The sequence below is a fragment of the Streptomyces uncialis genome, from assembly GCF_036250755.1.
Lineage (GTDB): Bacteria > Actinomycetota > Actinomycetes > Streptomycetales > Streptomycetaceae > Streptomyces > Streptomyces uncialis.
Window position 1 is genome coordinate 2699578 of the sequence record NZ_CP109583.1, and the last position, 57671, is coordinate 2757248.

The 57671-nt window shown below is 72.6% G+C and carries 42 protein-coding genes (1 of these 42 running past the window's edge); 13 read left to right on the forward strand and 29 right to left on the reverse strand.

The window, feature by feature from the left end:
- Positions 1–3942: 3942 nt before the first annotated feature.
- From truB to rimP, 7 genes are all read right to left on the reverse strand, one after another.
- Positions 3943–4848 carry a tRNA pseudouridine(55) synthase TruB gene (truB, locus tag OG711_RS10925; RefSeq protein WP_329559152.1) on the reverse strand — a complete coding sequence of 302 codons (906 nt, stop codon included), beginning with the start codon at positions 4846–4848 and terminating at the stop codon, positions 3943–3945.
- Positions 4845–5381, reverse strand: a complete 537-nt coding sequence (gene rbfA / locus OG711_RS10930; protein WP_329559153.1) for a 30S ribosome-binding factor RbfA — start codon at positions 5379–5381, stop codon at positions 4845–4847. The genes truB and rbfA overlap by 4 nt, the downstream gene beginning before the upstream one ends.
- Positions 5382–5554: 173 nt before the next feature.
- Positions 5555–5860 carry a DUF503 domain-containing protein gene (locus tag OG711_RS10935; protein ID WP_073793432.1) on the reverse strand — a complete coding sequence of 102 codons (306 nt, stop codon included), beginning with the start codon at positions 5858–5860 and terminating at the stop codon, positions 5555–5557.
- Positions 5861–6063: 203 nt separating this feature from the next.
- On the reverse strand, positions 6064–9240 hold the full coding sequence (gene infB / locus OG711_RS10940; protein ID WP_073793376.1) for a translation initiation factor IF-2: 3177 nt from the start codon (positions 9238–9240) through the stop codon (positions 6064–6066).
- Between the two features lie 157 nt (positions 9241–9397).
- Positions 9398–9676: a YlxR family protein gene (locus OG711_RS10945; protein WP_329559154.1), complete on the reverse strand. Its 279-nt coding sequence runs from the start codon at positions 9674–9676 to the stop codon at positions 9398–9400.
- Between the two features lie 113 nt (positions 9677–9789).
- Entirely contained in the window at positions 9790–10791 is a 1002-nt protein-coding gene (nusA, locus tag OG711_RS10950; RefSeq protein WP_073793374.1) for a transcription termination factor NusA, read from the reverse strand.
- Positions 10792–10793: 2 nt separating this feature from the next.
- Positions 10794–11345: a ribosome maturation factor RimP gene (gene rimP / locus OG711_RS10955; RefSeq protein ID WP_329559155.1), complete on the reverse strand. Its 552-nt coding sequence runs from the start codon at positions 11343–11345 to the stop codon at positions 10794–10796.
- Between the two features lie 228 nt (positions 11346–11573).
- Here rimP and OG711_RS10960 point away from each other — a divergent pair, with 228 nt between their 5' ends.
- The 3 genes from OG711_RS10960 to OG711_RS10970 all read left to right on the forward strand — a co-directional run bounded on the left by OG711_RS10960 (position 11574) and on the right by OG711_RS10970 (position 13645).
- Positions 11574–12095 carry a hypothetical protein gene (locus OG711_RS10960; RefSeq protein ID WP_329559156.1) on the forward strand — a complete coding sequence of 174 codons (522 nt, stop codon included), beginning with the start codon at positions 11574–11576 and terminating at the stop codon, positions 12093–12095.
- Positions 12092–12577, forward strand: a complete 486-nt coding sequence (locus OG711_RS10965; protein WP_329559157.1) for a ferritin-like domain-containing protein — start codon at positions 12092–12094, stop codon at positions 12575–12577. The genes OG711_RS10960 and OG711_RS10965 overlap by 4 nt, the downstream gene beginning before the upstream one ends.
- 123 nt (positions 12578–12700) lie before the next feature.
- Entirely contained in the window at positions 12701–13645 is a 945-nt protein-coding gene (locus tag OG711_RS10970) for an aminoglycoside phosphotransferase family protein (RefSeq protein ID WP_329559158.1), read from the forward strand.
- Positions 13646–13732: 87 nt separating this feature from the next.
- On the opposite strand, the gene OG711_RS10975 is transcribed toward OG711_RS10970, so the two are convergent.
- The 10 genes from OG711_RS10975 to OG711_RS11020 all read right to left on the reverse strand — a co-directional run bounded on the left by OG711_RS10975 (position 13733) and on the right by OG711_RS11020 (position 30128).
- Positions 13733–15433, reverse strand: a complete 1701-nt coding sequence (locus tag OG711_RS10975) for a proline--tRNA ligase (RefSeq protein ID WP_329559159.1) — start codon at positions 15431–15433, stop codon at positions 13733–13735.
- Between the two features lie 107 nt (positions 15434–15540).
- Positions 15541–16134 (reverse strand): GNAT family N-acetyltransferase, encoded by a 594-nt coding sequence (locus OG711_RS10980; protein WP_073793368.1) that lies wholly within the window; start codon positions 16132–16134, stop codon positions 15541–15543.
- 233 nt (positions 16135–16367) lie between these two features.
- A complete protein-coding gene (locus tag OG711_RS10985) occupies positions 16368–17216 on the reverse strand; it encodes a GNAT family N-acetyltransferase (RefSeq protein WP_073793367.1) in 849 nt (282 codons plus the stop codon).
- A gap of 560 nt (positions 17217–17776) precedes the next feature.
- Positions 17777–18934, reverse strand: coding sequence for a flavodoxin-dependent (E)-4-hydroxy-3-methylbut-2-enyl-diphosphate synthase (ispG, locus tag OG711_RS10990; protein WP_073793366.1), 1158 nt, complete (start codon positions 18932–18934; stop codon positions 17777–17779).
- Positions 18935–19098: 164 nt separating this feature from the next.
- Entirely contained in the window at positions 19099–20400 is a 1302-nt protein-coding gene (locus OG711_RS10995) for a M50 family metallopeptidase (protein WP_073793365.1), read from the reverse strand.
- Positions 20397–21674 carry a 1-deoxy-D-xylulose-5-phosphate reductoisomerase gene (dxr, locus tag OG711_RS11000; protein ID WP_329559160.1) on the reverse strand — a complete coding sequence of 426 codons (1278 nt, stop codon included), beginning with the start codon at positions 21672–21674 and terminating at the stop codon, positions 20397–20399. Before dxr ends, OG711_RS10995 begins: the two co-directional genes overlap by 4 nt.
- Before the next feature lie 141 nt (positions 21675–21815).
- Positions 21816–23753, reverse strand: coding sequence for an acyl-CoA dehydrogenase family protein (locus tag OG711_RS11005; protein ID WP_073793363.1), 1938 nt, complete (start codon positions 23751–23753; stop codon positions 21816–21818).
- Positions 23754–24117: 364 nt separating this feature from the next.
- Positions 24118–25563, reverse strand: a complete 1446-nt coding sequence (locus OG711_RS11010) for an aldehyde dehydrogenase family protein (RefSeq protein WP_266507698.1) — start codon at positions 25561–25563, stop codon at positions 24118–24120.
- A gap of 758 nt (positions 25564–26321) precedes the next feature.
- Positions 26322–27914 carry a PucR family transcriptional regulator gene (locus OG711_RS11015; RefSeq protein ID WP_073793361.1) on the reverse strand — a complete coding sequence of 531 codons (1593 nt, stop codon included), beginning with the start codon at positions 27912–27914 and terminating at the stop codon, positions 26322–26324.
- 129 nt (positions 27915–28043) lie between these two features.
- Positions 28044–30128 (reverse strand): ATP-binding protein, encoded by a 2085-nt coding sequence (locus OG711_RS11020; protein ID WP_329563739.1) that lies wholly within the window; start codon positions 30126–30128, stop codon positions 28044–28046.
- Positions 30129–30748: 620 nt separating this feature from the next.
- Here OG711_RS11020 and gabT point away from each other — a divergent pair.
- Together gabT and OG711_RS11030 are read left to right on the forward strand one after the other, a co-directional pair.
- The gene (gene gabT / locus OG711_RS11025; protein WP_099279659.1) at positions 30749–32083 is read left to right on the forward strand and encodes a 4-aminobutyrate--2-oxoglutarate transaminase; all 1335 of its coding nucleotides are present in this window, start codon (positions 30749–30751) and stop codon (positions 32081–32083) included.
- A gap of 489 nt (positions 32084–32572) precedes the next feature.
- Entirely contained in the window at positions 32573–33214 is a 642-nt protein-coding gene (locus tag OG711_RS11030) for a phosphatase PAP2 family protein (RefSeq protein WP_329559161.1), read from the forward strand.
- A gap of 61 nt (positions 33215–33275) precedes the next feature.
- Here the strand turns inward: OG711_RS11030 and OG711_RS11035 are convergent, their stop codons facing one another.
- The 8 genes from OG711_RS11035 to OG711_RS11070 all read right to left on the reverse strand — a co-directional run bounded on the left by OG711_RS11035 (position 33276) and on the right by OG711_RS11070 (position 43385).
- Entirely contained in the window at positions 33276–35129 is a 1854-nt protein-coding gene (locus OG711_RS11035; protein WP_073793359.1) for a chitinase, read from the reverse strand.
- A 159-nt stretch (positions 35130–35288) separates the two neighbouring features.
- Positions 35289–35747 (reverse strand): hypothetical protein, encoded by a 459-nt coding sequence (locus OG711_RS11040; RefSeq protein WP_073793358.1) that lies wholly within the window; start codon positions 35745–35747, stop codon positions 35289–35291.
- Between the two features lie 237 nt (positions 35748–35984).
- The gene (locus OG711_RS11045; RefSeq protein WP_073793357.1) at positions 35985–37403 is read right to left on the reverse strand and encodes an NAD(P)/FAD-dependent oxidoreductase; all 1419 of its coding nucleotides are present in this window, start codon (positions 37401–37403) and stop codon (positions 35985–35987) included.
- Between the two features lie 65 nt (positions 37404–37468).
- Entirely contained in the window at positions 37469–38269 is an 801-nt protein-coding gene (locus OG711_RS11050; protein ID WP_073793356.1) for an ABC transporter permease, read from the reverse strand.
- Positions 38269–39204, reverse strand: coding sequence for an ABC transporter permease (locus OG711_RS11055; RefSeq protein ID WP_073793355.1), 936 nt, complete (start codon positions 39202–39204; stop codon positions 38269–38271). The genes OG711_RS11050 and OG711_RS11055 overlap by 1 nt, the downstream gene beginning before the upstream one ends.
- Positions 39201–40349, reverse strand: a complete 1149-nt coding sequence (locus tag OG711_RS11060) for an ABC transporter ATP-binding protein (RefSeq protein WP_073793354.1) — start codon at positions 40347–40349, stop codon at positions 39201–39203. The genes OG711_RS11055 and OG711_RS11060 overlap by 4 nt, the downstream gene beginning before the upstream one ends.
- Positions 40350–40537: 188 nt before the next feature.
- Positions 40538–41779 (reverse strand): ABC transporter substrate-binding protein, encoded by a 1242-nt coding sequence (locus OG711_RS11065; RefSeq protein WP_073793429.1) that lies wholly within the window; start codon positions 41777–41779, stop codon positions 40538–40540.
- 82 nt (positions 41780–41861) lie between these two features.
- Complete coding sequence (locus OG711_RS11070; RefSeq protein WP_329559162.1) at positions 41862–43385, reverse strand: gamma-aminobutyraldehyde dehydrogenase; 1524 nt, start codon at positions 43383–43385, stop codon at positions 41862–41864.
- Between the two features lie 233 nt (positions 43386–43618).
- Here OG711_RS11070 and OG711_RS11075 point away from each other — a divergent pair, with 233 nt between their 5' ends.
- Entirely contained in the window at positions 43619–44218 is a 600-nt protein-coding gene (locus tag OG711_RS11075) for an NADAR family protein (RefSeq protein WP_329559163.1), read from the forward strand.
- Positions 44219–45262: 1044 nt separating this feature from the next.
- Here OG711_RS11075 and OG711_RS11080 read toward each other — a convergent pair.
- Entirely contained in the window at positions 45263–46210 is a 948-nt protein-coding gene (locus OG711_RS11080; protein WP_329559164.1) for a DUF4190 domain-containing protein, read from the reverse strand.
- Positions 46211–46306: 96 nt separating this feature from the next.
- On the opposite strand from OG711_RS11080, the gene OG711_RS11085 reads away from it, so the two are divergent.
- Positions 46307–47380, forward strand: a complete 1074-nt coding sequence (locus OG711_RS11085) for an adenosine deaminase (protein WP_073793428.1) — start codon at positions 46307–46309, stop codon at positions 47378–47380.
- 75 nt (positions 47381–47455) lie between these two features.
- On the forward strand, positions 47456–48151 hold the full coding sequence (locus tag OG711_RS11090; protein WP_329559165.1) for a glycerophosphodiester phosphodiesterase: 696 nt from the start codon (positions 47456–47458) through the stop codon (positions 48149–48151).
- A 13-nt stretch (positions 48152–48164) separates the two neighbouring features.
- Here the strand turns inward: OG711_RS11090 and OG711_RS11095 are convergent, their stop codons facing one another.
- Complete coding sequence (locus tag OG711_RS11095; protein WP_329559166.1) at positions 48165–49079, reverse strand: hypothetical protein; 915 nt, start codon at positions 49077–49079, stop codon at positions 48165–48167.
- A gap of 367 nt (positions 49080–49446) precedes the next feature.
- On the opposite strand from OG711_RS11095, the gene OG711_RS11100 reads away from it, so the two are divergent.
- Positions 49447–50625, forward strand: coding sequence for a serine hydrolase domain-containing protein (locus OG711_RS11100; RefSeq protein WP_329559167.1), 1179 nt, complete (start codon positions 49447–49449; stop codon positions 50623–50625).
- Between the two features lie 169 nt (positions 50626–50794).
- Here OG711_RS11100 and OG711_RS11105 read toward each other — a convergent pair whose 3' ends face one another.
- The gene (locus tag OG711_RS11105) at positions 50795–52234 is read right to left on the reverse strand and encodes a gamma-aminobutyraldehyde dehydrogenase (protein ID WP_266507726.1); all 1440 of its coding nucleotides are present in this window, start codon (positions 52232–52234) and stop codon (positions 50795–50797) included.
- 183 nt (positions 52235–52417) lie between these two features.
- Here OG711_RS11105 and OG711_RS11110 point away from each other — a divergent pair, with 183 nt between their 5' ends.
- From OG711_RS11110 to OG711_RS11125, 4 genes are all read left to right on the forward strand, one after another.
- Positions 52418–52930, forward strand: coding sequence for an Lrp/AsnC family transcriptional regulator (locus OG711_RS11110; RefSeq protein ID WP_073793346.1), 513 nt, complete (start codon positions 52418–52420; stop codon positions 52928–52930).
- On the forward strand, positions 52915–54294 hold the full coding sequence (locus tag OG711_RS11115; protein WP_073793345.1) for an aspartate aminotransferase family protein: 1380 nt from the start codon (positions 52915–52917) through the stop codon (positions 54292–54294). The genes OG711_RS11110 and OG711_RS11115 overlap by 16 nt, the downstream gene beginning before the upstream one ends.
- Positions 54295–54505: 211 nt before the next feature.
- Positions 54506–55315: an ABC transporter ATP-binding protein gene (locus OG711_RS11120; protein ID WP_329559168.1), complete on the forward strand. Its 810-nt coding sequence runs from the start codon at positions 54506–54508 to the stop codon at positions 55313–55315.
- Positions 55297–56505: a hypothetical protein gene (locus tag OG711_RS11125; RefSeq protein ID WP_329559169.1), complete on the forward strand. Its 1209-nt coding sequence runs from the start codon at positions 55297–55299 to the stop codon at positions 56503–56505. The genes OG711_RS11120 and OG711_RS11125 overlap by 19 nt, the downstream gene beginning before the upstream one ends.
- 515 nt (positions 56506–57020) lie before the next feature.
- On the opposite strand, the gene OG711_RS11130 is transcribed toward OG711_RS11125, so the two are convergent.
- Positions 57021–57671: the 3' portion of a helix-turn-helix domain-containing protein gene (locus OG711_RS11130; RefSeq protein ID WP_329559170.1), read on the reverse strand. Its footprint extends 75 nt past the window's final position; 651 of the gene's 726 nt are visible here — the last part of the coding sequence; the start codon falls outside the window, past its right edge — the gene reads right to left on this strand; it ends in the stop codon at positions 57021–57023.

The following is a 57671-nucleotide window of genomic DNA, read 5'->3' on the forward strand; positions in this document are numbered from 1 at the left end:
GCCGCCGCGAGCACCTCGGGATCGTGTTCCCCGGCCAGCAGGGCGTCCAGCAGTTCCCGGCGCGGCCCACGGGACCCCTCCGCGCCGGGAGCGGCGAGCACGGCGGCGATCGCGGCCCGGACCTCGGCTGCGGCACCCTCCGCGAGTGCGGTGACCAGCGGACGGAGCACGTCGACGGCCGCCGCGCCCTGCTCGGCCCGGCGCTGGACGTACCCGGCGGCGGCACGGGCCGCCTCCGGCCGCCGCACGGCCAGTTCCCGTACCAGCGCGGCGATCCGGTGGGCGGGTCCGGGCGCGGTGACCCCGGCGAGGGTGCGCAGCCCCTCGGCGACGACCGCCGGGGGCGCGTGGCGCAGCCGGGCCTCGAACGCGGCGAGCACGGGTCCGGGGTGGGTGCGCAGCGCGCCTTCGAGGGCGGCGGAGGGCATCGCGCGGTCGCCGGAGGCGAACCGGTCCAGTGCGACGGTCAGGAAGCGTGCCCTGGTCAGCGGGTCGAGGACGAGTATGGCGAGTCCGGCCCCGGCCGGTTCGCCCGCGCCGAGCAGGAGGTACGCGGCGTCGCGGAGCGCGGCCCGGTCCCCCTCACGGACGGCGTGGGCCGCGGCCCGGGGCCCGTACCGGGCGGCCTCGGCGTGCCGGCCGTGCCGGGCCCAGCGGGCGACGGCCGCGCACAGTGCGGCGGTCTCGTCGGCCGCGAGTGCCGCCATCAGTTCCTCGCCCCGGGGGTGCGGGTCGGCGGCGAGGGCCTCCACCAGGGCCGCGGGGGCGCGGCAGCGTTCCGCGTACAGGACGGACTGGGCGACGTCCGCGACGGTGGCACCGGGTGCGGCGGTGAGCGGCCGTCCGTCGGTGAACCAGCGCAGCAGCGGGGGCGCCGTCCGCTCGGGGTCGGCGCGCAGGAGGGCGGCCACGGTGTCCAGATAGCGGGGGCCGGCGGGACCGCCGCCGGGGCCGTCGGCCACGACGAGCAGCTGCAGCAGTTCCAGCCGGTCGGCGTCCGGCAGCCGGGGCGTCAGCCAGAACGACGGCCCGAACGGGGGCCCGGTCCCGGGCGGTCCGTCCCCGTCACGGCGGGTGGCCGCGGTCCGCGCGGTCCGCTCCGCGAGGTCCCGCAGGACCCCGAGGTACGGGGTGGCGTCCGGAAGGCGGGCGAACACGTCCGCGAGCACCACGGCGGCCCACCGCCCGCCGGGCCCCGGTTCCGGCGCGCGGGCCACGAGAGCCGTGAGCAGGTCCCGCAGCCGGTCGGGACCCCGCTCCCGGCCGGTCCGCAGCAGCGCGGCGACGACGGGCCCGAGCCGGAACGGAGGCGGAAGCACGGCCGCCCCACCGCCCACGACGCCGCCACCCCCCGCACCGGCGTCCCGCGCCCTGACGATGCCCCACCCCGCACCACCCCCCGGAACCACCCCGAGCCCCCCGACCGCCCCGAGGCCCCCTGCCGGACCGAAACCCCGTACCGGACCGATCCCACGCCGCGGGTCGCCGTCACGCACCAGACCGGAGTCACCCACCGAGCCGGTGCCATCCCACGGGCCGATGCCCCTCCCCGAGCCGTCACCCACCGAACCCCCGTCACGTACCGCACCGATGCCACTCCCCCCGCCGAGCTCCGGCCTGCCCGGTCGGTCCGGACCGTCGGGGCCCTGGCTCCGGCCCCGGCTCCGGTCCTGCGGCGGCACCCGCTGCTCCACAGCGGTGAGCAGCGCGGCGACCGCGCGCGCCGGGTCCAGCCGGACGGCTTGGAGGCGGTCGCCGAGCTCCTCGTGGCGGAAGCGGTACCCCGTGCCGGTCGGGACCAGCAGCTCCTCCATGAGGACGGCCGCCGCCCAGCCGGTCCGCCGGGGGAACAGCTCCTCGAAGACCGCGGGGGACACCTCGCCCCGCCCGGCGGGACCGGGGTGCGCGCGGGAAGCCGCCTGCCGCGCCCGGCCGCGGAGCCCGGCGGCGAGCCGCCGCAGCTCACCGGGGTCCGCGCGGCCCGGCCCGGTGAGGCGTTCGGCGGTGCGCAGACAGAGCAGATCCAGCTGGGCTCCGAGGATCTCGTGCCTGCCGGGTCTGCCGGGCGGCGGTACGGGCAGGGCCGCGCGGACCCCGGCGAGCAGGGTGAGGGCCAGCGGATGGGCGGCGGCGTCGGGGGCGACGGCGTCGTCCGGGACACCGAGCCGGGCGCGCAGCCGCCGGGCCTCGTCCGCGGTGAGGTCACCGAGGGGTACGCGGACGGGTGCCGCCCCCCGTCCCCCGGAGCCGGGCGGTGCGGCGGTCAGGAATCCGTGGGCGGCCCGGTCCGCGTACTCCGGTCCGCACGCCAGGACCAGCCGCACCCCGTACCGGTCGAGCCACGCGGCCGTGCGGGCCGTCCACGCCATGGTCCAGTCGTGGAGGCGTCCCGGTGAGCCGTGGGCCCGGCCGTGGCCCATGTCCTCGGGTGCGTCGAGGACCACCACCAGCGGGCGCCCGCCGACCCGGGCGACCTGGGCCAGCCGCGCGGCGGCCGTACGCCACTCCTCGGGTCCGGCGGCGGGGAACGGCGCGGGTGACGGGGAGGGCGGGGACACGGCGGTGCCCCGGGGCGCGCGGCGGTGCAGGACCCGGCCCACCGCGTCGGCCAGCCCCGTGTCGGTGCCGGGGATGTCGCCGCCCCGCAGCCACACGGTGGGGGCGGGCGTACGGCCCCGGGCGCGGCGGGCGGTGTACGCGGCGAGCTCCGTGGTCCGTCCGCTGCCGGGCGGACCGGTGAGGAGGCATACGGCCGCCGGTCCGTCGCCGAAGGCGGTGAGCCGCCGGGCGGGCTCGTCCCGTGTGATGTGGTGCGCGGGCAGCGACGGTGACCGGTCGTGGGCGGCGGTGAGGGCGAGGACGCCCGCGAGGTTGAGGTCGGCGCCGTAGGCGGGGACCGTCGTCGCGTTCACGGCCAGGGCGCGGGCGAGCGGTCCACGGGAGCCGGTACGGAGCGGCACGGCGAGGCCCGCCGCACGGCGCCCCGCGTCCAGGGCGGTGCCGACGACACCGAGGACGGCGCCGGTCGCCGCGTCGATAACGGGTCCGCCCGAGGCGCCCCCGCCGGGGCGCAGCGCGTCGCTGCCCGCGGTACCGACGGCGAGTTCCAGCGCCCCGCCGATCCGGTGCGCGCCCCTGGCCGAGGTGTAGGTGACGGCGGACTCGCCGAGGACCCGGGCCTCCCGCCACCCGGCGGCGGCGATCCGCACATAGCTGCCGGTGGCGACCTGGGGCCGGGTGCTCACCGGAAGGGGCACCAGACCGAGGCCGTGGCTGCGGACCAGGGCGAGTCCGGTGTCGGGGAGCGGGACCACGTCGTCGTCGGCGACGACACAGGTGCGGCCGTCGGCGCCGTGCAGCACGGTCCGGGTGACGGAGTCGACCGTCTCATGGCTGGTGAGGAGGGTGCCGAGGGTGTCGATGGCGAAGCCCGTGCCGCGGGGGCGGCCGGCCAGGTCGCATATCCGCACCATGCTGCCGTCCGGGGGCGCCCAGGCTTCGGCCGCCCCTGCCACGGAACCCGGCCGTACGGGTCGCCTCGTCCCCATCCCGACCTCCCGCCGTGCCCGGGTGCTCCGACGGTAGGCAAGCGGTGATCAACGGGCCAGCGGGCGGTACGAACGCGCCCCCTTCCGCTCCCCCACTCGCTCCGAGCGCCCACCCGTAGGGGCGGGGTACCCGGGGCCGACCCCGTTGTCCCGGGTGCACGTTCCACCCCGTGTCCCTGCGGCACCATCCGCAGCCGGACACCCACCGCAAGGGGCACGATCAAGGGGCGCGGGGAACTGCGCGAAAGACGAGAACAGCCCCGCACCCGGCGAACCACACCGAGCGGCACCGAGCGCCCCGCCCAGGACCGGGGGGAACCGCGCGAGAACCCACGACCCGCACCCGGCGGACAGCACAAGGCAGCACCGGACCGCCCCCGCCCGACGGACCCCGTCAGGCGAAGACCGCGAGGCTCTTCGCCTTGCCCCGATGCTCCTCGACCAGCACGATGAACCGCCCCTCGGCGTCGAAGACGCCCACCGCGCCCCGCCCGGCGTACTCGTCGGGCATGTCCACACGTACCCCGTTGAGGAGCAGCTTGGCGCGCCGGGTGTCGACGTCCCAGCGGGGGAACGCGGCCTCGGCCGCCTCCGCGACGGGCATGACCGTCAGTTCCTGCTGGAGCTGGTCCAGGGTGCGGGCGCCGTCGAGCTTGTACGGTCCGACCCGGGTCCGCCGCAGCGCGGTGAGATGTCCGCCGACGCCGAGCGCGCCGCCGAGGTCACGGGCGAGGGCGCGGATATAGGTGCCGGAGGAGCACACCACCGAGACCACGAGGTCGAGGACGGGCGTACCGTCCTCGGCGACGGCCTCCCGGACGTCATGCACGGCGAACGACTTCACGGTGACCGGGCGGGCCGGGATCTCGAAGTCCTCGCCCTCACGGGCCCGCTTGTAGGACCGCTTGCCGTCGATCTTGATGGCGCTGACCTTGGACGGGATCTGCATGATCTCGCCGGTCAGTACGGCGACCTGCGCGTCGACGGCCTCGCGGGTCACAGCGGCGACGGATGTCGAGGAGGTCAGATCGCCCTCGGCGTCGTCCGTGACGGTGTTCTGGCCGAGGCGGATCGTGCCGAGGTATTCCTTCTCGGTGAGCGCGAGATGCCCGAGGAGCTTGGTCGCGCGTTCGACGCCGAGGACGAGGACCCCTGTGGCCATCGGGTCGAGGGTTCCGGCGTGGCCGATCCGCCGGGTGCGGGCGATGCCCCGCATCTTGGCGACCACGTCGTGCGAAGTGAAGCCCGACGGCTTGTCCACGATGACAAGGCCGTCGGGCGTGGGGTGCGTGCTGGTCATGCCGGGGTGCCGCCGCCGTCCCGGTCACCGGTGCCCGGGGCTCCGGTACCGCCGGTCGCGCCGCCGTCCTCCTGGGCGGGCTCGGCCGCTTCGGCCGCCTCGTCCGTGTCGTCCTCGGGCTTGCGGTAGGGGTCCGCCCCGCCCGCGTAGTCGGCGCCCGCCGAGACCTCGCGGACCTTGGCGTCGGAGGCCCGCGCCCGGTCGAGGAGGTCCTCGATGGCCTTGGAGGTGTCGGGCAGGGCGTCGGCGACGAAGGTGAGGCTCGGGGTGAACTTCACCCCGGCGGCGCGGCCCACCTCGGAACGGAGGACGCCCTTGGCGCTCTCCAGTCCGGCGGCGGCATCGGCCCGCTGCTCGTCGTCCCCGTACACCGTGTAGAAGACGGTCGCCTCCCGCAGATCACCCGTGACCCGGGTGTCGGTGATGGTCACATGCGTGCCCAGCCGGGGGTCCTTGATCCCGCGCTGAAGCTTCTGGGCCACCACCTCCCGGATGAGGTCCGCCAGCCTCTTCGCCCGCGCGTTGTCGGCCACTGGTCCGTCTCCTTCTTCCAGCCTTGCGTGTGCTGCTCGTGCTTCCGATGGTGCTCCGGAGCGGCCGCGGATGCGGCCGGTCCGGTGGTGACGCTGTGGTGGTTCGGCCCGCCGGGGTGCCCGTGGGCGCCTTGGCGGTTGCCGTCCCGCCGACCGTGTCCCGCTCGTCGTCCCTAGTCGTCGTCCCAGTCGCCGTCGTGGTGGAGTCTGCGCCGTACCGACAGCAGTTCCACCTCGGGGCGTGCCGCGACCAGCCGTTCGCAGCGGTCGAGCACGTCCGCCAGATGACCGGTGTCCCCGGAGACCACCGCGAGACCGATCTCGGCCCTGCGGTGGAGGTCCTGGTTCCCGGTCTCCGCGACACTCACCGCGTACTTGCGGTGGAGTTCCGCGACGATCGGCCGGACGAGTGAGCGTTTCTCCTTCAGTGAGTGAACATCACCGAGGAGCAGGTCGAAGGACAGTGTCCCCACATACATGGATGTCCGGATGTCCCGCCGGTTCGGGTTCAAGGACCTGACCGCCCGCGCGGCCGGCCCGACGGCCCCGCCCTTCGAACGGGCGGGGACATCAGAACCGTACACGCAACGGCCGGGGCCGATCGACGGGAATTCCTCCCCGCCGACCGGCCCCGGTCCGGGATGCCGGGCCGCCCGGGGTGAACCGGGCGGCCGCCGGGCGCCTAGGCGCGCGGCTTCTCGCGCATCTCGTACGTCGCGATGACGTCGTCGACCTTGATGTCGTTGAAGTTGCCGAGGTTGATACCGCCCTCGAACCCTTCGCGGATCTCGGTGACATCGTCCTTGAAGCGGCGCAGACCCTCGATGTTGAGGCTCTCCGCGATGACCTTGCCGTCGCGGAGCAGTCGGGCCTTGGTGTTGCGCTTGACCTCGCCGGACCGGATGAGGACACCGGCGATGTTGCCCAGCTTGGACGAGCGGAAGACCTCGCGGATCTCCGCCTTACCCAGCTCGACCTCTTCGAACTCCGGCTTGAGCATGCCCTTGAGGGCCGCTTCGATCTCCTCGATCGCCTGGTAGATGACCGAGTAGTACCGGACGTCCACACCTTCGCGCTCGGCCATCTGCTGCGCACGCCCAGCGGCGCGCACGTTGAAGCCGATCACGATGGCGTCGGAGCCCATCGCCAGGTCGATGTCCGACTCCGTGACCGCACCGACGCCGCGGTGCAGGACCCGGATGTCGACCTCTTCACCGACGTCGAGCTGGAGCAGCGAGGACTCAAGAGCCTCGACCGAACCGGACGCGTCGCCCTTGATGATGAGGTTGAGCTGCTGGATCTCGCCCGCCTTGAGCACCTTGTCGAGGTCCTCGAGGGAGACACGGCGAACGCGCTTGGCGAAGGCCGCGTTGCGCTCGCGCGCCGCACGCTTCTCCGCGATCTGACGCGCCGTACGGTCCTCGTCGACAACGATGAAGTTGTCGCCGGCGCCCGGGACGTTGGTCAGACCCAGGACCTGGACCGGGGTGGACGGACCGGCCTCGTGGAGCGTGTTGCCCTGGTCGTCGTGCATGGCGCGCACACGGCCGTAGGCGTCGCCGACGACCATCGTGTCGCCGACCCGCAGGGTGCCTCGCTGGACGAGGACGGTCGCGGTGGCGCCACGGCCGCGGTCGAGGCGGGCCTCGATCGCGATGCCCTGCGCGTCCTGCTCCGGGTTGGCCCGCAGGTCGAGCGAGGCGTCCGCGGTCAGGACGACGGCCTCCAGGAGGCCGTCGATGTTCAGGCCCTGCTTGGCGGAGATGTCGACGAACATGGTGTCGCCGCCGTACTCCTCGGCCACCAGCCCGAACTCGGTGAGCTGACCGCGCACCTTGGTCGGGTCGGCACCCTCGACGTCGATCTTGTTGACCGCGACCACGATCGGCACCTCGGCCGCCTTGGCGTGGTTCAGCGCCTCGATCGTCTGGGGCATCACACCGTCGTTGGCCGCCACCACGAGGATCGCGATGTCGGTCGACTTGGCACCACGGGCTCGCATGGCGGTGAACGCCTCGTGACCCGGGGTGTCGATGAAGGTGATGCGGCGGTCGTCGCCGTTGACCTCGGTGGCGACCTGGTAGGCACCGATGTGCTGGGTGATGCCACCCGCCTCGCCCGCGATGACGTTCGTCTTGCGGATGGCGTCGAGCAGTCGGGTCTTACCGTGGTCGACGTGACCCATGACGGTCACGACCGGCGGACGCGAGACGAGGTTCTCCTCGCCGCCCTCGTCCTCGCCGAACTCCAGGTCGAAGGACTCCAGGAGCTCGCGGTCCTCCTCCTCCGGGCTGACGATCTGAACCGTGTAGTTCATCTCTTCGGCCAGCATGACCAGCGTGTCGTCGGACACGGACTGGGTCGCGGTGACCATCTCGCCGATGTTCATCATGACCGCGACGAGCGACGCCGGGTTGGCGTTGATCTTCTCGGCGAAGTCGGTGAGCGAGGCACCACGCGACAGACGAATGGCTTCGCCGTTGCCGCGGGGCAGCATCACGCCGCCGACCGACGGGGCCTGCATGGCCTCGTACTCCTGGCGCCTCTGCCGCTTCGACTTGCGACCGCGACGCGCGGGACCGCCGGGACGCCCGAAGGCACCCTGCGTGCCACCACGGCCACCGGGGCCACCGGGACGGCCGCCGAAGCCGGGACGGCCACCGCCGCCACCGAAGCCGCCGCCGCCACCGCCGCCGCCGGGGCGACCGGCGAAGCCGCCGCCACCACCGGGACGGGCACCGCCGCCACCGCCGCCGGGACGACCGGCGAAGCCCGGACGACCGCCGCCACCGGCACCGCCGGGACGGGCGCCGCCCGCACCGCCGGGACCACGGCCACCGCCGGGGCCACCACCGGGACGCGGGCCGGCAGCGGGACGCTGCGGCATCATGCCCGGGTTGGGACGGTTACCGCCGGGGCCGCCGCCGGGGCGGGGCGCCTGCGGACGGGGCATCCCACCGGGGGTGGGACGTGCGCCACCGGGACCGGACTGCGGACGGGGACCGCCCTGTCCGGCGCCCTGGGGGCGCGGCGCACCGGGGGCACCGGGGCCACCGGGACGGGGGGCGCCGCCCGGACGGGGCGTCTGCGGACGCGCCATTCCGGTGGAGCCGCCCGAGGTGAAGGGATTGTTGCCCGGACGCGGGCCCGCGGGGCGGGCACCGGGACGCGCGGCCTGACCACCGGGGCGCGAGGCACCGGGACGGTCGGGACGGTCGCCACGGCCCTGGCCGCCCTGGCCGCCACCCTGACCGGACTGGCCGGGACGGGCGGGACGCGGGGCGCCGGGGCGCGGGGCGTCACCGGGGCGGTTGCCGCCGGGACGGGCGCCGGAGCCGCTGGGGGCACCGGAACCGCTGGGCGCGCTGGGGGCACCGGAGGGAGCCGCGGGCGCCGACGGCGGCGCGGTGAACTCCGGAACCGTGGGCGCGGGCGACGCGGGGGCCGCCGGGGCGGGCCGCGGGGCCGGCTTGGGACCCGGCCGCGGACCTGCCGACGGCGCGGACGCCGCGGCGGGACGCTCCGCCTCGGGGGCCTTGGGGGCCGCCGGGGCGGGGGGCCGCGGGGCGGCCGGACGGGCCGCCTGCGCGGGGCTCGGGGCCGCCGCGCCGGGGGTCGCCGAAGGCGCCGACGGCATCGGGGGCCGCGGCGCTGCCTTCCTGGGTGCCCCGGGCTTGGCGCCGGACCTGCCGGAGCCGCTGCCCTGCTGGAAAGCGTCAGTCAGTTTACGTACCACAGGCGCCTCGATCGTCGAGGACGCCGAACGGACGAATTCACCGAGTTCCTGGAGCTTGGCCATGACGACCTTGCTCTCCACACCGAACTCCTTGGCGAGTTCGTATACCCGGACCTTAGCCACTTCGCTCCTTTGAGGTCCGGGTTACGCCGGACCGTCGCTACTTCATGGGCGTACTCATCGCGTACTCATCGAGTGCTCATCGCAATCTCGACCTACTTCCGACTCGCGAGGTACTGGGCCGTGCGGGGATTCACACGGCACCTCTTCATCACTGTTCTTACGGGGTTTCGCCTGCGACCACCTGGGTCAGCGCCTGGGTGTCGAGCTGTCCCCGGGCTCGGAAGGCCCGAACGAAAGCCCGACGGCGCACCGCCAGGTCGAGACAGACCGGGACGGGATGTACGTACGCACCCCGGCCGGGCAGCATACCGCGAAGATCGGGGACGCATGCGTCCCCCTTCTGCACGATGCGCAGCAGTTCGCTCTTGGCCGCTCGCTCCCGGCACCCCACACAGGTGCGCTCAGGGCATGCGCGGGCATGCGTCCGGCCAGACACGTTCTAGTCTACCTCCCCGTACGGACCCCACTTCTTCCGGGCGGGGTCCGGCCATCCGACGGTCCTTCTCAGCGGTGCTCCGGGCGCCCCTCGCGGGGCGCCCGCCGGCCGGATCAGTCCCGGTCGGACGACTGCTCCGGCTGCTCGGTGTCGGGTCGGATGTCGATGCGCCAGCCCGTGAGCCGGGCGGCGAGGCGGGCGTTCTGGCCCTCCTTGCCGATGGCCAGGGAGAGCTGGTAGTCGGGGACGATGACCCGCGCGGAGCGGGCCGCGAAGTCCACCACCTCGACCTTGGACACCCGCGCCGGGGACAGCGCGTTGGCGACCATGTCGGCCGGGTCGTCCGACCAGTCGACGATGTCGATCTTCTCGCCGTTCAGTTCGGCCATCACATTGCGCACCCGGCCGCCCATCGGGCCGATGCAGGCGCCCTTGGCGTTCAGTCCGGCGCGGGTGGAGCGCACCGCGATCTTCGTACGGTGTCCGGCCTCGCGGGCGATCGCGGAGATCTCGACGGAACCGTCGGCGATCTCCGGGACCTCCAGCGCGAACAGCTTCTTGACCAGATTCGGATGCGTGCGCGAGAGGGTGACGGAGGGACCCCGTACGCCCTTCGCCACCCGTACGACGTACGAGCGCAGCCGCATCCCGTGCTGGTACTCCTCGCCGGGGACCTGCTCCTGCACCGGGAGGATGGCCTCCAGCCTGCCGATGTCCACGAGGACGTTCCTCGGGTCACGGCCCTGCTGGACCACGCCCGTGACGATGTCTCCCTCACGGCCGGCGTACTCGCCGAGGGTCGCGTCGTCCTCGGCGTCCCGCAGCCGCTGGAGGATCACCTGCTTGGCGGTGGTGGCGGCGATCCGGCCGAAGTCCGACGGGGTGTCGTCGAACTCGCGCGCCTCCTGCCCCTCCTCCAGGTCCTCGGGGTCCTCCTTCGCCCAGACGGTCACATGACCCGTCTCGCGGTTGAGTTCCACGCGCGCGTGGCGGCGGCTTCCCTCGGTGCGGTGGTAGGCGATGAGGAGGGCCGATTCGATCGCTTCGACCAGCAGTGAGAAGGAGATCTCCTTCTCCCGCACCAGTCCCCGCAGGGCACTCATGTCGATGTCCACGACTACGCCTCCTCCGCTTCCGTCATGCTGCTGTCGCTGTCGTTGCCGTCATCGCTGACGTTGCTGTCTTTGTCGTGCTGCTTGCGGTTGAACTCGATCTCGACGCGCGCCTTGGCGATCTCGTCGAAGGCCAGCCTGCGGGCGGTGGGCTTGCGGCCCTTCACCCCGGGGATCTCCAGATCCAGGCCGTCGTCGTCGACCGTGATGATCCGGGCGGTCAGCTCGCCGCCCTCGGTGAGCTGGAACCTGGCCAGCCGGCCGACGGCGCGTACGTAGTGCCGGTGCTCGGTGAGCGGCCGGTCGGCGCCCGGGGAGGTGACCTCAAGGACGTACTCCCCCGCGCCCATGGCGTCGGTCGCGTCGAGCTTGTCCGAGATCGCCCGGCTCAGCTCCGCGCAGGTGTCCAGCTGAACACCCTCGTCCGAGTCCACCACGATACGCAGCACACGCCGCTTGCCCGCCGGGGTCACGGTGATCTCTTCGAGATCGAGCTCCTGGGCGGTCACGAGCGGTTCGAGTAGTTCTCGCAGCCTCTCGCTTGGGGTGGTGCTCATCCGGGTGACTCCTCGGCCGCGTGTGCTGTTGTGGAAGGTCCTGTGTCCGCTCAAAGGGTATCCGCTCCGGGAGGGTGTTGCCGTCCGCGGTGGGCCGCCGCCAGGTACGGTGATCAAGGGCGTACCGCCCCTCCCCGCCGCCTTGAGTCCCGGAGGACGTCTGCCGTGCCGTTCCCGCTGCCGACGCGTTCCCGGTCCGGGCCGCGAAGAAGGAGTCTGCTCGCCGGGTTGGCGGGCACCGCGCTGCTCACCGGCTGCACGTCCGGCGACGGCGACGCGGTCTCCGCCACCAGGGCGAGGCAGGCGTCCGCCGCCGAGCGGACCCGGGCCCGGGCGGCCCGGGACAGTGCCGCGCTGGGCGCCCGCTACGACGAGGTGATCGCCGCGCACCCCTCGCTCGCGCGGCGGCTGGGTCCGCTGCGGGCGGAGGTCGCGAGCCACGCGAAGGCGTTCGGGTCCGGCGGGCCGGGCGGCTCGCCCTCCCCCTCGCCCTCCCCCTCGCCCTCCCCCTCGCCCTCCCCCTCGTCGTCCCCTTCATCGTCCGGGGCGCCGTCGGGTGCCGCCTCCGCGGTGCCGGTGCCCGCGGCGCCCAAGGACGCGCTGGCCTCGCTGGCCGCGCGGGAGCGGGAGCTGGCCGACACCCGGACCGTCCAGTCGGTGGACGTGCCCGGGGAACTCGCGCGGCTGCTGGCGTCCGTCGCGGCGTCCGGCGCCGCGCACGCGTATCTGCTGACGGAGGGCGGGAAGTGACCGGCGAGTCAGGCCCCCAGGAGCGGCGTAGCGGCGCCGAACTGACCGCGCTGCACGCGGCGCTGGCCGCCGAGCACGCGGCGGTGTACGGCTACGGCGTCGTCGGCGGCAAGGTCGGGGACGGCGGGGACCCGCAGGTGCGGGCCGCGTACGACGCGCACCGGGCCCGCCGTGACGAGCTGGCGCGCGCGGTGCGCGACCTGGGCGGCACCCCGCGGCCCGCCGCGGCGGCGTACGCGCTGCCGTTCCCGGTCGCGGACCGGGCGGGGGCGCGGCGGCTCGCGGCGCATCTGGAGGACCGGGTCGCCGGGGTGTACGCGGATCTGGTGCGGGCGTCCGAGGGGGCGCGGCGGCGGTCGGCGGCGGGCGCGCTGCGTGAGGCGGCGGTCCGGGCGGCGGGCTGGCGGGGCGGCAGCGTAGCCTTCCCTGGGCTCGCGGAGCGGGCCGCGGGACCGGACGGGTCCGCGGTGCCCCGGGCGTAGGCACTGACGTACATCCGCCGGACGGACGGCGGTGTGCGGACAGGGCGCGGGGACCTCGTACGGTCGCGGTCCCCGTCGGGCGGCGTGTGCCGTCGCGGCAGTCAGGAAGGACACCCCCCACGCATGGTTTTCGAAGCGCCGGAGCGCCTGGTCCGGGCGCTCGCCGAGGCACGCGTCCTCGCGCACGGCGGCTCTCCCCCGGCCGGCGACGCGGCTGACGGCGCGGTGGACGACGAGTGGCTGGACGCGTTGCCCGGCCTGTTCGCCGACGCCGTGGCGCGGGCCGGGCTGAGCGTCGAGCGGGTCCGGGTGCCCGGCGGGCGGAGCAGTCTGGTGGCGCTGGTGCGTGACGCGGACGGGACGCCCGCCGCGCTGAAGCTGGCGCCGCCCGGGGCGGGGCCGGAGCGGGAGCGGGCGGCGCTGGAGCACTGGGCGGGGGTCGGGGCGGTACGGACGCTGGCCGGACCGGTGCCGCCGGGCGCGATGCTGCTGGAGCGGCTGAGCCCCGATGTGCCGGTGCGGTCGCTGCCGGAGGCCAAGTCGATGCTGGAGGCCGTCGGGGTGCTGCGGCGGCTGTGGGTCGCGCCGCCCGTGGGGCACGGTTTCGAGACGGTGGCCGGGCTGACCGGGCGGCAGGCCGCGCAGATGCGGGCGGGCGCGGACGCGCAGTCGGCGGATCTGGTGGACGCGGCGCTGGCGGCCCGGGAGGAGCTGCTCGCGGGCCCGCCCGGCGACGAGGTGCTGCTGCACGGGACGTTCCGGCAGAGCAAGGTGCTGGCCGGTGAGCGGACGCCCTGGCTGGCGGTCGGGCCCGATCCGCTGGTCGGGGAGGGCGCGTTCGACCTGGCGCGGCTGGTCCGGGACCGGGTGGAGGACCTGGTGGCGGCCCCGTCCGGGGCGGGTGTCGCACGGCGCCGGGTGCGCAGGCTCGCGGAGGCGCTGGAGCTGGACGCGGAGCGGGTACGGGGCTGGGCGCTGTTCCGGGCGGTGGAGTCCGGGGTGCGGGCGCACCGGGCGGGGCGGACGGCGGACGCGGAGCTGACGCTGGAGTTCGCGACCTGGCTGTAGGGGTCCTGGCCCGTTCGGGAACCGGATACGGGGGTGCCCCGGAGGGGATGCGGGATTCCTCCGGGGCACCGCCGTGTCCGGCGTGGGTCAGGAGCGGGCGGTGAGGCGCGCCACCGCTTCGGCGACGGGCAGTTCCTCGCGCTCGCCGGTGCGGCGGTCCTTCAGCTCCACGACGCCTTCGGCGGTGCGGCGGCCCGCGACGAGGATCGTGGGCACCCCGATCAGCTCGGCGTCGGTGAACTTGACGCCCGGGGAGACCCCGGCGCGGTCGTCGACGATGACACGGACACCGGCGTCGGCCAGCTGCTGGGACACGTCGAGCGCCAGCTCGGTCTGGGCGGCCTTGCCCGCGGCGACCACATGGACATCGGCGGGCGCGATCTCACGCGGCCAGCACAGCCCCTGGTCGTCGGCGGTCTGCTCGGCGAGCGCGGCGACCGCGCGGGACACCCCGATGCCGTAGGAGCCCATCGTCACGCGGACGGGCTTGCCCTGCTGGCCGAGGACGTCGAGCTGGAACGTGTCGGCGTACTTGCGGCCGAGCTGGAAGATGTGGCCGATCTCGATCGCGCGGTCGAGCCTCAGTCCCGTACCGCACTTCGGGCAGGGGTCGCCCGCCTCGACGACGACCACGTCGAGGTGGTCGTCGACGGTGAAGTCACGGCCGGCGACGACGTTGCGGGCGTGGGTGCCGGGCTTGTTGGCGCCGGTGATCCAGGCGGTGCCGGGGGCGATCCGGGGGTCGGCGATGTAGCGGACCTTCTCCAGGCCCTGCGGGCCGACGTAGCCGCGGACGAGGTCGGGGCGGCCCTCGAAGTCCTCGGCGGTGACGAGCTCGACCACGGCCGGGGCGAGGTGCTCACCGAGCTTGCCGAGGTCGACCTCGCGGTCGCCGGGCACCCCGACGGCGACGATCTCGCCGTCGACCTTCACCAGGAGGTTCTTCAGGGTGGCGGAGGCCGGGACGTCCAGGAACTCGGCCAGGGTCTCGATGGTCGGGGTGTCGGGGGTGTCGAGCTCCTCGACGGGTCCGTGCGCGGCGCCGCCGACGGGGGTCAGCGGGAAGGTGACGGCCTCGGTGTTCGCGGCGTAGTCGCAGGCGGGACAGTCCACGAAGGTGTCCTCACCGGCGGCGGCGGGCGCCAGGAACTCCTCGGACGCGGACCCTCCCATGGCACCGGAGACGGCCGAGACGATCCGGTAGTCGAGGCCGAGGCGCCGGAAGATGTTCTGGTACGCCTCGCGGTGCAGCCGGTAGGACTCGGCGAGGCCCTCGTCGGTGGTGTCGAAGGAGTACGAGTCCTTCATCTGGAACTCGCGCCCGCGCAGCACACCGGACCGGGGGCGGGCCTCGTCGCGGTACTTGGTCTGGATCTGGTAGAGCATGACCGGGAGGTCCTTGTAGGACGAGGCCTGGTCCTTCACCACGAGGGTGAAGATCTCCTCGTGGGTGGGGCCGAGCAGGTACTCGCCGCCCTTGCGGTCCTTGAGGCGGAACAGCAGGTCGCCGTACTCCTCCCAGCGCCCGGACGCCTCGTAGGGCTCCTTGGGCAGCAGGGCGGGGAGCAGGACCTCCTGGGCGCCGATGGCGTCCATCTCCTCGCGGACCACGCGGGAGACGTTGTCGAGGACCTTCTTGCCGAGCGGCAGCCAGCTCCAGATGCCGGCCGCGTTGCGGCGGACGTACCCGGCGCGGACCAGGAGCTTGTGGCTGAGCGTCTCGGCGTCCGCCGGGTCGTCGCGCAGTGTCTTGATCATCAGCTTGGACATGCGCTGGACCTGGGCCATGGTGAACTCCTGCTCGGAAAGGGTGATGGCAGGAGGTTAGCCGGGCCCGTGGGGCCCGCGGAAATCGGTTCTTCCGCCGGTGGTCCCTCCGGGGGCGGGTCCGCGGCTCAGCGGACGGGCGGTCCGGGCTCCTCACGGCGGTGCAGCGGCAGGTCCGCGCCCATCACGGCGTACGGCTTGGGGGCGCTCGGGAAGTGCACCCGGCGGGCCAGGTCCTGGTAGCCGAGCGCGCGGTACAGGGCGCGGGCGGGGCTCTCGACATCGATGGCGGAGAGGATCGAGCGGGGCTGCGTCACGGCGTCGGTGACGGTGGTGATGAGCGAGCGGCCGACGCCCTGGTTCTGGTAGCGGGTGTGCACATGCAGCTCGGTGATCACGAAGGAGTCGTCGAGCCAGTGGTCGTGTCCCGCGCGCCGCAGATACGGCTGGACGACGGTGGACCACCAGTGGAGACGGTCGTTGGGCATGCCGTAGACGAAGCCGACGAGCCGTCCGTCGGTGAGGGTCGCGCCGAGCGCGCGGGCGCCGGGGTATCCCATGTGCCGCAGGACGATCTGGCGGCGTACGCCGATCTCGTCCTGGCTGAGCCCGAACGCCTCGGCCTGGACCGCCAGCGCCTCGTCCACCCGGGCCGCGAGATCGAGGGGTCCGATCGTGACGTCGTGGGGCGTACGCGAGCCGAATCCGGGGAATCGCAGCATGCGGGGAGAGTACCCCGCGTGCCTGGTGGGGGCACGGGGCGGCGGGGGTGGTGGCCGGGGGCGGCCGGTTCGCGCCGGTGGGGCGCGGCGGCGGGCACGGGCGGGCGCCGACGGTGGTGCGTCGGGGCGGGACCGGGCAGGACGGGGTGGGTGCGGGCGGGACCGACGGGGTGGGTGCGGGCGGGGCCGGGCGGACGGTTCGGACCAGGACACCGCGGGGTCGGGCGGACCGGTCAGAACAGGACACTCATAAAGGCCCCGACCTCCTGGAAACCGACCTTGCGGTACGTGGCGCGGGCCGCGGTGTTGTAGTCGTTGACGTACAGGCTGGCGACGGGCGCGATGTCGGCGAGCGCGTAGCGCAGGACCGCCGCCATGCCGGGGGCGGCGTAGCCGCGGCCCCGGTACTCGGGGGCGACCCAGACGCCCTGGATCTGGCACGCCTGGGTGGTCGCGGCGCCGATCTCGGCCTTGAAGAGGACCTTGCCGTGCCGGTCGAGACGGGCGAAGGAGCGGCCGGAGCCGACGAGTTCCGCGACCCGTGCCTGGTAGAGCAGCCCGCCGTCCCCGGCGAGCGGGGAGACCCCGACCTCCTCGGTGAACATGGCCACGCACGCGGGCATGATCGTCTCCATCTCGTCCTTGCGGACGCGCCGGACGTACGGGTCGGGGGCGACCGTGTCGGAGAGGCGGTCGGTGACCATCAGGGGCTGGTGTTCGCGGACCTCGCGGGCGGGGCCCCAGTTCGGTTCGAGCAGGCGCCACAGCAGGGCGGTGGACTCGGCGGGGCCGACGATGGAGGAGCAGCGGCGGCCCGCGCGGCGGGCGCGGTCCGCGAAGCCGCGGATGGCCCGGGGGGTGGCGCAGAGGGGGACGAGGTTGGCGCCCGCGTAGCAGAGGGACGCCAGCATGCCGTCCTCGTACCAGCCCCACATCTCGCCGCCGAGGCGCCAGGGGTCCAGGCCGGCGACCTGGACCCGGGAGGTCACGAAGGCGTTCGCCACGGGGTCGCGGTGCAGGACCGCGAGGGCCGCGGGTAGGTCGCTCGGTTCGAGGACCCTGGTGGTGGTCTGGGTCAACACGGGTGCGGGGCCTCACCGGGTGGGCTGCTGGTCCCCGCACTGTACCTGCCGGTGGGGGTGGGTGCCCGCCCGCCGGGGGCTCGGGCTTCGCCCTTCGGCCCCCGGGGCGGGCGGGGTTCCTCGCGCGGTGGCGCGGGCCTGTGCGGGGCGCCTTCGCTTGCGCCCCGGGGTACTCGGTGGTGGGCGCACCTTTTCCGTGCGGGTCGCCCTTCGCTTGCGCCCCCGGGTACTCGGTGGTGAGCGCACCTTTTCCGTGCGGGGCGTCCGTGGGGTGCGCAGTTCCCCGCGCCCCTTTGGGGGCGCCTCCTGGCGTTGTCCGCCGGGTGCGGGGCGCCCTTTGCTTGCGCCCCCGGGTACGCGGGGGTGGGCGCACCCTTTTCCGTGCAGGGCGTTCGTGGGTGCGCAGTTCCCCGCGCCCCTTTGGGGGCGCCTCCTGGCGTTGTCCGCCGGGTGCGGGGGGCCCTTTGCTTGCGGTGCTGGGTACGCGGGGGTGGGCGCACCTTTTGCCGTGCGGGCGTTCGGGGGTGCGCAGTTCCCCGCGCCCCTGTTCTTTTTGGGGGTCAGCCGGCTACGGAGATCTGGGGTTCGCCGGAGGGGACGCCGTCCTTCTCCATCTGTTCGGCGATCTTCATGGCCTCGTCGATCAGGGTCTCCACGATCTTCGACTCGGGGACGGTCTTGATGACCTCGCCCTTCACGAAGATCTGGCCCTTGCCGTTGCCGGAGGCGACGCCCAGGTCCGCCTCGCGGGCCTCGCCGGGACCGTTCACGACGCAGCCCATGACCGCGACGCGCAGCGGGACCTCCATACCCTCCAGGCCGGCCGTGACCTCTTCCGCCAGCTTGTAGACGTCCACCTGGGCGCGGCCGCAGGACGGGCACGAGACGATCTCCAGGCGGCGCTGGCGCAGGTTCAGCGATTCCAGGATCTGGATGCCGACCTTGATCTCCTCCACCGGCGGGGCGGAGAGGGAGACGCGGATCGTGTCGCCGATGCCCTCGGCGAGCAGCGCGCCGAACGCGACGGCGGACTTGATGGTGCCCTGGAACGCGGGGCCCGCCTCCGTGACGCCGAGGTGGAGGGGGTAGTCGCTCTGGGCGGCGAGCTGGCGGTAGGCGTTGACCATCACGACGGGGTCGTTGTGCTTGACCGAGATCTTGATGTCCTGGAAGCCGTGCTCCTCGAAGAGGGACGCCTCCCAGAGCGCCGACTCGACCAGGGCCTCCGGTGTCGCCTTGCCGTACTTCTGGAGCAGTCGGCGGTCCAGCGAGCCGGCGTTCACGCCGATCCGGATCGGGGTGCCCGCCGCGCCCGCCGCCTTCGCGATCTCGCGGACCTTGTCGTCGAACTGCTTGATGTTCCCCGGGTTCACCCGTACCGCCGCGCAGCCCGCGTCGATCGCGGCGAAGACGTACTTCGGCTGGAAATGGATGTCGGCGATCACCGGGATCTGGGACTTGCGTGCGATCACCGACAACGCGTCCGCGTCGTCCTGCGTCGGGCACGCCACCCGGACGATCTGGCAGCCCGACGCCGTCAGCTCCGCGATCTGCTGAAGCGTCGCACCGATGTCCGACGTACGTGTCGTCGTCATCGACTGCACCGAGACCTGGGCGTCGCCGCCCACCGCCACGGATCCGACCTGGATCTGCCGGCTTTTCCGGCGCTCGGCGAGCTTGGTCGGAACGGACGGCATGCCGAGCGAAATCGCAGTCATCTGCTGTGCAACCCCAAGGAGTGGATCGAGGTCCCGTCATCAGCGGGCTCCGACCCCCGAGATTACGGCACCGACACGCCGTGGAGCACATCGCGCCACACGGTCCGCCACATGAGTGGGCGGCCGGACAGGCGTGCTGTCCGGCCGCCGCGCTCCCTGGTGGGTCAGGAGATTCTGACGGGGTTCACGAGGTCCGCCACCAGGACAAGAAGGGTGAAGCAGACGAATACCCCGGCGACGACATAGGCGACGGGCATCAGCTTCGCCACGTCGAACGGCCCCGGGTCGGGACGCTTGAAGAGCCGGGCCGTCCTGCGTCGCACCGACTCCCACAGGGCGCCCGCGATGTGTCCGCCGTCGAGCGGGAGCAGCGGGAGCATGTTGAACAGGAACAGCGAGAGGTTGAAGCCCGCGACGAGGAACAGCATCATCGCGACCTGGTTCTCCGGCGGGATGTCCAGGTTGAGGACCTCGCCGCCGACCCGGGCGGCGCCGACGACCCCTATCGGGGAGTCGGCCTCGCGGGGGCCGTCGCCGAAGGCGGCGTCCCAGAGGGCGGGGACCTTGGTGGGCAGGGCGATCAGCGACTCGACGCCGTTCTGCATCATGTCGCCCATCCGGTCCACGGACTGGCCGAACGACTGTTCCACGATCCCGGAGGCCGGGGTGAAGCCGAGGAATCCGGCGGTGACGTACTCGCCCTTGACGTATCCGCCCTCGCCGTCGGTCTTGCCGACCTGGTTCCTGATCAGGGTGGCCTGGAGGTCCTGGCGCTGTCCGTCCCGCTCGACGGTGATGGTGGCGGGGCCGATGGTGTCGCGGATGCGCGACTGGAGGGCCGACCAGTCCTGGACCTCCTGGCCGTTGAACGCGACGATCTTGTCGCGCTTCTGGAGTCCGGCCTGCTTGGCGGGGGCGGCCTGGTCGCCCTGGGCGCACTTGGTGCGGTTCTCGCTCTGCTGGATGACGCAGTCGGAGACCGCGCCGACCGTGGTGGTCTGCTGCTCGATGCCGAAGGTCATCAGCACACCGAGGAAGATCGCCACGGCGAGGATCAGGTTCATGAACGGTCCGGCGAACATGACGATGACGCGCTTCCACGGCTTGCGCGTGTAGAAGAGCCGCTTCTCGTCGCCGGGCTCCAGCTCCTCGTACGCGGCGGAGCGGGCGTCCTCGATCATGCCGCGCCACGGGGAGGTGGAGCGGGCCTCGATCCGGCCGTCGGTGCCGGGCGGGAACATCCCGATCATGCGGATGTAGCCGCCGAGCGGGATGGCCTTGATGCCGTACTCGGTCTCGCCCTTCTTGCGGGACCAGATCGTGGGCCCGAAGCCGACCATGTACTGCGGGACCCGGATGCCGAAGAGCTTGGCGGTGGACAGATGCCCGAGCTCGTGCCAGGCGATGGAGATCAGCAGGCCGATCGCGAAGACCACTATCCCGAGGATGGTCATCAGGAGTGTCATGCACGCGCCTCCGCGGTCGTCTTCGCTGTCCTGGTCGCCCGGGCTGTCAGTTCACGGGCCCGGGCGCGGGCCCAGGTCTCCGCTTCGAGGACGTCCGCGACGGTCAGGGAAGTTCCCGTACCGGGGGTGCCGTGCTCGGCGACGACCTCGGTGACGGTCTCCATGATCCCGTTGAACGGCAGCCCGCCGTTCAGGAACGCGTCCACGCACTCCTCGTTGGCCGCATTGAACACCGCCGGAGCGGTTCCCGCGAGCCCGCCCACGTGCCGGGCCAGCCCCACGGACGGGAACGCCTCGGTGTCCAGCGGGAAGAACTCCCAGGTGGACGCCTGGCTCCAGTCGAACGCGGGGGCCGCGTCCGGTACCCGTTCGGGCCAGCCGAGGCCGATCGCGATGGGGCCGCCCATGTCCGGCGGGGTGGCCTGGGCCAGGGTGGAGCCGTCCGTGAACTCGACCATGGAGTGGACGTACGACTGGGGGTGGACGACGACCTCGATACGGTCGAAGGGGATGTCGTAGAGGAGATGCGCCTCGATGACCTCCAGGCCCTTGTTCACCAGGGTCGCGGAGTTGACGCTGATCACCGGGCCCATCGCCCAGGTGGGGTGGGCGAGGGCGTCGGCGGGGGTGACGTCGGCGAGCTCCGCCTTGGTCCGGCCGCGGAACGGCCCGCCGGACGCGGTGACGACCAGCTTGCGGACATCGGCGCGGGTCCCGGCGGCGAGCGCCTGGAAGAGGGCCGCGTGCTCGGAGTCCACGGGGATGATCTGGCCCGGCTTCGCCAGCGCCCGCACCAGGGGTCCGCCGGCGATCAGCGACTCCTTGTTGGCGAGCGCGAGGGTGCGGCCCGCCTCCAGCGCGGCGAGGGTCGGGGCCAGCCCGATGGAGCCGGTGATGCCGTTGAGCACGGTGTGGCAGGGGGAGGCGGCCAGCTCGGCGGCGGCGCCGGGTCCGGCCAGGATCTCCGGGAGCCGCCCGCCGGGCCCGTACCGGGCGGCCAGCGCGTCCCGCAGCCGCGGGACGGTGTCCTCACGGGCGACCGCGACAGTGCCGACACCCAGCCGGTGGGCCTGCTCGGCCAGGAGGTCCGTACGGCCGCCCGCGGCGGACAGCGCGGTGACCCGGAAGCGGTCGGGGTTGCGCAGGACGAGGTCGATGGCCTGGGTGCCGATCGATCCCGTGGAGCCGAGGATGACGATGTCCCGGGGACCGCCGCTCCCGACGGGGTCGAAGAGACGGTGCGGGTCGGCGAGGGGGGCTGGGCTGTCGCTCATCCCCCCATTGTCACCGCACCGGGACCCCGGGCGGCAGGGGCGGGGTGCCCGGCGGGGCACGGACGCCTCCCCGCCCGCGGGGGCGCGCGGGGCGTACGCCTGTCCCGCACGCCCCCTGGGAGCGCCCCGGGGCGTACGGGGTCAGGGAATCGGGCGGTGCAGATCGGGCCGGGGGGTGTCGGGGGGCGAGGTGTCGGCGATCCAGGGACCGTCACCGCTCGGGTCGACCACCCCCTGCTCCAGCCAGGTGTACGCCCCGGCCAGGGTGGCCCTGACGACCTTCCGGTCGGCCTCGTCCGTGTTGGTCCACAGCCGCCCGAACAGCTCGTCGGCCCGCACCCTGGCCTGCTGGCAGAACACATCGGCGAGCTGGTACGCCTCCTTGCCGTGGTCGCCGGTCGTCCGCAGATGCTCGGCCCGTACACACGCCGCGCTCATCGCGAACAGCTCCGCGCCGATGTCGACGATCCGCCCGAGGAAACCCTGCTTGGTCTCCATCCGCCCCTGCCAGCGGGACATCGCGTAGAACGTCGAACGCGCGAGCTTGCGCGAGGCCCGCTCCACGTACCGCAGATGGGTTGCGAGATCGGCGTAGCCGCCGGGGTGGAACGCGGTGTACGCGTTCGGGAGCTGGCCCGCGCCCGTGACCAGCCGGGGCAGCCAGCGGGCGTAGAAACCGCCCGCCTTCGCGCCCGCGCGCGCCTTGTCCTGAAGGGACACCTCGGGGTCGATGAGGTCGCCCGCGACCGACAGATGCGCGTCGACGGCCTCTCGGGCGATCAGCAGATGCATGATCTCGGTGGACCCCTCGAAGATCCGGTTGATCCGCAGGTCCCTCAGCATCTGCTCGGCGGGCACGGCCCGCTCACCGCGCGCGGCGAGCGACTCGGCGGTCTCGAAGCCGCGTCCGCCGCGGATCTGCACCAGTTCGTCGGCCATCAGCCACGCCATCTCGGAGCCGTACAGCTTGGCGAGCGCGGCCTCGATGCGGATGTCGTTGCGGTTCTCGTCGGCCATCTGGGACGACAGGTCGACCACGGCCTCCAGGGCGAACGTGGTCGCCGCGATGAAGGAGATCTTCGCCCCGACCGCCTCGTGGTGGGCGACGGGCTTGCCCCACTGCTCCCGGACCGCCGACCACTCACGGGCGATCTTCAGACACCACTTGCCCGCGCCGACGCACATCGCGGGCAGCGACAGCCGTCCGGTGTTGAGCGTGGTCAGGGCGATCTTCAGCCCCGCGCCCTCCGCGCCGATACGGTTCGCCGCCGGGACCCTGACCCCCTGGAAACGGGTGACGCCGTTCTCGATGCCGCGCAGCCCCATGAAGGCGTTGCGGTTCTCGACGGTGATGCCGTCGCTGTCCGCCTCCACGACGAACGCCGTGATGCCGCCCGGATGCCCCTCGCCATTCGGGACCCGCGCCATGACGACCAGGAGATCCGCGACGACCCCGTTGGTGGTCCACAGCTTCACCCCGTCCAGGACGTACTCGTCACCGTCGGGGACGGCCGCGGTGGCCAGGCGTGCCGGGTCGGAGCCGACATCGGGTTCGGTCAGCAGGAACGCGGAGATATCGGTACGGGCGCAGCGCGGCAGGAACTCCTCGCGCTGCTCCTGGGTGCCGAAGAGCTTCAGGGGCTGCGGCACACCGATGGACTGGTGGGCGGAGAGCAGCGCGCCGATCGCGGGGCTCGCGGTGCCGACGAGGGCGAGGGCCTTGTTGTAGTAGACCTGGGTGAGGCCGAGTCCGCCGTACTTGACGTCGATCTTCATCCCGAGGGCGCCGAGCTCCTTGAGGCCGGTCACCGTCTCGTCGGGGATACGGGCCTCGCGTTCGATCCGCGCGGAGTCGATCCGGGTCTCGCAGAAGTCGCGCAGCCTGGACAGGAACTCCTCGCCGCGCCGGACCGCGTCGTCGGCGGGCGCCGGGTGCGGATGGATCAGGTCGAGGCGGAAGCGGCCGAGGAAGAGTTCCTTGGCGAAGCTGGGTCTGCGCCAGCCCTGCTCACGCGCCTCCTCGGCCACCTGACGGGCCTCGCGTTCGGTGACGGCGGGTTTCGGGGGTGATGCGGTCATGAGGGTCACCTCACCGCGAGTCGGGACAGGGGTACGCCCGCGGCCGCGCGTACCCGCTCGGGGCGCGGTGCGCGCCCTGGGTTGTCGAAAGGTGTTACCCGACCTCTACCCCAATCCCCCGGCGCCAGCCAGCCTTCTTACGGCCGTTCGGACCAAGCCCGCGAGGCCGGTCCACCACGCCCGGACACCGGGCCACCGGCTCCCGGGAGTCCCTCCCGGGAACGCCTCCCCGGAAGGTCTCCCCGGAACGCCGACGGCCGGAGCCCCCGCACAGCGGGCTCCGGCCGTGGCCACCGGCGCCCCGGGACAGGTGGGGCGCCGGTGGTGTGAGGTGGCCGGTGGGGGCCGCCTCGGGTCCGCTACGTCAGAGGTCGAGGCCGGTGAGGACCAGGACCCGCTCGTAGGTGTAGTCGTCCATGGCGTAGCGGACGCCCTCGCGGCCGACGCCGGAGAGCTTGGCGCCGCCGTAGGGCATCTGGTCGGCGCGGTAGGACGGGACGTCGCCGATGATCACGCCGCCGACCTCCAGGGCCCGGTGGGCGCGGAACGCGGCCCGCACGTCATGGGTGAAGACGCCCGCCTGGAGTCCGTACTTGGAGGAGTTCACGGCGGCGAACGCCTCGTCCTCGCCCTCCGTGCGCGTCACGACGAGGACGGGTCCGAAGACCTCCTCACGGGCGATGGTGACCTCACCGGGTACGGAGGCGAGGACGGTCGGGGCGTACGCGGCGGCGTCGCGCTTGCCGCCGGTGAGGACCTCGGCGCCCGCGGCGGCGGCCTCGTCGACCCAGGACTCCACGCGCTTGGCGGCGTCCTCGCTGACCAGCGGGCCGACATCGGTCGCGGCGTCGGAGGGGTCACCGGTCACCTGGGCCTCGACGGCGGCGACGATCCTCGGGACGAGCCGGTCGTACACGGCGGCGTCGGCGATCACCCGCTGCACGGAGATGCAGGACTGGCCGCCCTGGTAGTTGGAGAACATGGCGATGCGCTGGGCGGCCAGGTCGAGGTCCGCGTCGCTGGACCAGTCGGCGAGGACGACGGCCGCACCGTTTCCGCCCAGCTCCAGGGTGCAGTGCTTGCGCGGGACCGAGTCCATGATCGCGTAGCCGACCGTCTCGGAGCCGGTGAAGGAGATCACCGGCAGCCGCTCGTCCTGGACCAGCGCGGGCATACGGTCGTTGGCGACCGGGAGGATCGACCAGGAGCCCTCGGGCAGGTCCGTCTGAGCCAGCAGCTCACCGAGGATCAGCCCGGACAGCGGGGTGGCCGGGGCGGGCTTCAGGATGATCGGCACACCGGCGGCGATCGCGGGGGCGACCTTGTGGGCGCAGAGGTTCAGCGGGAAGTTGAACGGGGCGATACCGAGGACGACGCCCTTGGGGAAGCGGCGGGTGAGGGCGAGGCGGCCCTGGCCGCCGGCGTCGGTGTCGAGGCGCTGGGCCTCGCCGCCGTTGAAGCGGCGGGCCTCCTCGGCGGCGAACCGGAACACGGAGACCGCGCGGCCGACCTCGCCGCGGGCCCACTTGATCGGCTTGCCGTTCTCCGCGGAGATCAGCTGGGCGATCTCCTCGGTGCGGGACGCGAGGCCCTCGGAGACGTGGAGGAGGGCCGCGGCGCGGACGTGGGCCGGGGTCGCGGCGAACGACTCCACGGTGGCGTGGGCCTTGGCCACGGCCTCCTCGACCTGGGCCTCGGTGGGCACGCTCACCTTGCCGACCAGGCGGTTGTCCCACGGGGAGGTGACGTCGAACGTGGTGTCGCCGGTGGCCTGGCGGCCGGCCAGCCAGAAGGCGGTGGTGGGGGTCATGTCCGGGGTCCGGCCCTTCCCTGTCGCGGTGCGGTGTCTGCACCACGGTAGAGGCGCCGGTCAGCCCCGTCGTTTGTCCACCCCGTACGGAACGTCACCACATCCTGGCCACATTGTCCGAGGGCCGCCTTTGCTCGCGCTTCCGAGGTCCCTTGCGCTGGGCGTACCCGTCCCTGTGCGGGTCGGACGGGGTGCGCAGTTCCCCGCAGGCCGCCTTCGCTTGCGCTTCCTAGGTCTGTCCGGCTGGACGTACCTGTCCCTGTGCAGGTCGGACGGGGGTGCGCAGTTCCCCGCGCCCCTGGGGTTCCACACCTGGACGTACGCGTTCCCATGCGGGCCGGACGTGGGTGCGCAGTTCCCCGCGCCCCTATGGGGGCGCCCACCTGGGGCTGCGGTCAGGCTGCGGGCTGTCATCAGCCCGGGGCTGGGGTTCAACCACCCTCCTCGCGGACTCGCTCGGCTGCGGGAGGGGGTGGGCGGGAATCTCTGCCCGCAGACTCCGATGCTCTTCAGTAGGACCACATGAACGTATTACCGAGCGCGTTGGAGCGAGGACGGAGAATCCCGACCGGCCCCGACCCGAAGAACAAGCAGAACACGCCCCAAAGGGGCGCGGGGAACTGCGCGAAACCACCGAACGACGGCACAGAAACAAGCGCGTCCAGCCGGACAGACCTCAGAAGCGCAAGCAAAGGCGACCTGTACAGGAACGAAGTACGTCCCGCCGGACGGACCGAAAAGGCGCAAGCCAACTGCGCTCACCGGGGAATCTTCAGCGCCAGCCACAGCTCCATCCGGACGTCCGGGTCGTCGAGAGAGCGCCCGAGGATCTCCTCGACCCTCCGCATCCGGTACCGGAGCGTATGCCGGTGCACCCCGAGATCCGCCGCCGCCGCGTCCCACTGCCCGTGCCGCGACAGCCACGCCCGCAGCGAGGCGACCAGATCCCCCCGCCCGGTGGCGTCATGCTCCCGCAGGGCCCGCAGCAGCCCGTCCGCGAACGCCCGCACCGCGTCGTCCGCGAGCAGCGGCAGCACGGACCCGGCGGCCACCTCCTCGTGCTCGACGTACGACCGCCCCCGCCGCCGCGCCACGGCCAGCGCCTGCTCGGCCTGCTGATGCGCCTCGGGCGCCCCGCCGACCAGCACGGGCGGCGACACCCCGATCACCAGCCCGGCGGACCCCGGACCCCCCGCACCGTCCCCCTCCGCGTACCCCGCGCAGGCGTGCGCCGCCGCGCCCCCGTCGGCCAGCACAAGGGTCAGCCGCTCCGGGCCGTCGGGCTCCACGGGACCGGGCGCGAGGAGCACCGGCTCCCCCGCACGGGCCGCGGCGGACTCCACCGCCTCGGCGAGACCCACGGCAACACCCGAACCCGAACCGCCCCCGGTCCCCGCACCGCCCGTGGACCCGGCGGGTGCCACCGCGACGGCGATCCGGAACGGCGCGTCGAGGAGCGCCCCGTACAGATCCCCGGCGACGGCACGCGCGTCGTCGGGCCGCGCGGCGAGCAGCAGTCGCAGCACGGCCGTCCCGATGCGTTCCTCCGCCGCGTGCAGCGCCCGCGAGCGCTCGGTGGTGAGGGTGAGCAGGGCGATCGCGGAGTGCACGGCGTAGCGCTCGGCGGTGCCCAGCGCGGACGCCGTACCGACGGCGAGCGCGGAGCGGGGCCGCCGTCCGGTGCCGAGCGGATGGAGTTCGACGCGGTCCTCGGCGCCGCCGACGACCGCGCTGGCGGTGGCCGCGCTCCGGCCGAGCCGCGCCACGTCGGCGGTGAGCCGGGCGGCGCGGCGCGCGGCCCATTCGGGCGCGGCGGCGACGACGGCGCCGGAGGCGTCGTACAGCGCGGCCCAGCCGTCGACCTGGGCGGCGAGCACGGCGAGCAGCCCTTCGGGGCCGTCGGCGAGCGTGCGCCGGGTCAGCTCGCGCTGGGCGGCGAACCCGGCGGTGACGGCGCGGTACTGGTCGCGGGCGATGGCTTCGGAGACGGCTTTGCTGATGGCGATGAAGGGGGTGCGGCGCGGTACGGCGAGCAGCGGGAAGTCCTCGTCGCGGGCGGCGTCGAGAAGGGCGTCGGGGATGTCGTCGTAGTGGACCCCGACGGCGAACCCGAGGCCGACGACGCCCGCCTTGGCCAGCCGCCGCACATAGCGCCGCATCTCGCCCGGGTCCTCGGCGTCGAGCTTGAGTGCCGTGATGAGCAGCAGCTCGCCGCCCTCCATATAGGGCACGGGGTCGGCCAGCTCGCTCACATGGGCCCACCGGACGGGGGTGTCCAGCCGGTCGCCGCCCGCCCGGACGGTGAGTTTGAGGGCGGAGTGCTGGACGAGGGAGGCGAGCGTCGGGGGCATGGGACCTTCAGGTCGGCCGGGGGCCGGGCCGCCGGGCCTGAGGGGACCGGCGGTGGTCCGGAGGGCGGGATCAGTTGGCCGTCCTGTCGGAACGGGCTCTTTCGATTCTGCCTCACCGGCCGGTCCGGCTCATCCGCGCAGATCCACCAGGAGCGGGGGCGCGTGCTCGCCTCGGACGGTGGTGAGCGACAGTACGGCGTGCCCGGCGGGTACGCCGTGGGCGAGTTCGGAGGCGGACCAGCGTTCGCGTTCGACCTGGCGGACGGTGACGGCGCGGGCGGTGGGCGACCGGCCGGTGATCACCCGGCGCAGCGCGTGGGCGGTCTTGCCGAGCGGTGTCTCGGCGATGATCTGCCGGTCGGTGACGTCGCGCGCCTCGGTCCATTCCTTGCCCCAGACCTCGGCGAAGTCCTGGCCGTCCCACGGGGTGAGTCCGGCGAGCGCCATCCGGCAGCCGATCGCGCCGAGCAGGGGACCGCGCAGCGGGCGGGGCACGTCGTCGAGGGTGCGCAGGGTGAGGACGGCCCCGGCGTGGCCGGAGCGCAGCCGCTGGATGCCGCGGACGGCCTCGGGGGTGATGACGCCGGTGGCGTCGTCGAGGACGAGGCAGGCGAACAGGGAGCGGTCCTCACGGGCGGCGACACAGGCCGTGAACTGGGCGAGGACGAGGCGGGCGATGATCCGGGAGGCGTCGGCGTGGCCGCGTTGCGGCAGGTCGATCCGGACCCGGACGGGGCGGTCGATGGCCCGTAGCGAGAATGGCGCGGCGGCGCCGGAGGTGTCGAAGAACCCGGCGAAGGCGGGCCGGTCGAGGAGCGCGATCCGGTCCGCGAGCACCCCGCCGACGTCCCCGGGCTGGGAGAGCTGCCGTTCCCGGGCGGACAGCTCGCGCAGCATCCCGTCCTGTCCGGCGTCGATGAGGGCCCGGCGCAGTTCCCGCAGGGGACCGGGCGCCCCGTCGAGGAGTCCGCGCAGCTCGGGGACGGAGGGGAAGCGGCCGTGGACGGTGCGGAAGGGGCCGAGGAGCTGGGCGAGGACGGTGGTGGAGCGACGGCTGTCACCGCCGGGGTTCGGGTCGGTGAGGTCGCCGACGAGGGCCTCGGCGAGGACGGCGGCGGCCTCGTCGGCGTCGGTGGCGCCGCCGTACAGGTCGAGGTCGTGGGCGGAGTCGGGCGCTCCGATCCGGACGACGATGTCGTAACCGTCGACGGCGCCGAGTCCCGCTCCGGCGGCGCCGACCACGACGACGGCGGCGCGTCCGGCGAGTGCCTGGAGGCACAGGGACTCCGCGACGGGCCGTACGAGGCCGCCGGTCTTGCCCGAGCCGGCCGGGCCGACGGCGAGCAGGGAGGTGCCGAGCAGATCGGGGCCGAGGCCGAGGCCGGCGCCCCGGAAGCGGTAGGGGTTGCGGGAGTCGTCGGCGGTGGTGCCGATACGGACCTGTGCGGTGAGCAGGTCGTGCGGGGCGGCGCGGCCGGGCAGGTCACGGTCGCCGGAGGGGTGGGGGCAGGCGGCGGCGCCCCGGGCGGCGACGGCGGCGGAGAAGTCGGCCATGCTCTGGCGTCCGGCGCGTACGGCCTGCCAGGCGCGGGTGATCCGGGCGTGGTCCACGTCGCGCATCAGTCCGGTGCGGGCGTCGGCGGTGAGCCGGTCGGCCGCGCCGAGGAGTCCGGCGGCGCGCAGCTGCGGCCACTGGGCGGGGTCCTCCTCGGGGGTGGCCGGGGCGGCGCCGGTCACGGGTGCGGGTCGGCGCAGCCGGGGGGCGAGGTAGCGCTGCCAGATCTCGGGCCAGCGGCCCATCCGGGCGGCGGTGAGCAGGATGCCGCCGCCGACGAGGACGTAGTAGAGCGTGGAGGTGACGAAGCCGGCCTTCTCCTCGCTGGGGGTGAGCGGTTTGGCCCATTCCTCGGGGGTGAGGACGTAGTAGGGCCACATCCAGTAGCCGCCGAGGTAGTTGTTCCACAGCAGCGACCAGAACAGCCAGCCCACGAGGAACGCGATGAGCGCGCCGCTGAAGAGCTGGCGGGCGGGGGTCTCCTCGGGCTCCTCGTCGGGCCGGGGCCGGTGGCCGAACCGCCAGACGCCGGGTGCGGCGTCGGGGCGGGGCGTCCGGAGCCAGCCGAGGAATCCGGCGCCGTCGGGCGCGGGCGGGGCGCCGGTGGGGCCGCCGGACGCGGGCGGCGCGCCGGGCGCTCCGGTGGGCCGGGGCGGCAGGGCGGCGGGGCGCGGCGGGAGGCCGCCCGGCCCGGAGGTGCCGGGGTACGCGCCGGGCGCGGGGTGTCCCGGCCGGGCGCCCCCGGGCGGGTACGCGCCGGTGCCGTCGTGACCCGCGTACGGGTCCGGTGCGGCGTCCGGGGCTCCGTACCGGGGCTGTGGTGTGTGCCAGGGCGCCACTGGTGCCGGGTCGCCCGTACGGCGTACCGGCCCGACCGGTCCGTCCGGCGTTCTCGACGGACGGGGCACGGGTGCGGCGTGCGTACCGCGTGTGTCCTGTGTGCCGTCGTCGCCGTCGCGTCCGTCGTGCTTCACGACCCTGCCCCCTGACCTGCCGGTCCCCTGTGTACGGCCGTCAATCTAGTGCCCCTGCCCGGGGAGCGCGGCGGTTACGCGCCGCCGCCGTGGGGAAGGCGCCGTCCGGCGCGCCTCCCGGCGGCCCGGGCGGGACTATGTCCATGGCGGACAACGACCCGTCCGAACAACTCCCCCGTGGAGCATGCCCACCTTCCCGGACCGGCTCTAGCCTGCGGAGGAACCCCGACAGACCAGCGGAACCGGACCAGCGGCGAGCGGCCGCGTCCGCGCCACCGCGTCCGTGACACCCCCAGGAGCCCCATATGACCGCACTGCCGCAGGAGCGCCGCGTCGTCACCGCCATCCCCGGCCCGAAGTCCCTGGAACTCCAGGCCCGGCGCACCGCCGTGGTCGCGGCGGGTGTGGGCTCCACGCTGCCGGTGTTCACGGCCCGCGCGGGCGGCGGCATCATCGAGGACGTGGACGGCAACCGGCTGATCGACTTCGGTTCCGGTATCGCCGTGACCAGCGTCGGCGCGTCCGCCGAAGCGGTCGTACGCCGTGCCACCGCGCAGCTCGCCGACTTCACCCACACCTGTTTCATGGTCACGCCGTACGAGGGTTACGTGGCTGTCGCCGAGGCGCTGGCGGAGCTGACCCCGGGCGACCACGCGAAGAAGTCGGCGCTGTTCAACTCGGGTGCCGAGGCCGTCGAGAACGCCGTGAAGATCGCCCGCGCGTACACCAAGCGGCAGGCGGTCGTGGTGTTCGACCACGGGTACCACGGCCGGACCAATCTGACGATGGCGCTGACGGCGAAGAACATGCCGTACAAGCACGGCTTCGGTCCGTTCGCGCCCGAGGTGTACCGGGTGCCGGTGGCGTACGCGTACCGCTGGCCGACCGGTCCGGAGAACGCCGGCGCGGAGGCGGCCGCCGAGGCGATCGACCGGATCGTCAAGCAGATCGGCGCGGACAACGTCGCCGCGATCATCATCGAGCCGGTGCTCGGCGAGGGCGGCTTCATCGAGCCCGCGAAGGGCTTCCTCCCGGCGATCAGCGAGTTCGCCACCGAGAACGGCATCGTGTTCGTGGCGGACGAGATCCAGTCCGGGTTCTGCCGCACGGGCCAGTGGTTCGCGTGCGAGGACGAGGGCATCGTCCCGGACCTGATCACCACGGCCAAGGGCATCGCGGGCGGGCTGCCGCTGGCCGCCGTCACGGGCCGCGCCGAGATCATGGACGCCCCGCACGCGGGCGGCCTCGGCGGCACCTACGGGGGCAACCCGGTGGCGTGCGCGGGCGCGCTGGGCGCGATCGAGACGATGAAGGAGCTGGACCTCAACGCGCGCGCCAAGCGCATCGAGGAGCTCATGAAGGCCCGGCTCGTCGCGATGGCGGAGAAGTTCGACATCATCGGTGACATCCGCGGACGCGGCGCGATGATCGCGATCGAGCTGGTCAAGGACCGTACGACCAAGGAGCCGAACGCCGAGGCGGCGGGCGCGCTCGCCAAGGCGTGCCACGCGGAGGGCCTGCTGGTGCTCACCTGCGGTACGTACGGCAACGTCCTGCGGTTCCTGCCGCCGCTGGTGATCGGCGAGGACCTGCTGCACGAGGGCCTCGACATCCTTGAGGGCGCCTTCACCCGGATCTGATCCGGGCCCGGCCGATACCGGCCGGCGTCCCGGGTCCGCCCGGTGCGCCGGTCCCGTCGGCCGCCCGTCCCGCACTCCTCGTCCTGTACTTTCCGTACGGGGACGGTCACTGTCCGCCCCGGACCGTTCACATGCGGACGCCGAGCGGCAGAGGGTGTGAAGAAGGTGTGCGGGGCCCATGTCGGGGTGCCGTTCCGGCTGTCGGAAGGGCGTCCCGCTGTCGTAGGTTCGGTGCGGATGAGAGAAACACCTCGCCCGGGGGTGACCCCGGGCGGCTCCGGTGCGTGGCCTCCCCAGTCGCGTACCGGCCGTGCGTTCGCGCACACCACCGGAGCCTTCGGCGCCGGGACTCCTCACCGATCGGACGGCCGCCCGCCCCAAACCCCCCGGGGCGCGCGGCGTTCCGGTCACCCCGGCCGCCCCGGAACCACCCCCCCTGTTCCGGGGCGGCCGAACACACTTCTGGGCCGCCGGCCCCTGGCCGCCTTCGTGCTGTGCGCGCTGGTCCTCGTGTGCGTCACCTGGCAGGTCGCCGCCGGTGGTCCGCTGCTGAGGGCCGATGTCCGCGCCGCCGGAGTGCTGCGGACCTCCGCGATGCCGGACGGCCCCGCCGAACTCCTGGCCGACCTCGGCAATGTCCCCGTGGCGCTCCCCGTCCTCGCCGTCGCCGCCGGATACGCGGCCTGGCGGGCCCGGCGGGCCCGGATCGCCCGCTGGTGGGCCGGACCGGCCGCCGCCGCACTGCTGCTCCTGGTGACTCTGCTGCTGGTGGTGGCGATGAAGGCGCTGATCGGCCGTCCGGGGCCACCGGGACCGGTCGGCGGTACGGGGTTCTACCCGTCGGGTCATGCCGCGACCTCCGCCGCCGCGTACGGCGCGGCCGTCCTTCTGCTGCTGCCCTGGACGCGCGGCCGGACCGCGCGGCGGGGGCTCGTCACGGGCTGTCTGCTGGTCGTGGTGGGCACGGGGTACGGGCTGGTGCGCCGGGGCTACCACTGGCCGCTGGACGTGCTCGGAAGCTGGAGTCTGTGCGGGGCGCTGCTGGTGCTGTTCGCGCTGTGCGTGCCCGGCTCCGGCGGGCGCACCGGGCGGCGGGACACGGACGGGCCGCCGGACCCCCCGGTGGGCTGAGGGGTCCGGCGGCCCGGGGCCGCGAGGTGTCAGGGGCGGCACGTCATCGTGCCGCCGCGCGTCACACGGCCGGGAAGTACGTGTCGAAGTTGCGGGAGAACTGCCAGTTGTTGTGGCGGTCCCAGTTGATGGACCAGGTCATCAGTCCGCGCAGGGCGGGCCAGGTGCCGTGGGTCCGGTAGGACCCGCAGTTGGTGTTCTTGGTGAGGCAGTCGAGGGCCTTGTTGACCTCGGCGCTGGAGACATGGCCGTTGCCGGCGTTGACGGAGGCGGGCATCCCGATGGCGACCTGCTCGGGGCGCAGCGCCGGGAAGACGTTGGCGGTGTTGCCCGCGACGGGGAACCCGGTGAGCAGCATGTCGGTCATGGCGATGTGGAAGTCCGCGCCGCCCATGGTGTGGTACTGGTTGTCGAGGCCCATGATCGGGCCGGAGTTGTAGTCCTGGACGTGCAGCAGGCTGAGGTCGTCCCGCAGGGCGTGGATGACCGGCAGATAGGCGCCGCAGCGCGGGTCCTGGCCGCCCCACTGGCCCCGGCCGTAGAACTGGTAGCCCATCTGGACGAAGAACGTCTCGGGGGCCATCGTCAGCACGAACTTGTTGCCGTACTTGGCCTTCAGGGTCTTGAGGGCGTCGATCAGGTTGACGATCACCGGGGTCGTCGGGTTCTTGAAGTCGGTGTCACCGGCGTTCAGGGACAGGGAGTGGCCCTCGAAGTCGATGTCGAGTCCGTCGAGGCCGTACTCGTCGATGATCCGGGAGACGGAGGTGACGAACGCGTCCCGGGCGCCGGTGGAGTTCAGCTGGACCTGGCCGTTCTGGCCGCCGATGGAGATCAGGACCTTCTTGCCCGCGGCCTGCTTGGCCTTGATGGCGGCCTTGAACTCGGCATCGCTCTCGACGTTCGGGCACTCGGTCACCGGGCAGCGGTTGAAGCGGATGTCGCCGGAGGTGACGGAGGTCGGCTCACCGAAGGCGAGCTGGATGACGTCCCAGCTGTCAGGGACGTCGGCCATCCGGGTGTAGCCGGAGCCGTTGGCGAAGCTGGCGTGCAGATAGCCGACGAGGGCCTTCGGGGGGAGACCGCCGTCGCCCCCTCCGCCGCCCTCGGTGGTCCGGGCGGGCACGGCCGCCGATCTGGCGGACTCCCCCGCGTCGTTGGCCGCGGTCACCTGGAAGCTGTAGTCCGTGACGGGCCGCAGTCCGCTGATGGTGGTGGAGGTGCCGGTGACGGTCTGGACCTTGACGCCGCCCTGGTAGACCGAGTAGCTGGTGGCGTTCGCGACCGGGTTCCAGGTCAGCGGGACGCTGGTGGCGCCGATGGTGCCGGTGCGCAGGCCGGTGGGGACGGCCGGCGGCTGGCCGGGGTCGACGGACGGGCCGACCAGGGAGATGTCGTCGGCGTGGTAGGCGGCCGTGCCGTACCAGCCGTGGGTGTAGAGGGTGACCCGGTTGGTGCCCGCGCCGGTGCGGAAGGTGGTGCTGAGGCGCTGCCAGTCGGCGGCGGACTGGGTCCAGTTGAACCCGTCGCCGTTGGGTGTGCCCGTACCGGTGACGCCGAGGTAGACGTAGCTGCCCCGGACGAATCCGCTGAGGGTGTACACCGAGTCGGGCTTGACGGTGACGGTCTGGGAGCAGCGCGCGTTGTCGCCGCCCGAGGGGGTCGCGCGCAGCGCGGACGTGCCGGTGCGCACGGGTGTGGTGACGGTGGCTCCGCTGCCCGCGGAACAGTTCCAGCCGTCGAGGCCGGTTTCAAAGCCTCCGTTGCGGGCGAGGTCGGCATCGGCCGCACGGGCGACCGATGACGTGATGGTGAGGCCGGGCAGTACGGCCAGCGCTGTGGCCGCCAGCACGGCGAGAAGTCTGGGACGGAATCCGCGGACGGGGGGACGTACGCGCGGTCTGGTGCGATCCACGACAGCCTCCGGACATGGGGGGATGTGGCAACACGAAGTGCGTGGGTGGAGCGCCGCTCAACTTGGTCCAGACCAATTCCGTTGTCAAGACCTCCGGCGGTTATCCGCTGCCGCGGGGCCGCCCGTCACGACGGCCGCGGCCGCCGCCCTCGCCGCCCGTCAGCCTCCGGTCCCGCGCGCGAGATCCGCCGCCGCCTCGTGCATGGCCAGTTCGAGCAGCACGGGGTCGGTGAGGGTGCCGGAGCCGTCCGGCGGGATCAGCCACCGCACCCCGCCGGTGGCCCGGCCGGGATAGGGGACCACGATCCAGGTCCCCGGCCCGGCGGCGCGCACCCCGGTGCCGAGCCAGCGCGAGGCGGTGCCGGACGGGACGAAGAAGCCCGTCCGGGAGTCGCCGAAGTCGGCGAGCACGGGGCCCGGCCGGTCGATGACCCGGCTGAGCACATCGAGCGTGGGGCAGCCGAGTTCCCCCGGCAGGATCAGGACGTCCCAGAGCCGGCCCGCCGGAAGGAGGGTGACCCCGAGGGGGTTGCGCTCCCACTCCCAGCGGCAGACGTCGGGGTCTGGTGCCACCGACACCAGCCATTCCACAGCGGACTTGGCCATTGGCCCGGTCATGTCGTGCCTCCGATTCCCTCAAGGACCGCGGGTGCGGCCCCTGTTGGGAGGCGGTGGAACGCCCAGCGTTACGCGGGTTCCGGCTACTAGTTGGTAGTGAACTGCGTCACAGCCCCTGACCTGCGGCGATACAGAGCCGCCCACCGGGATGATCGATGGTCATATCAACCGACCGGACCGATGTCCCGACGGCCGGGCACTCGCGGCCGGACACCGGCGCGACCCGGACGGCGATCGCTAGCTGTCGAACCCGAGCCCCAGCCGGTCCATCGTGCGCAGCCACAGATTGCGGTGCCCCTCGTTGGCGTCGGCACGGGCGAGGGACCACTTGGTGAGCGCGATCCCCGTCCACGCGAACGGTTCGGGCGGGAACGGCAGCGGCTTCCTGCGGACCATCTCCAGCTCCGTGCGCTCGGTCCGCTCCCCCGCGAGCAGGTCCAGCATCACCTCGCCGCCGAAGCGGGTGGCGCCTACGCCCAGCCCGGTGTACCCGGCGGCATAGGCGACCCGGCCGCCGTGGGCGGTGCCGAAGAACGCCGAGAACCGTGAACAGGTGTCGATCGCCCCGCCCCACGCATGGCTGAAACGGACCCCTTCGAGCTGCGGGAAATACCGGAAGAAGTGCGCGGCGAGCTTCGCGTACGTCTCGGGCCGGTCGTCGTGCTCGGCGCTCAGCCGCCCGCCGTACGGGTACACCGCGTCGTACCCGCCCCACAGCACCCGCCGGTCGGCGGAGAGCCGGAAGTAGTGGAACTGGTTGGCGCTGTCCCCGAGTCCCTGGCGGTTGGCCCAGCCGACGGACGCCAGCTGCGCCTCGGTCAGCGGCTGGGTCATCAGCGCGTAGTCGTACACCGGGACCGTGTACGGGCGCACCCGCTTGACCAGCGACGGGAACACATTGGTGCCGAGCGCGACCCGCCGCGCGAAGATCCTGCCGTACGGGGTGCGCACCGCCATGCCCGCGCCCCGGGCGAGCAGGGTCAGGGCGGGGGTGTGCTCGTACACCCGGACGCCCAGCGACACACAGGCGCGTTTGAGGCCCCAGGCGAGCCGGGCCGGGTTCAGCATCGCCACCCCGTCCCGGTCCCAGACACCCGCGCGGAACAGCGGTGAGTCGACCTCGCCGCGCACGGCGTCCTCGTCCAGGAACTCCCGGCCGTCCGCGAGACCCCGGCGGCGCATGTCCTGGTACCAGGCGCGCATCTCGTCGGCCTGGTACGGCTCGGTCGCCACGTCCAGCTCGCCGGTCCGCTCGAAGTCGCAGTCGATGCCGTAGCGGGCGACCGCCGCCTCGATCGCGTCGAGGTTCTGGACACCCAGCTTCTCCAGCCGGCCGATCTCGCCGGGCCAGCGCGCCAGACCGTTGTCCAGCCCGTGGGTGAGCGAGGCGGCGCAGAAGCCGCCGTTGCGGCCGGAGGCGGCCCAGCCCACCGAACGGCCCTCGACGAGCACCACGTCCCGGTCCGGGTCGCGTTCCTTGGCGAGCAGCGCGGTCCACAGTCCGCTGTAGCCGCCGCCGACCACCAGCAGATCGCAGTGCTCGGTACCGGTGAGCGCGGGCTCGGCGGGGGGCCTGCCGGGGTCGTCCAGCCAGAAGGGGACGGGCCGCGCGTCGGCGAGGGACGTGGTCCAGCGGGTCATGGCACTCGGGGCCATGATCTCAACTCCCTACAGGGATCGTACGGTTGTGCCGTGGTACGGGGGATCTCGCGCGGGCGCGGTTATGCGTGACGCTTTCTGCGGCGGTTCCCGATCACCATGCTGATCAGCACGAACAGTACGGCGATCAGGAACATGGCCGTACCGATGACATTGATCTGAACGGGTGTTCCGCGCTGCGCCGAACCCCAGACGAACATGGGGAACGTGACGGTGGAACCCGCGTTGAAATTGGTGATGATGAAATCGTCGAAGGACAGGGCGAAGGCGAGCAGCGCGCCCGCCGCGATCCCGGGCGCCGCGATCGGCAGGGTCACCCGGAGAAATGTCTGGACGGGGCCCGCGTAGAGGTCCTGGGCGGCCTGTTCCAGACGGGGGTCCATCGACATGACCCGCGCCTTGACGGCGGTCACCACAAAACTCAGACAGAACATGATGTGCGCGATCAGCACCGTCCAGAAACCGAGTTCCGCGCCCATGTTGAGGAACAGCGTCAGCAGCGAGGCGGCCATCACGACCTCGGGCATGGCCATCGGCAGGAAGATCAGCGAACTGACCGCTCCCCGGGCCCGGAAACGATATCTGACCAGGGCGAACGCGATCATCACCCCGAGGACCGTGGCCCCGATGGTGGCGAAGGCGGCGATCCGCAGACTGAGCGAGAGCGAACCGCACAGATCGGCGACGCCGCACGGGTCCCGCCAGGCGTCGGTGGAGAAGTTCTGCCACTCGTAGTTGAAGCGGCCCTTCGGTTTGTTGAAGGAGAACACCGTGACAACGACATTCGGCAGCAGCAGATATCCGAGGGTCAGCAGACCGGCGATGACGACGAGATTTCGGCGAATCCAGCGCAGAACGGCCATCAGACCAGATCCTCCGTCCCGGACTTGCGGATGTACAGCGTGACGATGACGAGGATCGCGGCCATCACGATGAACGACAGCGCGGCGGCCGTCGGATAGTCGAGAACCCTCAGGAACTGCGTCTGGATGACATTGCCGATCATTCGGGTGTCGGTGGAACCGAGGAGATCGGCGTTCACATAGTCACCGGAGGCGGGAATGAAGGTGAGCAGCGTCCCGGAGACCACACCCGGCATCGACAGCGGCAGGGTCACCTTGCGGAAGGTGGTGAAGGGCCGGGCGTAGAGATCGCCGGAGGCTTCGTGGAGCCGTCCGTCGATGCGCTCCAGCGAGGTGTACAGCGGCAGGATCATGAACGGCAGGAAGTTGTAGGTGAGTCCGCAGATCACCGCGAGCGGGGTCGCGAGGACGCGCTCCCCGTCGGTCATCCCGAGCCAGCTGGTCACATCCAGGATGTGCAGGGTGTTGAGGAGTTCGACCAGCGGTCCGCTGTCGGCGAGGATCGTCTTCCAGGCCAGGGTGCGGATCAGGAAGCTGGTGAAGAACGGCGCGATGACCAGGACGAGGACGACATTGCGCCAGCGTCCCGCGCGGAACGCGATCAGATACGCCAGCGGATAGCCGAGCAGCAGGCACAGCACGGTCGCGGACCCGGCGTAGAGCACCGAGCGCAGGAACTGCGGCCAGTAGTCGGTGAGCGCCTCCCAGTACGTGGCGAAGTGCCAGGTGACCTCGAAGCCCTCCTCCAGGGACCCGGTCTGTACGGAGGTGGACGCCTGGTAGACCAGCGGCAGGGCGAAGAACACCAGCAGCCACAGGATGCCCGGCAGCAGCAGCCAGTAGGGGGTGAGTCTGCCGCGTCTGCGCGGCGGGCGGGCCGCCGGCCCGGGGGCCGTGTCCGCCGGCGCCCCGGGGGCGTCGGTGACCGTACTCATGCGGCCTCCTCCACCGACTCGACACCCGCGTCGATGTCCTGGGCCGCGTCGAGGCCGAAGGTGTGGCCCGGGTTCCAGTGCAGGACGACCGGGGTGCCCGGGACCAGCCGGTCGTCACGCTCGACGTTCTGGACGTACACCTCCAGCTCCGGGTGAACGGGGCTGTCCACGAGGTACTGGGTGGACACCCCGATGAAGCTGCTCGCGGTGATCGTCCCGGGTACCCGGTTGCGGCCGCCGGGTATCGCGTCGGCGTCGTCCGCGTGGGTGAGGGACATCTTCTCCGGCCGGACCCCGGCCAGGACCTTGCCCCCGCCGCCGGTCGGCGCCGAGCAGCGGGCCGCCGGGAGCACCAGCCTGCTGTCCGCGACGGTGAGCACCAGTTCCTCGCCGGAGCGGCTGTCCACGGTCGCCTCGATGAGGTTGGAGGTACCGAGGAAGTTCGCGACGAACGTGGTGCGCGGGTTCTCGTAGAGGTCGGCGGGCGCCCCGAGCTGTTCGACCCGGCCCTTGTTCATCACCGCGACCGTGTCGGCCATCGTCATGGCCTCCTCCTGGTCGTGGGTGACATGGACGAACGTGATGCCGACCTCGGTCTGGATGCGCTTGAGTTCGAGCTGCATCTGGCGGCGCAGCTTGAGGTCCAGGGCGCCCAGCGGCTCGTCGAGGAGCAGCACCTTGGGGTGGTTGATCAGCGCGCGGGCGACGGCCACCCGCTGCTGCTGGCCGCCGGAGAGCTGGTGCGGTTTGCGGCGCGCGAAGTCACCGAGCTGCACCAGGTCGAGCATCTCCTCGACCTGCTTCTTGACCGACCTGATGCCGCGCCTGCGCAGTCCGAAGGCGACGTTCTCGAAGATGTCGAGGTGCGGGAAGAGCGCGTACGACTGGAAGACGGTGTTGACGGGCCGTTTGTACGGCGGCAGCGCCGTCACGTCCTGCTCACCGAGGAACACCGTGCCGGAGGTGGGCTCCTCCAGTCCCGCGATCATCCGCAGGGTGGTGGTCTTGCCGCAGCCGGAGGCGCCGAGCAGCGCGAAGAACGAGCCGTGCGGCACGGTCAGGTCGAGCGGATGGACGGCGGTGAAGGAGCCGTACGTCTTGCTGATCCCGGTGAGGCGGACATCGCCGCCGTGTTCGGTCGTCATGGTGGTTCCCGGGGTTCGAGGGGCGAGGGACACGGGCGGGACTCAGGGGACGTGCGGGCCGCCGTGGGGCCGTGGCCGGGGGTTCCCGCCGGGGGCGGTGCCGGTTCGGACGGGCCGTGCCGTGGGGCGCGGGCGGTGGCGGCCGGACGGGTGAGGAGCCGCGCGGAGCGGGGCCGGGCCGCGCCGGGTCAGGCGCCGGACAGCTTGGCGAACTTCTCCTCGTACGCCGTCTCCTCCTTGGAGCTGAGGGAACGGAAGGAGTGCGACTTCGACGCCATCTCCTTGTCGGGGATGATCAGCGGGTTCTCCGCCGCCCCGGGGTCGATCTTCGCCAGTTCCGCCCTGACCCCGTCGACGGGGCACACGTAGTTGATGTACGCGGCGAGCCGGGCGGCGGGGCCGGGCTCGTAGTAGTAGTCGATGAGCCGTTCGGCGTTGCGCTTGTGGCGGGCCTTGTTGGGGATCAGCAGATTGTCGGAGGCGATCATGTAGCCGCTGTCCGGGACGACGAAGTCGATGTCCGGGTTGTCGGCCTGGAGCTGGACTACGTCCCCGGCCCAGGCGACACAGGCGGCGATGTCGCCCTTGGACAGGTCGGAGGTGTAGTCGTTGCCGGTGAAGCGGCGGACCTGTCCCTTGTCGACGGCCTTCTGCACCCGGGCGATCGCCGCGTCGAAGTCGTCGTCGGTGACCTTGCCGGGGTCCTTGCCCATGTCGAGCAGGGCGAGCCCCATGGTGTCCCGCATCTCGGAGAGCAGCGAGACGCGGCCCTTGAGCTTCGGCTCGTCCAGCAGGTCGGACAGCGAGCGGACCTCCAGCCCGTCGAGGGCCTTGCGGTTGTAGGCGATGACCGCCGGGATGCCCGTCCAGGGGTACGAGTACGCCCGCCCGGGGTCCCAGTCGGGGCTGCGGAACTGCTGCGACAGATTGGCGTACGCGTGCGGGAGGTTCGACGCGTCCAGTTTCTGGACCCAGCCGAAGCGTATGAGGCGCGCGGCGAGCCAGTCGGTGACGTTGATCAGGTCCCGGCCGGTGTCCTGACCTGCGGCGAGCTGCGGTTTGACCTTCCCGAAGAACTCGACGTTGTCGTTGATGTCCTCGGTGTACTTGACGGTGATCCCGGTGCGCTCGCGGAAGGCGTCCAGGGTCGGGCGGCGTTTGCCGCTGTCGTCCACGTCCATGTACTCGGTCCAGTTGGAGAAGGTGACCCGCTTCTCCTTGTCCGAGTGGTCCTGCGACGACACCGTCTCCGTCCTGCCGGCCGGGGGGATGCCGCAGCCGGTGAGGGCCAGGGCGCCCCCGGCGGCGAGCGCGCCGCCCGTGGAGGCGCGCAGCAGGGTGCGGCGGGAGAGCGCGCCCCTGCCGCCCTGGAAACTGCGCCGCATGGCGGCCTTCTGCGCCGGGGACAAGGTCTCGGGCTCGGAACTCATGCGCGTGATGCCCTTTCGGAACAGGGGGACCGGGTTCTCGTCACGGCCGGTCCCGGCGGTCACGCCGCCTGGGGCGAAGGGGTTACCGGTCCCCGAAGATCGTGCGGTGCCAGTCCTTCCTGGCGACCGCGGTGTTGTCGAACATGACGTGCTTGACCTGCGTGTACTCCTCGAAGGAGTAGACGGACATGTCCTTGCCGAAGCCGGACGCCTTGAAGCCGCCGTGCGGCATCTCGCTGATGATCGGGATGTGGTCGTTGACCCAGACACAGCCCGCCTTGATCTCACGGGTGGCGCGGTGGGCCCGGAACACGTCCCGGGTCCACGCGGACGCGGCGAGACCGTAGGGGGTGTCGTTCGCGAGCCGCAGGCCCTCGTCGTCGGTGTCGAACGGGACGACGACCAGGACCGGGCCGAAGATCTCCGCCTGCACGATCTCGCTGTCCCGCGGGGCGTCCGCGATCAGGGTCGGCCGGTAGAAGGCGCCGCTCGACAGATCACCGCCGGGGATCTCCCCGCCGGTCACCACCCGGGCGTAGCCGCGGGCCCGCTCCACGAACGCGGCGACGCGGTCGCGCTGGGCGTACGAGACCAGCGGACCCAGGTCGGTGGCCCGGTCGAAGGGGTCACCGAGCCGGACACCGGCCATGAGGTCCGCGACCCCGGCGATGAAGGCGTCGTACAGCGGGCGCTGGACGTACGCGCGGGTGGCGGCCGTGCAGTCCTGACCGGTGTTGATCAGGGAACCGGCGACGGCGCCCTGGATCGCGGCCTCCAGATCGGCGTCGTCGAAGACGACGAAGGGGGCCTTGCCGCCCAGCTCCAGATGGAGGCGCTTGACGGTGGCGGTGGCGATCTCCGCGACCCGCTTGCCGACCCCGGTGGAACCGGTGAACGACGTCATCGCGACCCCCGGGTGCCCCACCAGATGTTCGCCCGCCTCCGGTCCGGCACCGGTGATGATGTTGACGACCCCGTCGGGGATGCCCGCCTCGGCCGCCGCCTCCGCGAACATCAGCGAGGTCAGCGGCGTCAGCTCGGCGGGCTTCAGCACGATGGTGTTGCCCGCGGCGATCGCCGGGAGCACCTTCCAGGCGGCCATCTGGAGCGGATAGTTCCAGGGCGCGATCGACCCGACGACACCGATCGGCTCACGGCGCACGTACGAGGTGTGGTCGGCGGAGTACTCCCCCGCCGACTGGCCCGCCAGCTGCCGGGCGGCACCCGCGAAGAAGGCAGCGTTGTCGATGGTGCCCGGTACGTCGAACTCCCGGGTCAGCTTGATCGGCTTGCCGCACTGGAGGGACTCGGCCCACGCGAACTCGTCCGCCTGCTCGGCGAGGACGGCCGCGAAGCGGTGCAGCGCGTCGGAGCGCTCGCCCGGGGTGCGGCCCGACCACTCCGGGAACGCCGCGGCGGCCGCGTCGACGGCCGCGTCCACGTCGTCGCGGCCCGCCAGCTGATACGTGTAGACGTCGTCGCCGGTCGCGGGGTCCACCACCGTGTGGGCGCGCTCGGAGGTGCCCTTGCCGAGCCGGCCCCCGATGTACTGGGCGCCGTCCGCGAAGCGTTCCTGTGCCTGGAACCGATGGCCCGGGTTGTGCATGACGCTCTCCTCCGCCGGCCCTTCCCGTCACCCGGGTGCGGCGTAGCTTCAGCTCGATTTGAGTGCCGATCCTGGCAGAGGCGTACTGGTCCAACAAGTGATTCAGTTGTTGCCTTTTGGTCACGCGACGGAATCTGTTGACCAGGTGTCGAGCCGAAGCGGAAAACAAAGGACGGGATGTCCGTGGTGCGTGGCACAGTGGCGTGCATCGGCCGGGCGAGGGGGAGAACGCGATGAACGCAGGTCAGAGCATGCGCGGGGAGTCGGTGGCGGAGGCCGTCCGGGGAATTCGTTCCCGGGAGGATCTGCTGGCCGTGACCGCCGAGGGAATTCGGGTGAAATACCTGCACTTCTGGCGTCACCAGCCGGCGGTGGAGGGCGAGGTCGACGGCGGTTGCTTCAGCCAGTGGTATCCCTCGCCGTTCACGGTCGAGGGGGTCGAGTACGCGACGGCGGAGCACTGGATGATGGCCGAGAAGGCGCGGCTCTTCGGTGACCCGGAGGCCGAGCGGGCGGCCGTCGCGGCCAGGCATCCGGCCGACGCGCAGAAGGCGGGGCGCCGTGTCCGGGGCTTCGACGAGGCGGTCTGGGCGCGGGAGCGGTTCGGGATCGTGGTGGCGGGCAGCACGCACAAGTTCGCCGCGCATCCGCGGCTGCGGGAGTTCCTGCGCGGTACGGGTGAGCGGGTGCTGGTGGAGGCGAGTCCCGTGGACCGGGTCTGGGGGATCGGGCTCGCCGGGGACGACGAGCGGGCGGGTGATCCCGCGCGGTGGCGGGGGCTGAATCTGCTCGGTTTCGCACTGATGGCGTGCCGCCCGCACGTAGGCCACTGACGGTCACCGTCCCCGTACGGGTCGCCTTCGCTTGCGCTTACTAGGTCCGTCCGGCGGGACGCGCTTCGTTCCTGTGCCGTCGCCCGGTGGTTTCGCGGTTCCCCGCGGGTCGCCTTCGCTTGCGCTTCCCAGGTCCGTCCGGCGGGACGCACTTCGTTCCTGTACAGGTCGTCCGTGGGTGCGCAGTTCCCCGCGCCCCTGGGTACTCGGTGCTGGGCGCACTTCGTTCCTGTGCCGTCGCTCGGTGGGTTTCGCGCAGTTCCCCGCGGGTCGCCTTCGCTTGCGCTTCCCAGGTCTGTCCGGCGGGACGTACTTCGTTCCTGTACAGGTCGTCCGTGGGTGCGCAGTTCCCCGCGCCCCTGGGTACTCGGTGCTGGGCGCACTTCGTTGCTGTGCCGTCGCTCGGTGGTTTCGCGCAGTTCCCCGCGCCCCTTTGGGGCGCGTCCGGTCGGTTCTTCGGGTCGGTGCCGGTCGGGATTCTCCGTCCTCGATCCGACACGCTCGGTACGACGTCCAGTGACCCGACTGAAGAGCATCGGAGTCTGCGAGCAGAGATTCCCGCCCACCCCCTCCCGTGGTCCGGCGAGTCCGCGAGGAGGGGGGTTCCGCAAGCGAAGGACCTTCACCTGACCGACAGCCTCAAGTGGCGCCCCAAAGGGGCGCGGGGAACTGCGCAAAGACGAGGACAGCCCCGCACCCGACGAACAACCCGAAGGGGCAGCATCCAGGGGCGCGGGGAACTGCGCGAGCAACCAAGAGCCACCCGCACCCGAACGAGAACCGCAAGCGGACGCGACCCCAGGGGCGCGGGGAACTGCGCACCCCCGGACGTACCCGCACAGGAACAAGTACGCCCAGGTGGGGAACCCCAGGGGCGCGAGGAACTGCGCGAGCAACCAAGAGCCACCCGCAGCCGAACGAGAACCGTAAGGGGCGCGGCCTCAGGGGCGCGGGGAACTGCGCAAAAACGACGAGCGACGGCACAGGAACAAGCGCGCCCAGTTGGACAGACCTCAGAAGCGCAAGCGAAGGCGACCCGTGAGGTCAGCGGAGACTCGAAAGCGCGAGCGAAGGCGACCCGTTGTCGTCGTAGAGGCTGTCCGGCCAGTTGCCGGGCGCGACGATCAGCAGGACAAGAAGCCCCGCGGCCAGCGCCGCGCCCACCGCCCCGCAGATGAGACCCGCCAGGGCCTGCCCCGGGTTGGACGCGAGCCCCTTGCTCGCCCGCGAGCGGGCGATCGCGCCGAAGATCACCGCGAGGGCGCCCGTGATCAGCGCCACCGGCCAGAGACAGAAGATCACCACCGAGATGATCCCGAGGACCAGGGAAGCGACCCCCATCCCGTCCCGCGGCGGCTGCGGCATCCCGCCCCAGCCGAAACCGGGGCCGCTCGGATACGGCGGCTGAGGCATCGCCGCACCGGGGTACCCGGGGTATCCGTGCGGGTACTGCTGACCCGGGCCCTCGGGCCCGGTCGGGGGCGGCGGCACCGGGCTGCTCATGGGCACCGTCACCGGCGGTGGGAACCCGGCAGGCGGGGTGGGATGCCCGGTGCCGGGCACGGCGAAGGGGTTGGGTGCGCCCCCGGTGCCGTGCGGCGTCGGCATCGAGGCGACGGTCGGCTGGCTGTGGGCCGGGGTGTCACCCGTGGGCGGCGCCCACGGGTCCCGGTGCGCCCCGCCGTTCCCGGCACCGGGGACCTCCAGCGGCGTACCCGCACCGGCCGGGGTGGCCCGCTTGGTGAGGTCGGGGCCCGAGGCTCCGCCGGGACGCGAGGTGTCATCGGCCGGGGGTACCGGCGCCCAGGGGTCGGCGGGAGCCGCACGCTCGGCCGACCCCGTACCCGTACCCGGGACGGAATCCGTACCGCTGCGGGGGTCGGTGGGTGCGGCGTCCGCCGGGCCGGCCGGGCCGCCGTCCAGGTACTCGGGACCGTCGCCCGGTCCCCCGGACCCCGCTGTCCGGTCGTCCGCGTGCCACTGCTCGCTCATCCGTTCGCCCCCTCCGTGCATGTCCCGACATGCTACGGCCCCCCGTCGCGCGGACCGCCCGGCCGCCTACGATGGGGCCGCAGCAGCGATCAGCCGATCACCGCGCCCGGCAGAGGCGCCGTTCCCGGGGAGGAACCCTTGACCGATCCGCACGCCTTCATCAACGGGCTGCCGAAAGCCGAACTGCATGTGCACCATGTCGGCTCCGCCTCCCCCCGGATCGTCTCCACACTGGCCGCGCGGCACCCGGACTCGAAGGTCCCCACGGACCCCGAGGCCCTGGTCGACTACTTCACGTTCACCGACTTCGCGCACTTCGTCCAGGTGTACCTCTCCGTCGTGGACCTGATCCGCACCCCGGACGACGTACGGCTGCTGACCTTCGAGATCGCGCGTGATCTGGCGCGGCAGCAGGTGCGGTACGCGGAGCTGACCCTCACGCCGTGGTCGTCGACCCGGCGGGGCGTCCCCGAGCGGGAGTTCATGGCCGCGATCGAGGACGCCCGCAAGGCCGCCGAGGCGGAGCTGGGTGTGGTGCTGCGCTGGTGCTTCGACATCCCCGGTGAGGCCGGGCTGGAGGCGGCCGAGGAGACGACCCGGCTCGCCGTCTCGGACCATCTGCGCCCCGAGGGACTGGTGTCGTTCGGGCTGGGCGGACCCGAGATCGGGGTGCCCCGGCCCCAGTTCAAGCCGTACTTCGACCGGGCCATCGCGGCGGGCCTGCGGTCCGTGCCGCACGCGGGCGAGACCACCGGACCCGGCACCATCTGGGACGCGCTGCGCGAGCTGCGCGCCGAGCGGATCGGCCATGGCACCAGCGCCACCCAGGACCCGGAACTGCTCGCCCATCTCGCGGAGCACCGCATTCCGCTGGAGGTGTGCCCGACGTCCAACATCGCCACCCGCGCGGTGCGCACCCTGGAGGAGCACCCGCTGAAGGACATGGTCGACGCCGGGGTCCTGGTCACGATCAACTCCGACGATCCGCCGATGTTCGGTACCGACCTCAACGGCGAGTACGCGGTGGCGGCCCGGCTGCTGGACCTGGACGAGCGGGGTATCGCCGCGCTCGCCAAGAACGCCGTCGAGGCGTCGTTCCTCGACCCGGCGGGCAAGCGGCGGCTGACCGAGGAGATCGACGCGTACACCGAGGCATGGCCGGCGGGCTGAGTCCGACGGGGCGATGAGCCCGGCGGAGGGGTCCCGGGGCTGCCCGCCCCGGGACCCCTCCCGCACAATGTGCGCATGCGCGCTGTCACCGCCGTCGCCCACCGCGGCGATCCCTACCGGGCCCGTGAGAACACCCTGCCGTCCCTGCGTTCCGCGCTGGAACGCGGCGCGGACGCCGTGGAGATCGATGTCCGGCTCACCCGGGACGGGGTGCCGGTGCTGCTGCACGACGCGACCCTGAAGCGGCTGTGGGAGCACGACCGGCCGCTGGACGGGCTCTCCGCCGACGAGGTGCGGGGGCTGACCGGCGGCGGGGTTCCCACCCTGGCCGAGGCCCTGCGGGAGACCGGGGGCAGCCGGGTGATGGTCGACCTGCCGGGCGCGGGGGCCGCCGGGGTGCGCCGGATCATGGGAGTGATCCGGGACTGCGGCGCCGCGGAGCGGGTGTACTACTGCGCGGGCGCCCGGACGATGCTGATGGTCCGGTCCGTGGACCCGCGCGCCGAGATCGCGCTCACCTGGACGACGCTGGCGCCGCCCCGGCCCGCGCTGCTGGACGCGGTGCGCCCGCGCTGGCTCAACTACCGCTTCAGCCTGGTCGACCGGGAGCTGGCGCGGCGCGTCCACGACGGCGGACAGCTGCTGTCGGTGTGGACGCCGGACACCTCCCGCTCGATGCGGCGGCTGCTCGCGGCGGGCGTCGACTCGATCACCACGAACCGCGTCGGCACCCTGACCGCGCTGCGCGCCCGTACCGCCCCGCGGGTGTGACAGGGCGCCGGTCTCACGGCACCCGGGTGAGCAGGATCTGGCCGCCTGCCGTGAGCGGCCGGGCGTCCACCAGAGCGCGTACCCAGCTGACGACGGCGTAGCGGCCGGAACGCATCGGCATCCGGAGCACGACCTCATGGCCCGGGGTGAGCGGGGTGGCTCCCAGCGCCCCCGAGAAGTCGACCGGCGGCGGGCCCGGCTCACCGGCGAAGAACGCCACGATGTCCGCCTCGGTGACCGCGTCGTCGGGCACCGGGTACAGCCGTGCCTCGGCGACCTGTTCCCGCATGGCGTTGACGAACCGCAACGGCTGGTCGGCGAGCACCCGGCCCCGCAGCGTGAACCGTGGCGCGCCGGCCGCGTTCTCGTGGGCCGTCAGCGTCCCGCACGGTACGGGTGCCCGGCCGCCGGGGCCGTCGGCGGTGACGGTGAGCGGGCGCACGTACTCCGCGCCGGGCGCCGGACCGCGGCCGATGCCGGGCATGAAGTCCAGGTACTCCAGCAGGAGATGACGGCCCGGGGCCAGGGTGACGGTGGCGTCCGCGACGATCCCGGAGTGGTGGGAGGCCCCGCCGAGCTGGGTGGCGGTGGCCATCATCACGCGGGACGCGTGGATGACGTCGGCGGGCGCCTCCGCGGTGAACAGCGCGCGCAGCCGGGTGCGGAACTGCTCCTCCGTGACGCCCGGGTGGAGGCGTACGACCCCGACGGTCCCGGTGCGGGGGCTGGTGTTGCGGACCCGGAGCGTCACGGCTCCGGCCACGGTCCGGGCCGGGGCGGTGAACGCGTCCTCCCCGGTGCCGATCTCCAGGACCGGCGCGGACGGGACGTTACGCCGTCCCCGCTGGGGCGGTGCCGCGCCGATGAGGGCGGCGGCGCCCGCCGCCGTCACGGCGGTCAGGGCCGCTCGCCGGGTCCACTGTTCCATGGGTACCTCCAGATACGCGTGTTCCCGGGGGCCGCATGAAGCACGGTGGCCCCCGCAGGAACTCCAGTGAATCCACGGGGCCCGGTGACGGTCATCGTGCCTACGGAGGAAAGGAGGTGATGGATGGTCAGGGAATCGGAGCGCTTCCCTGGGACCTGGTCCCGGTGGCACGCCCCGTCCGCCGCCGACCGTCCGGCGCCGTACCGGTGACGGACCCTAAGGGCCGACCCTGAGGTCCGGGGCCGTGGCGCGGTGTTCCACCCTGGCGTCCACCAGGGTCGCGAACCTCCTCAGCGACGATACGGGGACGGGACGCGGCGGACACGATGGTCCTTGTCGTCTCCCCCAGCCGCTCCCCGGAGGACCCATGCCCGGCACCCGTACCGCCGCCGTCGCCACCGCTCTCGTCGCCGCCCTGTGCGCGGGACCGCTCGTCGTCCCCTCGTTCGCCGCGTCGGGTACGGCGAAGGTGACCGCCGAGCGGGACGGCCTCGACCGTCCGGCGCTGCGCGCGGCCGTCGCCGGTCTGCCGCACGCCGACGCGACGGCCGCGCTGGTCCGGGTCGGCGGTGAGTACGGTGTGTGGCGCGCGGGCGCGGGTGTCCGCGATCTGGCGACCGGGCGGGACGCGATCCGGGACGGACGGTTCCGCGCGGGGTCGACCACCAAGGTCGTCACGAGCGCGCTGGTCCTCCAGCTCGCCGCCGAGGGCCGCGTCGACCTGGACGCCCCGGTCCAGGACTATCTCCCCGGCCTGCTGACACCGGAGTTCAAGCCGGTCGCGGTACGGCAACTGCTCAATTGCACCAGCGGTATCCGGTCGGCCTGGGCGGAGTCACCCTGGGACGAGCTGTACGCGGGACGGCTGGACACCGTCGACCACCGCAAGGTGGTGGCGGCGGCCGTCGCCCAGGGCCCGGCGCACGACCCGGGTGAGGTCCAGCTGTACTCGAACATCCACTACACGATCCTCGGCATGCTGATCGAGAAGGTGACGGGCCGCGCATACGCGCGGGAGGCGCAGCGACGGATCTTCCGTCCGCTCGGGATGGACGACACGTACTTCCCCGGCGCCGATCCGCGGATACGCGGCCCGCACAACCGCGGCTACCAGAAGGTGCGGCAGCCGGACGGGACCGCCGAGTACGTCGATGTGACGCGCTGGAACCAGTACGACCGCTTCGCCGCCGGGGACATGATCTCCACCACGGCCGATCTGGAACGGCTGCTGACCGCCCTGTTCAAGGGGAAGGTCGTCCCGCGACCGCAGCTGGAGGAGATGTTCACCGTCCCGGACGTGCCGAACTCGCTGGACCCGGCAAGGGCGGGCAGGGCGTCCATGGGCGCGGGCCTCCAGCGGTACGTCACCCAGGGCGGTACGGAGGTGTGGCTGAAGACCGGCGGCCGGTACGGCTACCACACACTCGTCGCCGGGACCAAGGATCTGTCGCGGACGCTGGTGTACTCGATCGGGTCGACGGACGCGAAGGGCGAGGGGATGAACCGGGTCGGGGAGGGGCTGGCCGTGGCCGTCTTCGGCAGGTGACCCGTCGCGGTGGGCGGGGGCGGCCGGGCGGCGCGTGACGCGTGTTCCGGCGCGGTCCCCTGTCCGTCGTACCGGTGGGCCGGGGGACGGCGATGGACGGGGTGTCCGTCGCCCTCCCCCCGGGCTCCCACGGAGCGCTGCGGCCCCTGGATCACCGGAGTGCGGGCGGTCAGCCCTCGATCGACGTCATCACGTGCTTGATGCGCGTGTAGTCGTCGAAGCCGTACCCGGAGAGGTCCTTGCCGTAGCCGGACTTCTTGAAGCCGCCGTGCGGCATCTCGGCGACCAGCGGGATGTGGGTGTTGATCCACACACAGCCGAAGTCGAGGACCTTGGACATCCGCATGGCACGGGCGTGGTCCTTGGTCCATACGGAGGAGGCCAGGGCGTAGTCGACGCCGTTGGCGTAGCCGATGGCCTGGGCCTCGTCGGTGAACGACTGGACGGTGATGACGGGGCCGAAGACCTCGTTCTGGATGATCTCGTCGTCCTGCCGAAGGCCGGAGACCACGGTCGGGGCGTAGAAGTAGCCCTTGTCCCCGACGCGTTCGCCGCCCGTCTCGACCTTGGCGTGGGCGGGCAGCCGCTCGATGAACCCGGAGACCTGCTTCAGCTGGGCCGGGTTGTTGAGCGGTCCGTAGAGCACGTCCTCGTCGTCGGGCCGGCCGGTCCTGATCTCGGACGCGGCCTTGGCGAGGGCCTCGACGAACTCGTCGTGGATGGACTCCTGGACGAGGACGCGGGTGGCCGCCGTACAGTCCTGGCCGGCGTTGAAGAAGCCCGCGGTGGAGATGTCCTCGACGGCCTTGGCGATGTCGGTGTCCTCGAAGACCACGACCGGCGCCTTGCCGCCCAGCTCCAGATGGACGCGCTTGAGGTCCTTGGCGGCGGACTCGGCGACGGACATACCGGCGCGTACCGAGCCGGTGATGGAGGCCATCGCCGGGGTCGGGTGCTCGACCATCGCGCGGCCGGTGTCACGGTCGCCGCAGACGACGTTGAAGACGCCCTTGGGCACGATCGCGCCGATGATCTCCGCGAGCAGCACCGTGGAGGCGGGCGTGGTGTCGGAGGGCTTGAGGACGACGGTGTTGCCCGCGGCGAGGGCCGGGGCGAACTTCCACACGGCCATCATCATCGGGTAGTTCCAGGGGGCGACCTGGGCGCAGACACCGATGGGCTCACGGCGGACGATGGAGGTGAGGCCCTCCATGTACTCACCGGCCGAGCGGCCTTCGAGCATCCGGGCGGCGCCCGCGAAGAAACGGATCTGGTCGACCATCGGCGGGATCTCTTCGCTGCGGGTCAGCCCGATCGGCTTGCCGGTGTTCTCGACCTCGGCGGCGATGAGTTCCTCGGCGCGCTCCTCGACCGCGTCGGCGATCTTCAGCAGGGCCCGCTGCCGCTCGCTGGGCGTGAGGTCGCGCCAGGCGGGGAAGGCGGTCGCGGCGGCGGCCATGGCGGCGTCGACGTCCGCCGCGCCGGACAGCGGGGCGCTCGCGTACGGCTCGCCGGTGGCGGGGTTGACCACCTCGGTGGTCCGTCCGTCGGCGGCGTCCCGGAACTCTCCGTCGATGTAGTTGCGCAGACGACGCAGCTCGGTGCTCACTGCCAGGCCCTCCAGTCAGCTGGGGTGGGTGTCTCGGTGGATGAGACACCCACCGAGAGCCGATGCTAGCCATGGACTGACGCTTTCAACATAGCTAGGCATGGATGACTACGAAATCCGTGCAGAAAGAAGCCTTCGACAACGAATTACATCGCTTTGGTCTTGCGAAAGCGCCGAGACGTCGTGCACAGTGAGGTCGTGGCCAGTCGTAGCGCAGACCCCAGGGACTCCCGGAACGGGAACGGCTCTCCCCAGCTTGACGCCGTCTCCCTCGCCATCATCGAACAGCTTCAGCAGGACGGCCGCAGGCCGTACGCGGCGATAGGCAAGGCGGTCGGCCTGTCGGAAGCCGCCGTACGCCAGCGCGTCCAGAAGCTGCTCGACCAGGGCGTGATGCAGATCGTCGCCGTCACGGACCCGCTCACCGTGGGTTTCCGCAGGCAGGCGATGGTCGGGATCAACGTCGAGGGCGATCTGGACCCGGTGGCCGACGCCCTGACCGCGATGCCGGAGGTCGAGTACGTGGTGATGACCGCGGGCTCGTTCGACCTCCTGGTGGAAGTCGTCTGCGAGGACGACGACCACCTCCTCGAAGTGATCAACAAACGCATCCGGGCCCTGTCCGGGGTGCGCTCCACCGAGAGCTTCGTCTATCTGAAGCTCAAGAAGCAGACCTATATGTGGGGAACCCGATAGCCGTGAGCAAGGACCTCAGCAGAACCGCGTACGACCACCTCTGGATGCACTTCACGCGCATGTCGTCGTACGAGAACGCGCCCGTCCCCACCATCGTGCGGGGCGAGGGCACCTACATCTTCGACGACAAGGGCAAGCGCTACCTGGACGGTCTCGCGGGTCTGTTCGTCGTCCAGGCCGGGCACGGCCGCACGGAGCTGGCGGAGACCGCCTTCAAGCAGGCACAGGAACTGGCCTTCTTCCCCGTGTGGTCCTACGCCCACCCCAAGGCGATCGAGCTGGCGGAGCGCATCGCGCACCACGCGCCGGGCGACCTCAACAAGGTCTTCTTCACCACCGGCGGCGGCGAGGCCGTCGAGACCGCCTGGAAGCTCGCCAAGCAGTACTTCAAGCTCCAGGGCAAGCCCACCAAGTACAAGGTGATCTCCCGCGCGGTCGCCTATCACGGCACCCCGCAGGGCGCCCTGTCCATCACCGGCCTGCCCGCCCTGAAGGCCCCGTTCGAGCCGCTGGTACCGGGCGCGCACAAGGTCCCCAACACCAACATCTACCGGGCGCCCCTCTTCGGCGACGACCCGGAGACGTTCGGCCGCTGGGCCGCCGACCAGATCGAGCAGCAGATCCTGTTCGAGGGCCCCGACACCGTCGCCGCGGTGTTCCTGGAGCCCGTCCAGAACGCCGGCGGCTGCTTCCCGCCGCCGCCCGGCTACTTCCAGCGGGTCCGCGAGATCTGCGACCAGTACGACGTCCTGCTCGTCTCCGACGAGGTCATCTGTGCCTTCGGCCGCCTCGGCACGATGTTCGGCTGCGAGAAGTTCGGCTACGTACCGGACATGATCACCTGCGCCAAGGGCATGACCTCGGGCTACTCCCCGATCGGCGCCTGCATCGTCTCGGACCGGCTCGCCGAGCCGTTCTACAAGGGCGACAACACCTTCCTGCACGGCTACACCTTCGGCGGCCACCCGGTCTCCGCCGCCGTGGCCCTCGCCAACCTCGACCTGTTCGAGCGCGAGAACCTCAACCAGCACGTCCTGGACAACGAGAGCGCGTTCCTCAGCACGCTCCAGAAGCTCCACGACCTGCCGATCGTCGGCGATGTCCGCGGCAGCGGCTACTTCTACGGCATCGAGCTGGTGAAGGACAAGCACACCAAGGAGTCCTTCAACGACGAGGAGTCCGAGCGCATCCTGTACGGCCATGTCTCGAAGAAGCTGTTCGAGAACGGTCTGTACTGCCGCGCCGACGACCGCGGCGACCCGGTCATCCAGCTCTCCCCGCCGCTGACCGCCGACCAGTCGACGTTCGACGAGATCGAGCAGATCGTCCGCGGAGTCCTCCAGGAGGCATGGACCCTGCTCTGACCGGCGGCCTGCCGAACGGGACGCTCCCTTAGTCCCTCCAGCTGTACGTCCACGGCCCGGACGCACCCTTCCGAGTGAGAAGGGGGCGTCCGGGCCGTGTGCTTTCCCGGGAGTCCGAGCGCTCCTGCCTACGGTGCCCAGTGACCGATCGGCCCAGGCTTCGTTCCCCCGTACGGGGGAAGCGGAACTGAACTGAACCGAGGTGTTCACCATGACGGCCCCGCCGGACAACGATGTGCTGTGGGCACGGGCCCTGCACTTCTCGCACCACGGCTCGCCCGGACTCACGGGTGTCTCCCTCGGTGTGCGCGAGGGCGAGATCCTCGCCGTCAGCGGCCCGCGCGGCAGCGGCAAGTCCACCCTGCTGCGGCTGCTGTCCGGGCAGCTGCTGCCCGAGCCCGGCGGCGAGGTGTGGTTCGACAGCACCCCCGTGCACTCCATGAGCGCCCTCGCCCGGGAACGGCTGCGCCGCGACCGGTTCGGCTGGATCGAACCACGGCCCGGTCTGGTCCCCGAACTCAGCGCCTGGGAGAACGTCGCCCTGCCGCTGATGCTCGCCGGGGCGCCCCGCCGCGAGGCGAAGGCCGCCGCGCTGGAATGGCTGGCCCGCCTCGACATCGCCGCCCTCGCCCGCAAACGGCCGCACGCCCTGCTCCAGGCCCAGCGCCAGCGGATCGCGTTCGCACGGGCCCTGGTCGGGACCCCGGCGGTGCTGTTCGCCGACGAACCCACCGCCCCGCTGCACCTCGCCGACCGTGCCCATGTCCTGCGGACCCTGACCACCGCGGCCCGCTCGCACGGCATCGCCGTGGTGCTCGCCACCCACGACCCGGACACCGCCGCCCTCGCGGACCGTACGGTGTCCCTGCTCGACGGCCGCCTCGTCACCACCGTCCACCTCCCCGGCGGAGGGACGGCCCAGGTGCCGGACGACGACCCGGACCCGGGTACGGACCACGGCACGGGCGGCGACCCGGACCACGGCACGGAAGGCCGGGCCGCGTGCTCGCTCTCCGTCTAGCGCGCGGCGCCCGCCCCTCCGTCCAGGCCCGCAGGCTCCTGGTCACGGTCGCGTCCGCGGGCACCGGATTCCTGCTGCTGTGCACCTTCGGCTACGCCCTCGGGCACCCCGGGGCCGCGTTCGGCTCCTCCCTGCGGCTCGCCTGGTGCGCCGCCCCGCTCGCCGCCACCGTGTACCTCGCGGTGGCCGTCGCCCGCACCGATCCGGCGACCCGGCCCCGGCCCGGACTCTCCGCGGTGGGCCTCGGCCCCGGCCGCCGCTCCGTCCTCGCCGCGGTGTCCACGGCCGCCGCCTGCGCCCTCGGCTCACTGATCGCGCTGACCGTCTTCCTCCATCTGCGCGGTGACCTCGGCGCACTGCCCCTCGGCGGGGCGGCCGGCGCGCTGCTCGCCGCCGACCAGGACCTGCCGTTCGCCGCCACCCTCACCCTGCTCACCCTCGTACCCGTGACCGCGTCCGTCACGGCCGCCCTCCTGCTGCGCCCCCGCCCCGGGCGTCCCGCCGCCACCGGCCGGCCCGGGAGCCGCGCCGCGACCCGTGACCCGGGCGACGACACCGACCCCGACCGGCCCCTGCTGCCCTCGGCGACACCCACCGGGCTGCCCTGGGGCGTGGCGCTGCTCGCGGCGGGCCTCGCCGTGGAGTCGTACGCGAGCGGGTCGGACGCCGCGCTCGGGCTGCGGCTGCCGGGCGGACTGGCGAGCGGCCCGCTGGGCGTCCTCGTGGGATGGGCCTGCACGGCGGTCGGGCTCGCGCTGGCGGGTCCCGCCCTGGTCCACGGCTGCGGCCGCGCCCTTCAGGCCGTACGGCCGGGGGCGGTACGGCTGCTGGCGGGCCGGGTCCTCCAGCAGGAGGCCCGGCGCATCGGCCGTCCCCTCGGGGTGGTGTGCGCAGTGGTGTCGGGCGCGTTCGCCGCCGCGGCGCTTTACACCGGCTCCGAGCCCGACACCGGGCCGCTGAGCGCGCTCGGCGCGGTGCTCGTGGTGGGGTGCGCGCTCGCCGCGCTCGTCCTCGCGGCGGTCGAGGCGAAGCACGCCCGGTCGCAGACCACGGCGGCGCTGCTGCGGCTGGGCGCGCCGGCGGTCGTGCTGCGGGCCGCGGTCGCGTTGCGGGCCGCGGCCCTGTGCGCGCTGTTCGCTCCGCTGACGTGGGGGATCGCGGAGCTGGCCGCCGCGCCGTTGGGCCGCTGACCCCCGTCCGGGGGGGGTCGCCGGTGCCCGTCGCCTTCGCTTGCGCTTCTGAGGTCTGCCCGGGTGGGCGTACTTCGTTCCTGTGCCGTCGCTCGGTGGGTGCGCAGTTCCCCGCGGGTCGCCTTCGCTTGCGCTTCCGAGGTCCGTCCGGGTGGGCGTACTTCGTTCCTGAGCCGTCGCTCCGTGGGTGCGCAGTTCCTCGCGCCCCTGGGGTTCCACACCTGGACGTACTTGTTCCTGAGCCGTCGCTCGTGGGGTGCGCAGTTCCTCGCGCCCCTGGGGTTCCACACCTGGACGTAAGTGTTGCTGTGCCGTCGCTCGTGGGGTGCGCAGTTCCTCGCGCCCCTGGGGTTCCACACCTGGGCGTAAGTGTTGCTGTGCCGTCGCTCCGTGGGTTCTGCGCAGTTCCCCGCGCCCCTGATGGGGCGCCCCCTGCGCAGTTGTTCGGCTGATGGGGCGTCCCTTGTGTTAGCCGCGCTAGCCGTTCTGCTGCGGGTGGCTTGATCCGACGGGGCTCAGGGAGTCGTGTTGTCCGGTTTGGTGTGGAGGATCTCGCGGGCCTGGTCCGCGGCGCGGGCGATGCTCTCGGAGACGAAGTCGACGAAGCGGGCGATGTTCTCCAGACGGGCGGCGGCCGGGGTGTCGGGGCCGAGGACGCCGACGCCCTGCCGGGCGACCTCGCCGAGGTGGGCGGTCGATCGGGCTCCGGCCATCGTGGACTGGTACATGACGTCGTTGTCGACGATGTAGCGCTCGCGGCGGCGCTCGTCACGTTCCCGGCGGATGAGGCCCTGGCTTTCGAGGAACGTGACCGCTTTGGAGACGGACGCCGGGCTGATCCGCAGGCCCGCGGCGAGTTCGGCGGCGGTGAGGCTGCCGGCGTCGGTGGTGTAGAGGTTGACCAGCACCCGCGCCGTCATCTTGGGCAGGCCCGATTGCATGAAGACGGTCGTGAACGTCTCCTCGTACGCGCGGACGGCTTCGGCATCGCGCCCGTGGGCCTGCGGCGACGTACCGGGATCCCCGGGCGCGGCCTTCCTGCGGCGATGGGCGCGGTGTTCGGTGGCACGGTGGGCGAGTTCGGCACGGTAGGCGCCGGGGCCGCCGTTGCGCATCACCTCACGCGTGATCGTCGAGGTCGGACGGCCGAGACGCCTGGCGATCTC

Bases quoted from the DNA above. Each gene is read 5' to 3' on its own strand.
- OG711_RS11070 (WP_329559162.1), bottom strand. From the start codon at position 43,385: ATGCACAACCCGGGCCATCGGTTCCAGGCACAGGAACGCTTCGCGGAC.
- OG711_RS10980 (WP_073793368.1), bottom strand. From the start codon at position 16,134: ATGCTGCGATTCCCCGGATTCGGCTCGCGTACGCCCCACGACGTCACG.
- OG711_RS11090 (WP_329559165.1), top strand. From the start codon at position 47,456: ATGCGCGCTGTCACCGCCGTCGCCCACCGCGGCGATCCCTACCGGGCC.
- OG711_RS11065 (WP_073793429.1), bottom strand. From the start codon at position 41,779: ATGAGTTCCGAGCCCGAGACCTTGTCCCCGGCGCAGAAGGCCGCCATG.
- gabT (WP_099279659.1), top strand. From the start codon at position 30,749: ATGACCGCACTGCCGCAGGAGCGCCGCGTCGTCACCGCCATCCCCGGC.
- OG711_RS11075 (WP_329559163.1), top strand. From the start codon at position 43,619: ATGAACGCAGGTCAGAGCATGCGCGGGGAGTCGGTGGCGGAGGCCGTC.
- OG711_RS11120 (WP_329559168.1), top strand. From the start codon at position 54,506: ATGACGGCCCCGCCGGACAACGATGTGCTGTGGGCACGGGCCCTGCAC.
- OG711_RS11050 (WP_073793356.1), bottom strand. From the start codon at position 38,269: ATGGCCGTTCTGCGCTGGATTCGCCGAAATCTCGTCGTCATCGCCGGT.
- OG711_RS11100 (WP_329559167.1), top strand. From the start codon at position 49,447: ATGCCCGGCACCCGTACCGCCGCCGTCGCCACCGCTCTCGTCGCCGCC.
- OG711_RS10975 (WP_329559159.1), bottom strand. From the start codon at position 15,433: ATGGCCCAGGTCCAGCGCATGTCCAAGCTGATGATCAAGACACTGCGC.
- dxr (WP_329559160.1), bottom strand. From the start codon at position 21,674: ATGAGCGACAGCCCAGCCCCCCTCGCCGACCCGCACCGTCTCTTCGAC.
- OG711_RS11005 (WP_073793363.1), bottom strand. From the start codon at position 23,753: ATGACCGCATCACCCCCGAAACCCGCCGTCACCGAACGCGAGGCCCGT.
- ispG (WP_073793366.1), bottom strand. From the start codon at position 18,934: ATGACTGCGATTTCGCTCGGCATGCCGTCCGTTCCGACCAAGCTCGCC.
- OG711_RS11015 (WP_073793361.1), bottom strand. From the start codon at position 27,914: ATGCCCCCGACGCTCGCCTCCCTCGTCCAGCACTCCGCCCTCAAACTC.
- OG711_RS10970 (WP_329559158.1), top strand. From the start codon at position 12,701: ATGGTTTTCGAAGCGCCGGAGCGCCTGGTCCGGGCGCTCGCCGAGGCA.
- OG711_RS11060 (WP_073793354.1), bottom strand. From the start codon at position 40,349: ATGACGACCGAACACGGCGGCGATGTCCGCCTCACCGGGATCAGCAAG.
- OG711_RS11095 (WP_329559166.1), bottom strand. From the start codon at position 49,079: ATGGAACAGTGGACCCGGCGAGCGGCCCTGACCGCCGTGACGGCGGCG.
- OG711_RS11045 (WP_073793357.1), bottom strand. From the start codon at position 37,403: ATGGCCCCGAGTGCCATGACCCGCTGGACCACGTCCCTCGCCGACGCG.
- rimP (WP_329559155.1), bottom strand. From the start codon at position 11,345: ATGAGCACCACCCCAAGCGAGAGGCTGCGAGAACTACTCGAACCGCTC.
- OG711_RS11040 (WP_073793358.1), bottom strand. From the start codon at position 35,747: ATGACCGGGCCAATGGCCAAGTCCGCTGTGGAATGGCTGGTGTCGGTG.
- OG711_RS11055 (WP_073793355.1), bottom strand. From the start codon at position 39,204: ATGAGTACGGTCACCGACGCCCCCGGGGCGCCGGCGGACACGGCCCCC.
- OG711_RS11010 (WP_266507698.1), bottom strand. From the start codon at position 25,563: ATGACCCCCACCACCGCCTTCTGGCTGGCCGGCCGCCAGGCCACCGGC.
- OG711_RS11080 (WP_329559164.1), bottom strand. From the start codon at position 46,210: ATGAGCGAGCAGTGGCACGCGGACGACCGGACAGCGGGGTCCGGGGGA.
- OG711_RS10995 (WP_073793365.1), bottom strand. From the start codon at position 20,400: ATGACACTCCTGATGACCATCCTCGGGATAGTGGTCTTCGCGATCGGC.
- truB (WP_329559152.1), bottom strand. From the start codon at position 4,848: ATGACCAGCACGCACCCCACGCCCGACGGCCTTGTCATCGTGGACAAG.
- OG711_RS10935 (WP_073793432.1), bottom strand. From the start codon at position 5,860: ATGTATGTGGGGACACTGTCCTTCGACCTGCTCCTCGGTGATGTTCAC.